Genomic DNA, 57,671 nt, shown 5'->3' on the forward strand with positions numbered 1-57,671 from the left:
TCTGCAAAAAATCAAGGATTTGAATGCGCAACTGGGCGAAATGGTGGAAATATACGAAGCAAATGCAGATATTCCATCTCGGGCACTGATTCAACCCGACCAATTGACGGTAAGGGAAATCCCCAAAAAGTACGCGGATGATTCGTACGTCATCGATAAAGCTAGTTTGAAAAATCAAGTCACGATCGTTCCCTTGTCAAAGGGAGACATCATTACGAAAAATATCATGAAGCCAGCCAATGTTGTACGGGACCAGAACAACAGGCTCGTGACGGTGTTTTCATCGAGCAATGTCGTCTTCGACCAGGAGCTGGAGGCGTTAGACCGGGTGGACATCATCATCTCGCATGAGGTGAACGGGAAGCCGGTGACGGAAGTGTTCATGAAAGACGTGCCAGTCGCCATGGTGGCCAAATCGGAGAACAGCTTCAAGGGGGTAGCTCTCGAGCTGCCGTTCGAGGAAGCGCCGAAATTCATTCACCAGCAGCATTATGCCCAGATGGTTCGCATTTTGAAAGCGAATGTGGGCAAAGGAGACTTGGGTATTCCCGATCCGTTTGTGGAGCCCAATCCGGAACAGACAAAACCGCCTGGCAAACCTGCGACACCGCCTGTTACACCACCAGCAGCAGGGCAGCCGGCAGTAAAGTCACCACCGACAGTTCCGGCCCAGCCTCCAACGAAACCAACTTCGGTACCACCGCAGCCAACTAATCAACCACCGAAAACCGGAGGGTAAGTCATGAACAAAGATATGAAAATTCTCGTCGTTGCGGATTATGACTCTGTAAAAGACATGCTGAGGGACATTCTGACTCCGTATGAGCAAGTACGTTACACGACTTCCATTGAAGTGAAAAAAGAAATTGACCGGATTGGACCCGATGTCGTCTTGCTTGTGCAGCCGGAAGACGGAGCAGGAGTAGAGCTGGTGCAGTACATACAAGGCGAGCTCCCGGAGGGCATACTCATTTATCTCACGGAAAGACAGGACTTTGTCCTGCTGCGAGATGTTGTCCGCGCGGGTGCAGTGGAATACATCGTGATGCCTGATGAGCTCAACCTGTTATCCGATCGTCTCGACAAAATATCAGATTTATCTCAGATCAAACAGAGAAAAAAGGGCACGGATGCATCGAGCAAAGCTTTCGTGCGAGGTCGGGGAAAGGTGTACTCCTTTTACAGTGGAAAAGGAGGAAGCGGACGAACCCAACTGGCAACGGGCTTTGCGCAAGCATTGAAGCTGGAATCTACGGCGAGTGTGTTGCTGATCGATCTCAATCTCCAATACGGTGGAATCGAAACCTTCTTGTCATTTGACAACAACCGTACATTGGGCGATCTTATGCCGGTTATGGACGAAATCAACGAATTTCATATTCGCAATGTGGCCCAGAGGGAGAACCATTCCAAGCTGGAGGTGCTGGTCAGCCCGCGAGATGCCGAGACGGCGGAGAATATGTCCGAGGCATTTGTCACCAGGTTGATCCGTGCTAGCCGCCGCAGTTATGACTTTGTGATTATCGACCTGCCAACGCATATGAACGAGCTTACCTTTGCCGCTTTGTCAGAGTCGGACATGATTTATTACGTGATGAATCTGGATACACCGTCCGTTCAAATTTATCGACTCGTGGAAGACTTGTTCCAACGTCTGCGAATTGATACTACAGGCAGGCTCGAAGTGGTCGTCAATCAGGTGGGAAGGGATAATGAACTGAATGTGTCTGATTTGAAAGGATTATTCGCCGCACCGATTACCGCTGAAATCAGCAGAGATCATCAAGGAGTGCAAGCAGCTGTCAATCAAGGCCGACCGTTACAAAAGGAAGCGAATGAGAAGAAGCTCTCCCCTGCTGCGAAAGACATCCGAAAATGGGTACTCAAGAAACTGTCATAAAGAGCAAGTTCAAAAAGGTGGGAGTTAGATGGCTTTATTCCGACGAAAGCAAGAGCAGACAGCGCCAGGGGATGAGACAAAGCAGACGACACTCGCTGCCACATTAGCAGCTCCTTCCTTCAATCCGTACATCGACGAGCTGGCTGAGCACTACAAGACCCGACTCTTGCGGGAGACTAATCTGGAGAGACTGACCAGCCTTCGTTCAGATGAGATGCGCCTCGCAATCGAACGTCTCGTCTCCCAATACATGTCGGAAGAAAAAGTAGTCATTCCGCGAAATGAAAAGGATATCCTGCTGACTCGTCTGATCAATGAATCGGTAGGGCTTGGCCCACTTGAACCGCTGCTCGCCGATCCGGAAATCACGGAGATCTCGATTAACGGACACAACCTGGTATACGTCGAGAAACGAGGAAGGCTGGAATTAACCGATTTAAAATTTCGCGACGAGGAACATTTACGGCATATCGTGGACCGGATTGTGGCACCGCTTGGACGACGAATCGATGAAAGCTCGCCGATGGTCGACGCCCGTCTGAAGGATGGAAGCCGCGTGAATGCCGTCATCCCTCCGATCAGTCTCAATGGGACACTCGTTTCGATCCGTAAATTTCGCAAAGAGCCTTTCTTGATGGATGATCTGATGCAATTTGGTTCTTTCAATGAAGCGATGTCTCAGTTCATTCAAGCCGTGGTGGAAGCCAAAATGAACGTACTGATCTCGGGTGGTACTGGTAGTGGTAAGACGACGCTGCTGAATGCGACAGCAAAAGCCATTCCGCACTATGAACGTGTCATTACCATTGAGGATTCGGCCGAGTTGAAGCTGACTCACCCCAACTGTATTGGGATGGAGGCACGCCCGCCCAATATGGAGGGAACAGGGGAAGTCACGATCCGTCAGCTCGTGCGAAACTCCCTGCGAATGAGGCCAGACCGCATCATCGTCGGGGAGGTACGGGGGCCAGAGGCATTCGATATGCTACAGGCCATGAATACCGGACATGAAGGATCGCTTACCACCGTCCACGCCAACTCACCACAGGATGCCTTCAATCGTTTGGAAGGGATGGTCGTCATGGCCGGGATGGATTTGCCCTCGACGATTGTCCGTGAATATATCGTCAGTGCGCTGGATATCATCGTCCAGGTCACACGCCTGTCAGACGGAACACGTAAACTCGTTTCGATTTCGGAAGTAGCGAAAACGGAAGACAAACGGGTAGAGGTCAACGAGATTTTTCGTTTCCAGCGGAAGGGGATCGGCGCGAAAGGGGAAGTCCTTGGCTACTTTACGGCAACCGGAGTAATCCCACGGTGCTTGGAGAGGCTCCAAGTTTTTGGAATCCATCTGGATGAATCCATATTCAGGGCGGAAGGAGGGAAGCAGCGTGACCATGCCTATTCTGTTTAGTCTCGCGGTGTTGTTTGGCATCTGGGGCATCTACGAGTATCTCGGTTATCGGGCCAAGAAGACCGAATGGAAAAAGAAAGCGGAAGAATGGTTCGAGGTGAAGGGAAAACGAAAAAGCGTCGTCATCGTTTGGGGAGACAAATTTGACCAGACGCCCTATGCCAAAGAAATCCAAAAAAAGCTGATCAAAGCGAACTTCCCGCTGGCTCCCTCAGAGTTTTACGGAATTTTGATCGTAGGTACCATGGGGCTCGCCTTCTTGCTCAGTAACGTTGTGAATATTTCTTTTCCTTTTAACATCATTATCGGTGCAGTGGTCATGTATCTCATACAGAACGTGCTGTTCTTTGTCCGACGCAACAAGTACCAGGAACGATTGAATGAACAGCTGTCCGAAGTGTGTCGCCTTTTGGCCAACTCGCTGCGTGCGGGTCTTACGCTCTCGCAGGGGATCTCACTGGTAGCCAAGGAGATGAATTATCCCGCTGGTGATGAGTTTAGTCGCATGGCGCGTGAGCTGCAGCTAGGCGTCAGCTTTGACCGGGCGCTTGCTGACATGGAAAAACGAATACCGACGCGAGAATTCCGTATCTTTACTGCTACCCTGCTGATTCAACGGCGTGCAGGGGGGAATTTGAGCCAGGTGCTGCAAGAAATGGCGGAGACATTGGAGGATCGCCGCATCGTGAATCAGGAAATCAAGACGATGACGGCGGAACAGCGATACGTCTCTATCTTGGTGCCGATCATGCCAATAGCCCTGGTGCTGATGATGAACATGATGAACAAAGGCTTCATTGATCCGTTGTTTTCCGGATTTGGTCTTTTTCTTCTGGGGTTGTTTGTAATCGGAACTCTCTTGTCCTATATCCTCGTAAAGAAAGTGACCAACATAAAGGTGTGAAAACATGGATGCTCTCATAATTACATGCGTGTTCTTGTTTCTATTGCTGTTTGCGATCTGTCTGAAGGAGTGGTATCGCTACTCCATCGAGAAGCAAAAACTGCTCGCACATGTCCATGAGATGAGCGGGCACAAAAACTACGGTGTGCGCAAGCAGGAAACCTCATCCGAGCGTCTGGTCAAACGATTGCTTCGGTATGGAGATGACTATGCTGTCATGGGGCAGCGCATCAACTTTTTCAGTGAGTCGCATGAGGTTGAGGATTGGTTGCTAAGGGCTGGGCGGCCGCTAGATTTGACCGTCGCCCAATTCCAAGGGGTCAAAATTTTCATGGCTCTGCTCGGCATTATTGCCGGCACGCTGTTTTTCATTCTCCGCTTTCCCTTATCGCATCTAGGTTTGATCGGCTGGCCGTTGATTGGCTACTTTTTGCCCATCCTTCTGTTGAAGAAAAAAGCGCGCGATCGTCAACATCAGCTTCGCTATGACCTGCCTGAATTTCTCGACACCGTAAGCGTGACTCTTCAGGCGGGGGTGAGTCTCGATCAGGCTTTGCGCGAAGTCATCAAGTTTTTTGATGGGCCGATTCGGGAAGAATTTTCCCGATTCAATCAAGAGCTGGATCTCGGTGTACAGAGGGAAAAGGCGTATGAACAATTGCTGCGACGCAACGACAATCCGGAGTTTCAGATGCTGATCAAAGCGCTCATTCAGGGGATGCGCCTGGGGGTGCCGATTGCCGTCACGTTCAAGGCACAGGCGGAAAACATGCGGAGAATCCGCAAAGAGTTGATCAAGGAAAAGGCGGCCAAGGCGTCGCCAAAAGTAACCCTGATCACCACGTTTGTCGTGACTCCTACAGCGATTATCCTGATTGGCGGTTTGATGGTATTGAATATTTTAGAGAACTTCAGTTTGTTCTCCGACATCATGCCATGATCCATGGCCTCACTTTTAGGAGGTGATGCCCGTCAGCGAGATGGGAGTGCACAGTTCTTTATTTATTCATCATCCAAATAATGAGGGGAGTAGATTTTATATGAAAAGCATGATGCTGAAATGGTATGCAAAAGGTCAAGGAGCTCTGGGAAACGAAAAAGGAGCGCAAGCAATTGAGTGGATCGCATTGGCGGGTGTGGTGATCGCTGTGTTTGGAGCGGTGATTACTTACTTTAATGGTAACCCGGCACTTGTTGGCGAATCGATTGGGGATACGCTTAGCAATATCATCAAAAAATTAGACGGAAATTAATCAACAATTGAATGCTTTTTTGTTGATGAGCATATGGAAAAGAGGTGGTGAAGGAGTGTTTCTTCACCACCTGAACCCATACATAGCAAGTCGAAATTAAGCAGGAGGTAGCACTTTGATGAGACTCGTGAAGGGAATAATTGCAGTGATCCTCCTGTTGAGCCTGTTAACGGCGTGTTCGCAGGAGGCAGATAATCAGCCGGATGCACCTCAGAACACAGAGGGGCAAAATCCTTCTGTTCCACCAAGCACGGAAACACCGCCTACGCAAAGCCAACCGCCAGACCAAACAGGAGAGCCAAATGCCGAGATGACGCGAGAAGAGAAAGTAAAAGCGTTGGAGGCAATGGCACAGGAAGGAATGCCGCTAAAGCGGGAAAAGACAGCGGACTTCGTCAATTCGCCGCCAGGACGTTTTTCTGGGGTTTCGTATGACAACAACAGGGAAGAAGTATTGCCTGAACTTAAAAAGTTCCCTACTGTTGAAAACCCAGACGAAGAAATGATTAACCAATACTATCTTGCCTTGTTGGGGCTGTTTGCCCAGAGCTATCCCGATCCGCAACAGATCATGGATGAATTGAAAATGGCCTCATTTGGGAATCCGGACATCGAAGATCCGCGGTTCAAGTTTAAGGAAAGCTACAATGTGGAGATTATCCTGGATGCGAGTGGCAGCATGGCGGCAAAATCGAACGGCAAGACGAGGATGGATGCTGCCAAAGAAGCGATTCAAGTCTTTGCTGAATCTTTGCCGGAACAGGCGAATGTCGCACTGCGTGTATACGGGCAAAAGGGCAGCGGAAAAGAGTCGGATAAAGCACTATCTTGCAGCAGTAGTGAGCTGGTGTACGGGATGCAGCCTTACAACAAAGAAAAGCTACAGCAATCTTTAAATCAGTTCCAACCTACCGGATACACTCCGATTGCCTACTCTTTGCAGGAAGCGAAAAAGGATTTAAGCAAATTGCCTGGAGATAAGAACACCAATATGATCTTCCTCGTCAGTGACGGAATCGAAACGTGCGATGGTGACCCTGTCGAAGCTGCCAAACAGCTGGCCCAATCCGAGATTACGCCGATTATTAACGTGATTGGATTTGGTATAGACGGTCCGGGGCAGCAGCAGTTGAAAGAAGTCGCAAAGGCAGCGGGAGGCCGCTATGTTCTGATTCAAGATCAGAAGGAACTGCAGGAAGAATTCAATCGTGGGAAAGAAATCGCGAACAAGTGGAAAGAGTGGAAAGCCAATGCATCCTATCAAGCCGTATCCACTCGTAGTTCTCGTTCGATCGACATTAGTCACTTTGCTTTGAAATGGAGCCGTATCGCTAAACGTGAAAATCATGATCTAACATCTGCGATCATGACCATGGATGCAAACAACATGATTTCAGATGAGTTCGCCGATCATCTGCGGAAGTTGAACGATGAGCAGCTGGAAATCGCCCAGAAAAAGGCAGATGAACTGGAGCAATTCCTGGATACCTTGAACGAGAAGTCCTATAAGGAAGCCGTGGATGCGATCAACCAGAAGTTTGCTCAAAATACGAAAACGAACTAGAGACGAAATCTCCAAAAGGAGGTTTGTAAAGTGAGAAAATGGTTAAGAGGCCCAACGGCAGCGGCTACTTTCGCCTTTCTGATTCTTTTGATGAATCTGTTTCCGCTGGTGGGCCTGGCAGCTTCCATTCAGTATCAAGGGCTGCAATACGAGGCCCCGAAGTGGGATCAGCCAAATCTGGAGTCGCCACAATGGGAGCAGCTCAACCCACAAGCGCCGCAGTGGGAACAAATAAACCCACAGGCTCCTGATTGGGAAAAGCTGAACCCGCAGGCGCCGAACTGGGATCGAACGAATCCGCAAGCCCCAAATTGGGATCGGATAAATCCGCAGGCACCTGATTTGCAGGGGCCAAGCGTCAATCACTCGAACCCGCAAGCGCCAAATGCAAATGCACCTGCACCAAATGTACAGATGCCTGCTTCGCAGCAACCCGGCGTCAATCCAGATAGCTCGAAACCGATGACAGAGACGCTTGAATACGGTGCAGTCAAATGGACGTTCAAGGACGTCATGGGTGGTACGCTGGCATATAGCGCTGATTTGCTTATGAATGGCGAAGTAGACATGGCAGCGGGACTTCGTGGTAAAGGCTTGTTCTTGGGGGATCTGGCGATAAAAGGCCTTGATCTTGCCTTCAAGAATACGCCGTATGTAAACACAGTAACAGGCTTGGGTGTCGATTCACTCGACGGGATGAACGCGTGGGCCAACTATCAATTTGTGTTGGCGCAATTGCCGAATAACAGTTTTCGGGATATTTTCCAAGGCGGTCAGCTGACGAATTCAGCAAATCCATCCGGCGTCAGAATGCCGGGGATCGTGAAAGGCTTAAATGTGGGCGTAGCAGCGATTAGCCTTCCATTTGACATCATGGATACGATCGGCAGCTTTGGCATGGCGTTTGATCCGAGCCAGAATGAAGCTACACAAAATGAGAAATTTGTGGATGGCGCCGGTAATTTCGGCAGTGTGCTGATGGATGCAGGGGTCATTGCTTCCGTCATACCAGGTGGGCAGGCGGTAGGCGGTGTGCTTGTTGTCACCGGTGCGGTTTTGTGGGGATTGAGCAAACTCGTGAAGTACGCTGACAAGTTAGCCGGAGGAGCGATTACCCGTGGAATCCGGGATGGGGTCGGAAAAGCTGTTGGCTGGGTAAAATCCTTATTTGCGTAACGGAGGTCCTTGCTTATGAAAGTCGTGAATACACCACAGGTTCAGGCTCAGATCGAGCGGAATAAGCGTTTTTTAGAGAGGACAGAGCTGTATAATTACCCGGCCTACGTAGACGGAGAATATTACTACCATGTCGCGTACTGGAGATGGGGGAAAAAAGACGCTGTCGGGTACTTGGTGCTGCGACCGGATGGTGAAGTGGTTCGTCGCAATGAAGCAGAGCCCGTAGTGAAACTGTTTTTGGTACATGCACATGCGGGGCGCAAGATTAAGAACAATCTGGCCATTGATAAGGATAAGCCGATCGAGATGTACGAGCAAAAATACGAGTATCTGAGGGCGCTTTTGCCCAGCTACCAGAATAAGATGGACACTGTGATACGGCAAGATACAGAGAAGCTGATCGACGTTTGCAAAACCATGATGGAAAGCCGAGACCAGCTGCGTGCTATTTATGATCGAGGGATGAATCTGCTCAATCAATTTTTCGCGCGCAACTACGTCATCGCGGGAGAAGAAACGGCATTACGGGATGTGTTATTTGAATCCGACTACATTTTGTATGATCGCATTCGCAAGCAGGTGCTGATCAAAGATTCTGTGGATCGGCTTTACCAGTTTTTCCAATCCGATCGAGTAGAACTGGATCGGGTACAGGAGCAGAAACGAAAAAAGCTGAGCGACTTGCTCTCTGTTTATAAAGACAAAACGCTGCGAAATATTGCCGATGAATCCGTGAAAAGCTTTGAGACGCATACAACAGGGAAACATGAGTCTTTCCATTCGGTTGAACAGTTGCGAGAGGCCCACGAGAAGCTTAATATGACCATCTTGGAAAACGGGCTGATGGATAAGCTGCGAAACCCTTAACAGGAAAGGTGAGAGATACCCATATGCATCCCTTCAAAGAAAGCATCCGTTTTTATGCACGGAACATCGAATCGTTGCTGCTCTTGTCCGCCGTGCTCGTGGTTCCATTTTTTATCATCCACAACTTTACGCTGAACTACCTGAATCTGATCGCCGCGATCACGGGCGCCAAATTCGTCGCAAGCTTTTTCAATCTGTTTTTACTTCTTCTGTTCTTGCTGATCCTCCAGATCCCTTTTGCCCAGTATGTCCAAAGTGATTTGGACGGCGATGAACGTCCGATTCGAAAAGCATTTCGGACTTTTTTTGAACACAGCTTTTCCGTATTCGTATTTGGGATCGTGTTTAGCTTTCTTGTCTCTACAGGAATGATGCTGTTCATGATACCCGGGTTGATTCTGATGATCTTGTTCTATTTGACGCCGTTTTTTGTGGTGCTGAAAAAACAATCTGCTTGGCGCTCTTGGCGAGCTGCCTTGGAAATGGGCAAAAAGCACTTCTTCCAAATCTTTGGCTTGTTGCTAATGGTGAGTGTGGTGGAATGGCTAATCAGTATGGCGGGCTTGTTCCTCGTCACGTCGATTACAGCGACTTTCGGGGCGGTTATGTTTATTGAGTTGTTGCTTAATGTGATTGTTCTTCCGTTTTTTGCAGTCATGTTCATGATGTACGTCAATAAATGGAAGGACGAGGCGGCAGGAGCGGAAGCTGCTGTGGCAGGGGGATTGCTGCTCGATGAAAGGTAGCTTGCAAATAAGTTCGAGAGGAGATGAGCGAAGAATGCGCCTGAAGAAGATCGTTTCCAATGAAAAGGGCTCGGTCACCGTAGAGTTTATCGCCATACTGCCGTTCGTCTTTCTGATCATGCTGATTTGCTGGCAGTTTCTTGTGGGTGTCTACGGCGTAATCATCTCTCAGTCGGCAGCAAATGAGGCGGCGAAGGTGTACGCCATAACGGGAAACTCGGGAGAAGCCATACAAGCTGCCAAAAACGTGGTGAACGCGGCAGGAGGCTACATTTCCTTCAATGAGGGCGATATCACATGGGATGGCGACGGATATTTTACAGCCAAGGTCGGCGTACAGATGGAGCTGGGGTTTCTTCCTGACTGGCTCTATATCAAAGAGGAAGACCGATATATCTCATTTGATCGGGAAATGAAGAGCAGGGTGATGAACTAGATGGTACGTATACTGCGTCACTTGCAAAATGAACGTGGAAATATGACGATCTTTACCCTGACGATTTACTGGTTTATGTTCATGCTGGTGTTTGTTGCGCTTTTCAACTTTTCGACCATTTTTGTAGACAAGGAGCAGGCGTCGAACAGTGCGCAGCAGGCGAGTATTGCGGCGGTGAAGGATATTTATGATGAGATGGATGATGCAATTAAAATATACGATGCGTCACCCAATCGGTATTATAAACAAGATTATCTCACACCCAGAATAATAGCTGCTAAGAGCCCGCTGAGAGCGTCACACCCCGATTGGTCTCATAGTGAAATTGAATATGGCGCGATTGACTCGGTATTGAGCAACGCATTGCCAGGTAATTATGAGTTGCAGGTATATGTAAGTCTAGGGTTGCGTAACGCGGCTAGTCAAATTCCTGGAGTGGTTGCCAAAGTGCTATCGGATAACCATGCAACGCTCAGCGGCTCGTCCGTCAAATTGTTCAACAGTGACAATCGGATTGAAGTAACAACTTCTGTAAAGTACGAATCGGAATCGATGGGGTTTGACTTCATTCCTGCCTATTCCGAGCAAATCTACCAGACAGGAGAAAGCAGACGGATCGATTTTATTGATGAGGTGAACGACTGGTTTTACATCAATATCCCTATTCTTGGATGATGATGGTTGGAGGAAATGGCATGACTAGACATCTGGCGTTCATCCGAAAGAAAAACGCGACGATCTGATCAACAAGGCAACAAGGCAAGGAGGATATGACCGAATGCGTAACACCAAAATGCGGATGTCGCTCTTGATCAACAGCATCATGATCATGCTGCTGCTTTCGGGCTGTTCACTGGGCGCAATAGGAGCGAGTACAGGGATCCGGCAAAATCAATGGCCGCAGACGACACAGGAATTGATTGCTTCACAGCCCGGACCGCTTGCTGGCACACAATTTTTCCATGCAGCTTATCCGCATCGAGCTGAGATCATACAGGTTTTGGATAAAATGCCTACCCTGGTCGACGGGATGAATGATGCTTACTTGGATTTGTACTGGAATCAATTGATCACCCTATTTGCCGAGGATTATCTCAGTCCCCAGATGGTTGTAGACCGCTGGAGAATGGCTTCGTATGGCAGTCCTGACATCGAGGACGCCCGCTTTCAGTTTCGGGAAAATTTCAACGTAGAAATCATCCTGGATGCAAGCGGCAGCATGGCTGGGAAAATTGGGGACAAAACGAAAATGCAGCTCGCCAAGGAAGCGATCCAGGAATTCGCAGAAGCACTGCCAGAAGAGGCGAGAATATCGCTGCGCGTGTATGGACATAAGGGCAGCAATGCGGATGAGCATAAACAGCTCTCCTGTGGCAGTAGTGAGATGGTCTATCCATTGCAAGCCTACGATGCGAAAGGTCTTGAGCAAGCACTTGGCATGTTTGAGCCGACGGGCTGGACATCCATTGCGCACTCCTTGCGTCTTGCTCAGGAGGATTTGGCGGGATTCGAAGCGGATAAAAATACGAATGTCATCTATCTGGTCAGTGACGGTATCGAGACGTGCGATGGCAATCCAGTGGCAGTAGCCAAGGAATTGTCCCAGTCCAAAATTATGCCGTTGTTAAACGTCATCGGCTTTGACGTGAATGCAGAAGGGCAGAAGCAATTGAAGGAAATTGCCCACGCGTCAGAAGGTTTGTATGCAAATGTGACGAACCGCGAGCAGTTCAAGCAAGAGCTGGAACGCGCGAAAGAAATTGCCCAGAAGTGGGAGCAGTGGAAACGGGATGCTTTGACAGAAGCTGACGCTGTGCTGATCGACCGCAAAAAATGGGTGGATGCTTACGACCGGGATTGGTACGAGAAAAACTGGCGGGAGAGCCTGAACATCGGAATGGCGATCGAGCATTTGTCTGCGAGTGGCAAGATTGGCAATGAAGCGAGGGAGTACCTTACTGGGAAAAGGCAAGAAAGAGAAGCGTTGGCTACACAGTCCAAGGAGGAGCTTACCAATTACTTGGTGAGTCTCACAACCGAGACCTATCAGGAAATGAGAGAGGAAATTGAGGATAAATACAGCGGAAACTAACAGCAATGGGTTCTCCGTTATAAAAGCGATTGCGGTCGCATCGGAGAACCCACTGTAAATGTAAAGGATTAGGGTGCGTCAATCATATGTGAACGTAACGACCTGTTGCAGGCCTGGGTCCACTCCGATTGCCACATCATTTAGGCCATCTGTGTAATAAAAGTAGCGCTTGGCGTCATTGGAATGAGCGTCAGAAGCTTTCACCAATTGGAAGTCGTTCGTCGCAAGCAGGTTTTTCGAGCGGATGAAATCTGATGCCGTCTTTTCCAAATCTGCTTCTGTCATCGTTTTTGTCGCCATTTCTCCGTTTATTCCAATAACGTCAATCGACAGGGAAAGAATTTGCTTTGACCTCGGTTCGATGATGGCGTGAAAGCCATGGACATCGCCACTCACAGGTTCGCGTTTCAGTACGGCGTGAACAGGTACACCTCTGTATACCGAATTGGTTGGGTCCTCCAGCGTGATTTCCCGATCAGTCGTATCAACATCCATCTGATAATATTGTCTAACAGCGGCTGCAGCGATTTGCGCCGCTTCTTCTTTTCCGAGCCCGTGTACTGTATCTGGTGAGCTGGAGGAGCATCCCATTAACAAAAAGACGAGAAGCGCCGTTCCCAGCCATGCGAACTTTTTCATTGTGAACCCTCCAGCCATCCCAAGTAATACGTGTAGTCTTTTTTTATCCTAACAGGGATTGTTTCGACTCCCTATCGATTAACCTTTCCATTACCTTACGATGTTGTAAGCTTCGAGAAAAATGTAGGGAGTGACAGGACTTTGGGCAAAAAAGACGAAAAATTCGGAGTATGAGCAGTGCATGTGAAAAACGAGGGGGCAAATGGAATGAACGCCATCGAGCTGAATCAAGCGCTTCAAATGTATGTGAGGACTGAGACCTTTCCCGTAGGAGTTAGCATCCGAAAAGAAGAAGCCGCTCTGCCGTCAAAGGCAAAGCGACCTGTCCGTGATCTAGGTTATCCGATTACGATTTGCCAAGCTGTCGGTTTTTCAAGGCGTTATGGCTGGAGCATCGCGATGAATGGAGCCGATCTGTCCTGTCCGATCGCGCAGGTGGCTTTTGGCTATGAAGAGCAGCCGGCGTTTTATACAGAGGGTCATCTCGCCTGTGGGATGTATACAGATTCACTGGAAAATGGGGCGAAAAGCGAGCTGGATGTTCCGAAATTTTCAGCAGAAGAAAGCGGCTACTACGTATCATTTCCACTGGAGCGAGCAGAGATCGAGCCAGATGTCATCGTGATTTACGGCAATGCGGCACAGGTCATGCGATTGGTGGCGGGGATGCTGTACAAGCGCGGTGGGTCGATTCCTTCCACCTTTTCCAGTCGGGCCGACTGTGCGGACATTGCCATCAAGCCGATCCAGACGGGACAACCGCAAGTGATCGTACCGTGTTATGGCGACAGATTGTTTGCCCAGACACAGGATCACGAGATGGCCTTCAGCTTTCATTTTCGCGATGCCGCCGAGCTGGTGGAGGGATTAGTCGGAACGCAAAAAGGCGGAATCCGCTACCCGATCCCGTCTTTCTTACGTTATCAGGCAGAGTTTCCGCTGACCTATCAAAAGCTTGCGGGTATGTTTGGAGAAAAAAACTAACCCTTCAGTCGGTTGAGCTGGAGCAGGTGATGACGATAGTGCATTTCTACGACGGCAAACCATTCCTTGGCCGTCAGCGGACCGAAGGCTGGGTGAGCCACCGTGTGATGCGCAGGAATTTCGTCCAGAGTCGGTTCCAGCTCTTTCATTTGTGTGAGCACGCTGATGAGTCCATCACGCAATTGCTCCTTGCTCTCTGGTTGTGCAGGTGTGTACTCCGGGGAGGCAGGGACTTTCACACGAACGGGAGGCAAGGATCCTTGAGCAAATATGGTCTGCCCGATCTCGGATTTTTCGGTACCTGCTTCTGTGACAGCAGGACCTCCTTGTCTACACTTCTCGATACTTCCCAGTTGAAAATACCGGGCAGATTGGATCAAGTGAAGGTACATTTGACCGATCGACCATTCATCTTCACTTGGTTTTTGCAAGAGTTGTTCCATGGTGAAGCCTTCTAATTCAAGCAGGTAGTGGTTTGTCACGTCTTCAAATTTGTTCACGATTTCCTTTGTATTCATGGGCGAATCAGCTCCTCTTGGTTTTCTTGCTTTTATCATATTCGAACGCTACTGACAGCAGTATGTCAGTAGCGTTCGAATAATTTTTTGGCTTCTTCGCGCATTCGGCTACGCAAGGATTCAGGCGTAAGAACAACCGCATCTGCCCCCAAACCAAGTACCCAAGACAATATTTCTTCCATTTGTCTGACTCGCAATCTGACGAGAAAGCCGTCCGGATGCTCCGTAATCTCTTCGATAAAAAAATAGCCCGATTCTTTTACCCGATCAGCGACAGCTGTGCTGATGACGATCTGCACCTCCAGCGACCGATCGTCGAGAGGCTTGTATTCATCAAAATGGAAATGGTCAGGGAGGATAAAGCGGTCTTCCAAAACGATCAGGCCGCTCATGCGTGACAGGCGGAATCGACGAATATCCTGTCGCAGATCGCAATGAGCGAGTAGTATCCAAGAACCACGAATCAGCACCAGGCCATATGGAGCAACATCACGCACTGTTTCACGATCGTCATCCTCCCCAGGCGTACCCCTCCGATAGCGGAACCGCACCTTCCGCTCATTGATGATCGCTTCGTGGAGAAGTTGTGCATGCGCTTTTTCCTGCTCGCGCAGATTGTTTGCTCTGGGGCTTACGAGGCGAAAGGTTGAGCGGATACGGCTGGCTTGTTCGCCTACATCCGCAGACAGGATCGCTTCTACTTTGCGCTGTACAGCTCTTGCGTTATTGCCAAAGTTTTGGTCAAAAGCTTGCTCGACCAAGTCTGCTCCGATCAAGAGTGCAACGGCTTCTTCTACCGAAAAACTGACGGGCGGCAGAAAATACCCTTCCATTAACGAGTAGCCCTGACCTGGTGCCCCAACGATGGGGACGCCTGCTTCGCTCAATGCCTGCATATCACGATAAATTGTCCGGACGCTCGTCTCGAAGGTCGCGGCCAAATCTTCTGCGCGCAACGTTCCTTTTCGCTGTAGCTCCAGAACGATCGCCAACAAACGGTCTGTTTTATTCATGCGATGCTGCTGACCTCCTCACTATCCAGCTAAGCAACTTTATAAAAATGAATGGACATCTTTAAAATTATTTTATATTTACCCTACTTTTTATTTTAACAGTTTTCCCTATCCTACATGTGTAAGTGAAGGAGGAAGCTGTGAATGAAAAAGAGGGTTTTTTGGCTTGTCATTTTATCGCTGTTTGGATATATCGTTTTTCAAAAAATAACAGATGGACCACCTAATGTTGGCGGACATATCGAAACAGTGGGAGAGGCTACCGGTGTGGGTGTGGAGTACCAATCCATACAAATAGCAAAAGATCAAATTTATCAGGGAGACCTTCTTTTGGTCAATAAAGACTATCCGGTTCATGAGGCAGGGGTAAAAAACGATGTGGTTCGGTTGTCTGAGCATGAAGAACTGTTACAAGGCTATACTTTGCTCGATCATAGAATCGAAGTGTCGGAGCGTGTAGCCAAAGTATTCTTGGAGATGGTCGAAGCTGCGCAACAAGATAACGTGAGCCACTTTATCCTGAACAGCGGTTATCGAGGCATGGAAGAACAAGAGAAGCTGTATGAAGAAATGGGGCCAGCGTACGCGATGCCGAGCGGTTATAGCGAACATAATGTAGGTTCCGCGCTGGATATTGGATCGACGCAAATGAAAATGGAGCACGCCCCTGAAGGCAAGTGGCTGGAAGATCATTCGTGGAAATACGGTTTTATTTTGCGCTACCCGAAGGACAAGGTAGCCATTACAGGAACGGTATTCGAGCCTTGGCATTTCCGATATGTCGGTTTGCCGCATAGCGCGATCATGAAGGAGAATAACTTTTCGCTGGAAGAATACTTGGATTACGTAAAAGACAAAAGAAGTATCTCCGTGACAAACGATGGAAAGATCTATGAAATTAACTACTACCCTGTCGATCAAGAGATGACGATCAACGTACCGATTACGAGCAACTATGAGATTTCGGGTGACAACATGGGCGGTGTGATTGTAACAAGCTACGTGAACTAAAGAAAAGAAGGAGTGAATCCTATGAAGAAATTGACTGTCGCGATTTTGTTTGGGGGATGTTCCTCGGAGTATGAAGTATCCCTTAAATCTACGAGTTCGGTGCTGGAAAGCTTGTGTCTGGAAAAGTACGAGGTGATTTTCCTAGGAATTACGAGGGAAGGGCAATGGCTACGATATACCGGCAACATCGAAAGCATTCGGAATGACAGTTGGCATCAAAGTGAGAAGTGTGTGCCTGCCTTTCTCTCTCCTTGCAGACAGGTGAAGGGAATTGTTGCAGAGGAGAACGGTACCATGACAGTCACGAAGGTTGATGTGGTGTTCCCGATTTTGCATGGCAAAAACGGAGAGGATGGAACGGTGCAAGGGCTATTGGAGCTCGCCGGAATTCCGTTTGTCGGTTGTCACACGCTATCCTCTGCGATTTGTATGGACAAGGATATCGCCCACACGTTGGCGGAAAGCTCCGGTATCAAAACGCCAAGATCCGTTACCGTTTATCCAAATACTGATCTGGCGACGGTTCAATCTGCCACCGAAGCACTGGGATTCCCTTTGTATGTCAAACCGGCAAAGGCAGGGTCTTCGATTGGGATTACGAAAGCATACAGCCCATCAGAATTGGTCTTCGGGATAGAAAACGCTCTTCTGCATGATGACAAAGTAGTCATCGAGGAAAACATCGTGGGATTTGAGGTAGGCTGCGCGGTACTAGGAAATCGTGAGGTTATTGTGGGGGAAGTGGATGAGATCGAATTGCTCCAAGGCTTCTTCAATTATACAGAAAAGTATTCATTGGAGACTGCCCATATCCATGTCCCAGCAAGAATTGACGCGGAACTCGCTCATAAAATCAAGCAAACAGCCACCCATCTCTATCAGGTTTTTGGCTGTCGTGGCTTCGCTCGCGTGGATATGTTTGTCACACCAGACGGAGACATTGTGTTTAACGAAGTGAATACGATCCCTGGCTTTACCTCGAAAAGCAGGTATCCAAGCATGCTGCGTGCTGCGGGGATTTCCTATAAAGAACTTCTGGATACATTGATTATGCTAGCGTTGGAGGAGGACTAATCAATGACACAACTTCACGTCTCGACGATTTCTTTGAACAGCGACAATCTGCATCACGGCCATCTGATATTGGTGAATCGCCAGTACCCGATCCGTTGGCAAACAGACGACGGCATCCTGCTGAACCGCATGCGGCTGATTGACGGAGCACACAACAATATGATGCTGGAAAACACGGCTGCAAAGATGTTTGCCAAGCTACTGAAGGCCTGCAACGCAGAGCATACAATCGTGCCTGTCAGTGGTTTTCGCAGCAAGACGGAACAAAAAGATATTTATGATCAATCCTTGCTCGAAAATGGACAGGTGTTTACCAGTCAATATGTCGCGCGTCCGAATGAAAGCGAGCATCAGACAGGGCTTGCGATTGATGTAGGAGAGAAGAGGGAAGAGATCGATTTTATTTGCCCCTCTTTTCCTGATCATGGCGTATGCCGAATGTTTCGCCAACGTGCCAGTCAATATGGGTTTATCAAACGCTACGACAAAGACAAGGAACAGCTGACAGGGATTTCGGATGAGCCTTGGCATTTTCGGTATGTGGGCTATCCGCATGCTGTTTTGATGGAAAAGCTTCAGCTTTGTCTGGAAGAGTATATCGAGTATGTGAAAAACTACGAATTCCATCAGGAGCATTTGCTAGTGGATGATGAGCGCATTGAAATCTACTATGTAAAGGCTAGCGATACAGTTACGCACATTCCGATTGTTGCTGGTGAGAAATACGAAATATCGGGCAACAACGTGGATGGATTTATCATTACGGTGTTTCATCAGGAGGCACGTAATGAACGTGGGGAGTGAAAAGCAGTATGGCGGGCTGGATCGATTCCGAATCATTGCAGCGATCCTTGTCATCGCAATCCATACTTCTCCCCTGCTGTCCATAAGCGAATGGGCTGACTTTACACTGACACGAACAATAGCCAGGGTGGCGGTTCCGTTTTTCTTTATGTGCACAGGATTTTTCTTCTTGCAAAAGCTTGGCACTGATCGCAACAGAAATGCGAATTTGCTGAAGCCGTTTTTATGGAAAGTAGGAAAGCTATATTTGCTTTCGATCCTACTCTATCTTCCTGTGAATGTGTATGCAGGGTATTTTACGGATCAATTTACCGTATTTTCAGCAGTGAAAGACCTCTTGTTTAACGGGACCTTGTATCATCTGTGGTATTTCCCTGGCATCATGCTGGGGGTGTGTATCAGTACCTTTTTGTATACAAGACTATCCGCATGGAAAACGTTTTGGGTGACTTTGCTGCTGTATGGCATCGGGTTATTGGGAGACAGCTACTTTGGATTTGCACAGATGAATCCATATGTGAACAGTATCTATCAATCGATGTTTACCCTGTTTGATTACACGCGGAACGGTTTATTTTTTGCCCCTGTGTTTATTGTCATGGGAGGGATGATTGCCAATACCCGCAGGCGGAAAAAGAAAAAGGTCGCACCGTATGCCATCGGACTTGGAGTGTTCGGAAGCATGCTGGTAATGGAAGGCTTGCTTTTACACGCTTATCAGCTGCAACGCCATGACAGTATGTATATTTTTTTGATACCGTGCATGTATTTTCTCTTTCAACTACTGTTGTTCTGGAAAGGCAAAAATCGCCCAACGTTACGAAAGCTGAGCCTGTATGTTTATGTCATCCATCCGCTGTGCATTGTGCTCATTCGCGGAGCGGCCAAAGTGACGGGACTGACAGGGCCGCTTGTTGAAAATAGTTTGGTGCATTTTACACTGGTCACAGTGCTGTCGTTTGTTCTTTCTGTGATGGCGATGAAGGTGATCCAGCGCTTTCGAGGTGGGAAACCGGATCAACCAGGGCGAGCATGGGCTGATATCCATCTTCCTCATCTCCAACATAATGTAAGGGAAATCCAGCGGATTCTCCCGAAGGATTGTGCGATGATGGCAGTCGTCAAGGCGCAGGCATATGGCCACGGCGGATGGCAAATCGCGAAGTTCTTAAACAAGCTCGGGATTGATCACTTCGCAGTTGCCACAATCGATGAAGGAATCGAGCTAAGGAAGAAGGGCGTAAAAGGGGAGATTCTGGTGCTTGGCTATACCGATGAACGACGGATACGCCAAATGGCCCGTTTCAGACTGACGCAAACCGTAGTAGATGACGAATATGCCCAAAAACTGAATGGCTACAACGTGAAAATCCCTGTTCATATCAAGATCGACACGGGGATGGGGAGACTCGGGGAATCTTGGGAACACACAGAAAGAATTGCGGCCATGTATCGCTATAAAAATTTGCAGGTATGCGGTACCTTTACGCATCTGAGTGTGGCTGACAGTTTGGAAGCTTCGGATATCGATTACACGAAAAATCAAATCGCCCGTTTCCAGAAAGTGATCGATCAGCTGAAAGAAAAGGGGATCGATCCACAGAAGCTGCACGTTCAAAGCAGTTACGGCGTGCTGAATTACGGGGAGCTGCAATACGATTATGCTCGGATTGGGATCGCTCTCTACGGGATGTTGAGCAAGCAGGGAGATAAGGTAAAAACAAGCGTCGACCTACGACCTGTGTTATCACTGAAAGCAAGAGTTGTACAGGTGAAACAGGTGGAAAAAGGAGAATCCGTGGGCTATGGACGCGCCCACACAGCGCACAAAGACAGCAAGATTGCCATCGTATCCATCGGATATGCAGACGGGGTTCCGCGCATGCTGTCACAATCGGGCGCTACCTGCTTGATCAGAGGAAAAAGGAGACCAATTATTGGGTTTGTCTGCATGGATCAGCTTATTGTAGATATTACAGATATGGAAGAGGTGCAAAAAGGTGATGTTGTGACCTTTATCGGCAGAGATCAAGAAGAGGGTATCACTGCCGAGGAAATGGCCCATCAATGTAAAACCATTACGAACGAACTGGTAAGCCGTTTGGGAGAACGCGTTAAAAGAGTCTATCATGATTGATCTCTGGACGAAAATTGGGATAGGGAGTGGTTCATTTTTTCCATGGTGAAGAGGAGACATAGTTTTCGTTCCAAAATGCTTGGGCTTCTTGGGCTTGGCATGCTTCTGGCCGGTATCGTAACCTTTCTGCTCTATAAAGTACTCCAGTTTTACTATCGGATGGAGGTTAAGTACGAAGATCCGCTCGCCCAGGTTCGCCGTTTCATCAGGGAGATGGGGGATATCAATTTCTTTTTGCTTGTCTTTGCTCCCATTGCGATCTTGTATTTCTATCTCCTGACCAAACGGTATGCGGGCTACTTTCGGGAGATTTCCACGGGCATTCATTATCTCGCCAGTGGAGACTTTACACGGCATGTCCATATTCCATCCAATGATGAGTTCGCAGATATCGCCAAGGATATCAATCTGGCAAGTGAAATGCTGCAAAAGGCGGTAGAAAGAGGAGATTTCGCCGAAAGCAGCAAGGATCAGCTTGTTTTGAATCTGGCGCACGATTTACGCACACCGCTGACATCCGTACTGGGTTATTTAGATTTAGTTTTACGAGACGAGCAGATGCCAAAAGAACAAATGCGGCATTATGCGACGATTGCTTTTACCAAGTCGCAACGATTGGAAAAGCTGATTGATGAGCTCTTCGAAATTACGAGAATGAATTACGGCATGGTCAACCTCGAGCAAAAGGTCATTGATTTGAGTGAATTGCTTGTCCAGTTAAATGAAGAGATGTATCCTTCCTTTGAGAAAAATGAGCTGGTCGCGCGGTGTACGATTGTTGCTCATTTAGTGATCGTGGGAGATGGAGAGCTTTTGGCGCGCGTATTTGAGAATATCTTGACCAACGCGGTACGCTATGGAGGAGATGGCCAGTTTATCGATTTGAACGCTTATCGTGAGGACGATGAAGTGGTAGTACAAATCATGAATTACGGTAACCAGATACCTGAGGATGCGCTACCGCATATTTTTGAAATGTTTTTTACGGGCGATAAAGCGCGAACGCATCAAGGGGGAGGCACAGGACTCGGCCTGTTTATTGCCAAAAATATCGTCGAGAAGCATCGGGGAACGATCTCAGTCCAAAGTGATTTGATTCGAACGTGTTTTGAGGTCAGGTTGCCAAACGAAAGCAGGGGCTATCCAGAAAGTCAGTGAGTACGACTTTCTGGATAGCCCCTTTGCTAGTACGGCTTGATAGATTTCATTTAAATTAAATTCTCCGGATTCAAGCCTTCCAGCTCTGGCAACACAAAGATCCCGTCTTTTCTGATCAGCACATCGTCAAACCAGATTTCGCCGCCGCCGTATTCAGGGCGTTGGATTTGGACCAAGTCCCAGTGAATGGAGGAGCGGTTGCCGTTGTCTGCTACTGTGTAAGCATTCCCTGGCGTGAAGTGGAAGCTACCCGCGATTTTTTCGTCAAACAGGATGTCCAGCATTGGGTGGAGGATGTGCGGGTTGAAGCCGATCGCGAATTCTCCGATATAGCGTGCGCCCTCGTCAGTGTCGAGGATGTCGTTCAATGCTTTAGTATTGGAGCTGGTCGCTTCCACGATTTTGCCTTCTTTGAAAGTGAACTGAACATCATTGAAGGTAACGCCGTTGTAGATCGATGCCGCGTTGTAGAAAATCGTTCCTTCCACGGAATCGCGCACAGGAGCGGTGTATACTTCGCCATCCGGGATATTGCGTTTGCCGTCGCACTTGATGGCATTGATTCCTTTAATGGAGAAGCGCAGGTCAGTTTTTGGACCGACGATGCGTACACGATCGGTGCGCTCCATCAGCTCTTTCAACGGAGTCATGGCAGCGGACATTTTCGCGTAGTCCAGATTGCAGACAGAGAAGTAGAAGTCCTCAAAGCCCTCGACACTCATTTTGGACAGTTGCGCCATCGACTTGTTCGGGTAGCGCAGTACAACCCAGCGTTTGTTCGGAACGCGCTCGTTCGTATGTACAGGTTGATACAGGACGCGAGCGTAAATGCCCATTTTGTCTTCCGGTACGTCGGCATACTCGTTGATGTTGTCGTAAGCGCGGATAGCGATGTAAGCGTCCATGTCTTTCATCCGGTCATACTCGTATTTTGCCATCAGAGCCATGTGTTCTTCGCTCGTGCCTTGATAGAGTGCACGCATGATTTCCTGGTCTTTCAAGGTGACCAAAGGCAGAGCCCCAACTGCAAATGATTCACGCACAAGTGCACGAACGAGTTCAGGTTGCAGGCCTGTATTTTCAATCAGAACTTTTTCGCCTTTTTGCAAATGGAGTGAGTAACGGACGAGACGGCTTGCCAGTTCATTAATGCGTGGATCTGCCATAGGTGGTAACCTCCGTAGTAAAATAATTTTGATTAATGATTAATTTGTATTATTACACAACTGAGCGAAGGCTCGCCAGTGTGTTTGATGATTCGATTACAGGCAAGCCTCGTAGATCGCGATCACATCGGATTCATTCAATTTTCGTGAGCTAGGCAGATACCCGCTTCCGCGTCCGCCGATGCGAATCGCTTCTTCAGCCATTTGTGCCAGCGATTGTTTATTCACGCCGAAGTCAGACAGACGTTCTGTGATTCCCATGCGCTCATACCAACGTCGAACGGCTTCAATCGTTGCTCGTGCTGCTTCGCCGTCGTCCTCCACGGTAACGCCAAAGCAATGACGTCCCATACGGGCTAGTCTTTCGGGACGGTCTTGCAAAATTACCTGATCAAAATAAGGAAGGGACAGGATCGCCAGTCCACGACCGTGAGCCATATCGTAGATTCCGCTCAGCGGATGTTCAATTCCGTGCAACGGCATACCAGCACCACGACCGCCAGCAGCGAATGGACTGATGCCCAGCGTACTCGCCCACAAAAGGGTGGATCGTGCTTCTGCATTGTCTGGTTGCTGGATCGCTGTGATGGAGTGCTCGACGACGAGACGAATGAGTGTTTCGGAAATCCCGTCCTGAACATGGGTTCCTTCCGCGCTAATCAAATAATTTTCAAACAGATGGGAAAAGATATCGGCGCAAGATTCCGCTGTGACCCGAGCTGGAACGGTAAAGGTGATAGACGGATCAAGAATGGCAATCTTCGGGTAAAGTGCTGGGCCGTTTATCGAAGATTTTTCATGCGTGTCCCAATGAGTCAGGACGCTAATATGGTTGGCTTCCGAACCTGTAGCGGCTACTGTCGGGACGGTCATGATCGGCAGTGCTTCCTGAACGGGTACCAGCAATTGACCAGAGCCGCTCGGATTTCCCCGCATGTAATCGTAAATCGGGCGTCCAGAAACGGCTGCTGCCGCAATCGCTTTGGAGGCATCCATCACGGAGCCGCCACCGATAGCCAGAATGAAGTCACACTGATGCTCACGAGCAAGAGCAGCTCCGGCATCGACCGTTGCCGTACGCGGATTCGGTTCGATTTTGTCAAAAACAAGATACGCCACTTGAGCTTCCTGCAACAGAGCCTTGGCGCGGTCCAAAAGTCCTGTACGTTTGGCCGCATTGCCGCCTGTGACGAGCAATGCTTTTTGGCCCATCGATTTTGCTTCTTGGCCCAAACGTTCCAGTTCGCCCATGCCAAAGTAAATTTTGGTAGGAAAAGACACTTCAAATGGAAACATCTGAAATTCCTTCTTTCACGTATTGGTTGTACCACTGACAAGTTTATCATAAACAAAAGAAAAGAGCCTGCCCGAGGGGAAGGCTCTGCTTGTTCATGCAACGCGAAAGCGATCACTGATTTCTTGCAGACGCTCAGATAAGGATAGAAGCTCTGTAGCCAGTTGACGTGATTTTTCAATGGAAGTGAGCTGTTCGCGCGAAGCAACCAGCATTTCTTCTGTGCTGCTTTTGGTCTCTTGGGAAATGGCAACAAACGTATCCAATGCCATGTCTACGGTGTGCAAGCCTTCGGTTATGTCGGATAACCCCTCGTTGGCTATATGTAGCTCTCCCGTTGTCTGATCGACAGCTTGTCGAAGCTCAAGAAAAGCAGATGCAGCATCTGAGAGCTTTTGCAGGCTTTGCTGAAGCTGTTCGGATGCCTGTGAGGTTTCGGAGGAAATCGCATAGGTTTGTTCCTGAACAGCGTCCATCAGCCGCGTGATTTCTAATGTGGCATTTTCCGACTCACTGGCAAGCTTGGCTACCTCGTTGGCCACGACAGCAAATCCGCGCCCGTATTCGCCAGCACGGGCCGCTTCAATACTCGCATTTAAAGCGAGAAGCTTGGTTTGCTTCGCCACGTTTTGGATCAGATGAACAACATCTCCAATGGATTCTGATTGTCGACGCAGTTCAGTCATGCGGGTGTCGACCTGTGCGTAGGTGTGGGAGAAGCGGTTGATCATCGTGTTCAAATCATCGATACGATTTTGACCATTGTGGGTGACTGTCTGCATCTTTTTACCCGCTTCAATCACAGAGAAAATACGCGCAAACAAACCGTCCATCGATTGCTTTATGTGCTGAAAAGAGGTGCTGGCACCATCTGTTGAGGCAGCCGTTTGTTCGACGCCTTGGTTGACTGTATCGAGACGCAACGACAGCATCGACGAACGATCGCCTGCTTCATCGGCTGTTTGCCTGATGGCGATGCCGCCTTTGTTCAATTCCTCAATCATGAGTTGGAACTCGGCAATAATCTCGCACATTTGCTCTACCATGTGATTGAAGCTGTTTGAAATCCCGCGAATCTCTGGACCCTCGTTTTGCAAAAGGGAACGATGGGTGAGGTCGCCCGAGCTGACCTGTTGCATGGCCACAATCAACGTCTGAAAAGGCGCGGTTATCCCCTTCACAACCAGCAAGCACAGCAACAAAGAAAGGACCAGACTAGCGAGAATGGTCATCACGATGATTTTGGTTATCTCATGGAGAGGACCTAGATAGGACTCCTGCAAAACGTCTATGACGTATATGTAGCTCTCCTCAGGAGAATGGGTAAAGGCCAGTGTATGTATGTGGTTATCGACAGGGACATGAATCACGCCGAAGCGCTCCGCTTCCATACGTTTCGCGATATCTTGCGGGATTTCAATGGAGCCCTTTGTCACATTTTCAATGGGGTGAAAGGCTCCATTTTTGACCAGATATTGCTGGAGTACCAAGCCTTCCTGAGACAGATTGCTTTCTTGCTGTTGCAATTCGTATTGAAAGCGCTTTTGGTAGGATTGATCGTCGCTAGCGAAAGTGAACTTCAAAAGCGATATTTTTTCGGTAGTCTTGTCCGTTTCTGAGTCAAGGCGGGACTCCATTTGCGAAATCATCGCCTTTTTTGCCTGGGTGTAAAAGGTCCAGCCAATTATGCTGGAAGAAATGAGCAGGATGCACAGTAGTGGGATCGTCAGCTTGGTACGGAGCCGCACTTGCCTGTGTAAGCGAGAAAAGGGAGTGAGTAAATGGCGAAAGATAGCGTGCATCTCCAGTTGCCTCCTGATAAATGGATGGTCGAAAAGTCCTGAGACTAAGGACTATTGTAATAAGGAGATGTAAAGCCAGTATGGAGAACATGTAAACGAATGTTAACATCTATAGTTCGAAAAACATGCAGTAAATCCCGAACGTTTGTCGAAGTGTATTCCAGCATTTTTCGTTGATAAATGCGTATGATTGTGTTTTAATGTAGTTGAAACGTTCGTGAATTAACCGAAACTCAACCTTTTTGACTGGGAAGGTGACTCCTACGGTGGAAAAACAGGAACAACTCTACGAGGGTAAGGCAAAACGTATTTATCGGACATCTTTGCCTGATCAGTACTGGGTAGAGTACAAAGACGACGCAACAGCATTCAATGGAGAGAAACGGGCGCAAATCACCGGAAAAGGTGAACTGAACAACCGCATTACGGCAATCTTTTTCACCATGCTGAAGGAGCGGGGCATCGACAACCATTTTGTCCGTCTGCTGTCCGCCACAGAGCAAGTTGTTCGCAAAGTGGAGATTATCCCTTTGGAGGTAGTCGTTCGCAATATCGCAGCAGGCTCATTAGCCAAACGTCTTGGCATGGAAGAAGGAACTGTGCTTCCGCAGCCCGTTGTCGAGTTTTACTACAAGGATGATGCACTGGGAGATCCATTGGTGAATGCCTCCCATATCAAAGTGTTGGGGATTGCGAGCGAGAGTGACCAAGCGACATTGGAGCGCATGGGTCTTGCTGTAAACGAGGTCCTCGTGCCTTACCTGCGCGAGCGCAACATTACCTTGGTCGATTTCAAACTGGAATTCGGAAAAACAGCGGACGGGGAGATTCTCCTCGCCGATGAAATATCCCCGGATACATGCCGTTTCTGGGATTCAGTAACGAATGAAAAGCTCGACAAAGACCGCTTCCGCCGCGATTTGGGTAATGTGGAGGAAGCTTACAAAGAAATGCTTACGAGACTAGGAGGAGACGTACATGTTTAAAGCTGTTGTTTATGTAACATTGCGCGAGAGTGTTTTGGATCCGCAAGGACACGCTGTAAAAGGTGCTCTGCACACCTTGGGTTTTGATGAAGTAAACAATGCGCGTATCGGGAAGTACATGGAGCTGGAATTGAACACTTCTGACCGTGCGCAAGCAGAAGAGCGTGTACGTGAAATGTGCGAAAAGCTGTTGGCCAATACGGTGGTAGAAGACTATCGCTTTGATATCGTGGAGGGCTAAGGATATGCGAGTAGCCGTTATCGTCTTTCCAGGCTCGAACGCCGACATTGATTTGTTTAACGCAGTTGAAGACGTAATGGGAGTGCCTGTGGATTACGTATGGCATTCCGATACGGATCTTTCTAAATATGATGCGATTCTCTTGCCAGGCGGATTCTCTTATGGAGATTATCTGCGCTGTGGTGCGGTCGCTCGTTTTTCACCCGTCATGGAGCAAGTGGTGAAGGCAGCAGAAGAAGGCAAGCTGATCATGGGAATCTGTAATGGCTTCCAGATCCTGACCGAAGTCGGACTGTTGCCAGGAGCACTCTTGCGCAACCGTTCACTGAAATTCCGTTGCAAGCTGTCCGAATTGCGTGTGGAAAACAACGATACCTCCTTTACCCGTGATTTCGCGGCAGGGGAAGTCATCCAAATTCCGATCGCGCATGGCGAAGGAAACTACTACTGTGATGAAGAAACGCTGGCGAAACTTAAAGCGAACAATCAGATCGTTTTCCGCTATCATGGCGAGAATCCGAATGGTTCACTGGAAGACATCGCGGGCATTTGCAACGAACGTGGAAACGTACTTGGCATGATGCCTCACCCGGAGCGTGCCGTCCACTCTTGGATGACTTCCGATGACGGACGCCGCATGTTTACCTCGATCCTGAAGACTTGGAGGGAACAGAACAGTGTCACAACTCACGCATAAAGAACCGACAGCCGAACAAATTGCCGATCAAAAACTATACAAAGAAATCGGTCTGACTGACGAAGAATATCAGCGTGTCGTAGAAATTCTCGGCCGCAAGCCGAACTGGACGGAGACTGGTCTGTACAGCGTCATGTGGTCGGAGCACTGCTCCTACAAAAACTCCAAGCCTGTCCTGCGTCGTTTCCCAACAAAAGGACCTCGCGTTTTGCAAGGACCAGGGGAAGGTGCGGGTATTGTCGACATCGGTGACAATCAGGCGGTTGTTTTCAAAATCGAAAGCCATAACCACCCTTCTGCGATCGAGCCGTACCAAGGGGCTGCGACTGGCGTGGGCGGTATCATCCGTGACGTATTCTCGATGGGCGCGCGTCCGATTGCGCTGCTCAACTCGCTTCGATTCGGGGAGCTCAAGTCTCCTCGCGTCAAATATTTGTTCGAAAACGTCGTTGCAGGTATCGCAGGCTACGGGAACTGCATCGGGATTCCGACTGTGGGTGGAGAAGTGAATTTCGACCCTACGTATGAAGGCAATCCGCTTGTCAACGCCATGTGCGTCGGCTTGATCGACCACGAAAAGATTCAAAAAGGGGTAGCGTCCGGTATCGGCAACCCTGTTATCTACGTTGGCTCCAGCACGGGGCGTGACGGTATTCACGGGGCGACCTTTGCATCCGAGGAGCTCACAGAAGAGTCGGAGAAAAAACGCCCGGCAGTACAAGTCGGCGATCCATTCATGGAAAAGCTCCTGCTGGAAGCGTGCCTGGAGCTGATCGACACGGGTATCGTCGTCGGGATTCAGGACATGGGAGCGGCTGGCTTGACGAGCTCCAGCTCCGAGATGGCGTCCAAGGCGGGCAATGGTATCGAAATGAATCTCGACCTGGTGCCACAGCGCGAAGCTGGCATGTCTGCATACGAGATGATGTTGTCTGAATCGCAGGAGCGCATGCTCGTGGTCGTGGAAAAAGGCAAAGAGGCAGAAGCGATTACGATTTTTGACAAATGGGGACTGGCATCCGCTGTCGTGGGCAAAGTAACCGAAGACAGCAAGCTGCGCTTGTTGCACCAAGGTGAAGTAGTAGCCGAAGTGCCGGTAGACAGCTTGGCAGATGATGCGCCTGTTTACCATCGTCCATCTGCGGTGCCAGCTTACTACGAAGCAAACGCGAATGTAGATGTGTTGGCAGCCATCCAAGAACCGAAAGATCTGAATGTTACGCTGAAAAGCTTGCTGGCTCAGCCAACAGTGGCGAATAAAGCGTGGGTATACGAGCAATACGATCACATCGTGCGTGCAAACACAGCTGTAAAGCCTGGTTCTGACGCTGCTGTTGTCATGGTGCGCGGTACTCGCAAGGCACTTGCCATGAGTACAGATTGCAACGGTCGCTATGTGTACCTCGATCCAAAAGTGGGCGGTGCCATTGCCGTTGCAGAATCTGCGCGCAACGTCGTCTGCTCCGGTGCAGAGCCGCTGGCGATTACGGACTGCTTGAACTTCGGAAGTCCGGAAAAGCCTGAGGTGTTCTGGCAATTTGAAAAATCGTGCGAGGGCATGAGCGAAGCGTGCGTAGCACTCGATGCTCCGGTCATCGGCGGAAACGTATCCTTTTACAATGAACGCAGCGGTGACGCGATCTATCCAACCCCAACGGTGGGAATGGTCGGCTTGATCACTGATGTTGACCATATTACGACCCAGGATTTCAAAAACGAAGGCGACGCGATCATCCTGTTGGGCGAGACCTTCGCTGAACTGGGCGGCAGTGAGTATCAAAAGATGGCTACGGGCAGCATTTCCGGACGTCCTCCACAAATCGATCTGACCAAGGAAGCGACAGTACAAAAGGTGGTTCTCACAGCGATTCGCCAAGGTCTGGTGAACTCCGCACACGATCTGTCCGAAGGCGGTCTGGGTGTCGCACTGGCTGAATCTTGCTTCGGCAAAGGTTTCGGTGCGCAGGTGGCTCTTGCGTCCGAGCTGCGTACTGACGTGCTCTTGTTCAGTGAATCTCAATCTCGCATCTTGCTCAGTGCTTCTGAGGAGCAAGCGGCGGCGATTCTCGCATTGGCAGGTGAACATGGCGTATCTGCCCAAACCATCGGTACAGTTGGCGGCGATCGTCTAGTAGTGAACGTGAACGGTACAGAAGCGATCAACGCTTCGACTCAAGAGGTGAAAGCAGCCTGGAAGGATGCGATTCCATGTTTGATCGGGTAATCTGGGACAAATTGAACGAAGAATGCGGCGTCTTTGGCATCTACAACCACAAAGAAGCATCCCAATTGACCTATCTGGGTCTGCATGCCCTTCAACATCGCGGTCAGGAGAGCGCAGGCATCTGCGCCTCCGACGGCGAGAAATGGTATAAGCACCGCGGTATGGGGCTCGTGTCAGAGGCTTTTGGCAAGGGCGATCTGGAGAAGTTCAGCGGTCATATCGCGATTGGTCATACCCGTTATACGACTGCTGGTTCGAGCAAGATTGAAAATGCCCAACCGCTCTTTTTCCGCTATGCACAAGGCAGCATGGCTGTAGCCCACAACGGGAATCTCGTGAATGCCGCTGTGCTCCGTAAAGAGTTGGAAGCAAAGGGCTCCATTTTTCAGACGACCAGCGACACTGAGGTGATCGCACATCTGATCGCCCGCTCTGAATGCAAGGATTTGCCGGGAGCGGTAAAGGACGCCCTGCAATATATCAAGGGAGCCTATGCGCTTCTCGTCATGAACGAGCATCAACTCGTGATCGCCCTTGATCCGAATGGCTTGCGCCCGCTGTCATTGGGCAGACTCGGCGATGCGATAACCGTCGCTTCCGAGACCTGTGCATTCGATATCATTGGCGCGCAGTATTGGCGCGATGTGCAACCGGGTGAGCTGATCGTCATCGACAAGGATGGCATTACCGAGAGCAAGTTTACGGAAACGACACAGCGTTCGATTTGTACGTTTGAATACATTTACTTTGCGAGACCAGACAGTGACATCGACGGAATCAACGTCCACATGGCGCGCAAACGTCTGGGCAAGCAACTGGCATTGGAATCCGCGATTGATGCTGATGTCGTCACAGGTGTACCGGATTCGAGTATCTCTGCTGCTATCGGATTTGCGGAAGCGACAGGAATTCCGTACGAAATCGGCTTGATCAAAAACCGCTATGTCGGTCGTACCTTCATTCAGCCGAGTCAGGAGCTGCGTGAGCGCGCTGTCTATCTCAAGCTGTCTGCGGTTCGCAAGGTCGTAGAAGGCAAGCGTGTAGTCATGATTGACGACTCCATTGTTCGCGGTACGACGAGTAATCGGATCGTCCGCATGCTGCGTGAGGCTGGCGCCAAAGAAGTGCATGTGCGCATCAGCTCACCGCCCGTCATGAATTCCTGCTTTTACGGCATCGACACCTCGTCGCGTGAGGAATTGATTGCCTCAACCAAATCCGTAGAGGAAATTCGTCAAATCATTGAGGCTGATTCTTTGTCATTCTTGTCTATTGAAGGAATGATCGATGCGATTGGCCGCACCGATTCGGCTCCCAATAGAGGACACTGCCTCGCATGCTTTAACGGAGAATATCCGACAGAGATTGAGTTCGAAGAAGCGCTACCTGCGCTCAAATGCTAATACAAGCACCTCTTGCTAGGGGGAGAAACGATGAGTGAAGCATATAAACAAGCTGGCGTAGACATCGATGCGGGCAACGAAGCCGTCGAACGTATGAAAAAGCACGTCAAACGAACATTCCGCCCGGAAGTTATGACTGATTTGGGAGGGTTCGGAGCGCTGTTTCGCCTGGATACCAAAAAATACGAGAAACCAATTCTCGTTTCTGGCACAGATGGGGTAGGAACCAAGCTGAAGCTCGCTTTTGCCATGGACAAACACGATACAATCGGCATCGATGCTGTCGCTATGTGCGTCAATGACGTAGTGGTTCAAGGGGCGGAGCCGCTCTTTTTCCTCGATTATCTGGCAGTAGACAAGGTCATTCCAGAAAAAATCGAAGCGATTGTCAAAGGGATCGCGGAAGGCTGCTCGCAGTCCGGGTGCTCGCTGATTGGCGGGGAGACTGCCGAGATGCCTGGCATGTACGCAGAAGGCGAATACGACATCGCAGGCTTTACCGTAGGTGTCGTGGACGAGGGCAAAATGATTACAGGAGCGTCCGTGGCAGCTGGCGATGTACTGATCGGGCTGGCTTCCAGCGGCGTGCACAGCAACGGTTTCTCGCTCGTTCGCAAGGTTCTTTTGGCAGACAAAGGCATGTCCCTGCATGATCATGTTGATGTATTGGGCAAAAAGCTCGGCGAAGAGCTGCTGACACCGACCCGCATTTACGTGAAGCAAGTGCTATCCGTTCTTGAGTCACATGAAGTGAAAGCTCTGGCTCACATCACAGGTGGCGGCTTTACTGAAAACATTCCACGCGTGCTTCCAGAAGGAATGCAGGCTGTGATCAACGTCGGTTCCTGGCCGGTGCTGCCGATCTTCGAGCTGGTACAAGAAGCTGGTGGCATCTCTTACCCGGATATGTACAAAACGTTCAACATGGGCATTGGCATGATGCTCGTCGTGAAGCCGGAAGACGCAGTGAGTGTTATGGAAAAGCTGCAAGAGCTGGGAGAACAGGCGTATTTGATCGGACATATTCAAGCGGGAGAGCGCAAAGTCGTATACAACGGGGTGGAATGGTGAGAAAGCTGGCCATTTTCGCCTCAGGCAGCGGCTCCAATTTTGAAGCGATCGTGCAGGCTGTACAGGACGGCAGGCTCACAGGTGTAGAAGTTGCCTTGCTCGTGTGCGACAAGCCCGGCGCCAAGGTTTTGGAACGGGCAGAGCGTTTAGGGATCGACGCCTTTGTTTTTCAACCGAAGGAGTATCCAGACAAGGCTGCTTTTGAGCAGGAAATAGTGGCGCAGCTCCAAAAACGCGATATATCGCTGGTTGTGCTGGCAGGCTACATGCGCTTGGTGGGCGACACTCTTTTGTCTTACTACGAAGGAAAAATCATCAATCTGCATCCGTCGCTTTTGCCTGCTTTCCCAGGAAAAGACGCGATTGGTCAAGCAATCGCTTACGGGGTAAAGATAACGGGGGTAACGGTACATCTGGTTGATGCCGGTCTGGATACAGGGCCGATCATTGCCCAGATTCCCGTAGCGGTGCAAGAAGCAGATACGGCTGAGACTTTGGCGGCTCGCATCCATGCTGTGGAGCATGAGCTTTTGGTGAAGGTCATTGGCTATTTAGCAGATGAGAGAGTGAAGCTGGAAGGACGGCTTGTCCAGCTGACATAAATCGAGGGATCAAAAAGAAACCGACAGTCTTTTACGATGTCGGTTTTTTGGTTATTCGTTTTAGAAATACTTCTTTCTCCAAAACAGGAGGGCTGTTACGGACGTAATGGCGGTGGACATGATCATAATGATCGTGAATGCGTGCGGATGATCCTGAAAAGGAAGCGGGACGTTCATCCCGTAAAAGGTGCCGATCACCATTGGTAAGGTGATGACAATGGTAATGGCGGTCAACAGCTTCAATACGCGATTCAGATTGTTGGAGATGACGGAGCCAAAGCCATTCATGATGTTCCCTAAAATGGCGGTATAGATTTCCGTCATTTTGATGGCCTGCTTGGTTTCGATTTTTACTTCTTCCAGCAGTTCCTTATCTTCTTCGTACATTTTTAAATAACTGCCACTCCGAAGCAGGGAGATCAACAGACTGTTCGTTTCCAGGGACGTCGAAAAATAAACGAGGCCCTTCTGCAATTCAAGCAAGGTAAGCAGTTCATTGTTTTTCGTCGATTGTCGCAACGATTTTTCCAGGGTTTCTGTCTGCTTGTTGATTTTTTTCAAGTACTGCAAATAATCATGCGACGTATTCGATAAAATTTGCAGGACGAACCGGTTTCGCATATGCGTGTGAAAGTTTTTCACTTTCCCTTGGACGAACTCATTCATGACAGCCGTTTCTACCAGGCAAACGGTTAAGATATAATCTTCCATCACCATGATTCCCAGCGGAACCGTCGTATAGTTGTCCTTCGTACCTTCCTTCGTGGAGATCGGGATGTCCACGTAGAGCATCACGCGGTTTCCGTCCTTGTCGATCCGTCCGATTTCTTCGTCATCAAGGGCATCTTGCAAAAAATGAAGGTCAATCGACAACTCCCTGACGACTTGTTGCTTTTCTTGCTCAGAAGGATCGGTCAGATGGATCCAGCAGCCTTTTTCAAATTGATGCAGTTCTTCTATTTTTCCCATGGCATTCGTTTTGTAAATGTTCAACATGGTTTTCTCATCCTTTCGCAAATAAGGATCGGAGGGATACGACCATGTTGCGCAAGCATGTCTACATAAAGATACTTACATACACTCGTCCCATAAAAAGGGAGAATGACAAATAAGGTATGGGGAACATGCCGCAGCGCCACAAGGTCGGAAAATTCTCCGTACACAATATTGATTGCCGTTATTCATTCCGCAACTTGGACTACTGTCCATTAAAACGTTCCCCCTTTCTAAAATAAAAACCCTCTAGCGAAATCTAGAGGGTTAGAAAAGTGCACAAAATGACACCACTTTTTCTCCCCCTACCAGAGCTTTGGCACTATACAACGTAAAGGAAACATTCCTTAGCCACCTTAAGAAAAGCCTTAGTTCGGCAGTTCCTGTTCTACCCATTGGCATCTTTCGATATTTCCGGGCAGTGGCCTATGTTTGTATAGGAGCCTCACCTAACGAGGATGAATGATTGACTTTGTCATCGTATTCCTGTCACCAGTATTTGTCAATCACGTTTTCTCGTCCTACATGTATGTTATTCATGTCCTTTCATACGGTGTCGGCTTCTAACTATGACCGACTCACCCTATTTTGCTGCTATTCTTCTTCCGCGAATCATGACAAACCAAATCAACTCTTGTGACATACAGTAAGAGAGGGATATTCCCACAAAGGGAGGGGCCGACTTGAGCGGAGATTTTGTTTCGAACTTGCTCGATAAGCTAAGCCAAAAAACAGGGCGGCAATGGACGCTTAACGATATTATGAAGCTAGCGGAAAAAATGCCGAAGGGCGGAGCCAACGTAGATGCACTGCTCGATGAGCTGGGCAACATGGGATTCGAAGTGCCAGAGGAGACGAAAGAGCGCGTCAGGGATCGTGTAAAGGACGGCGAATCCATCTCCATGGAAGAGTTAGGGAATTTAATGCCCAAAGAAGTAAAGGCGAAGAGCCGCAAGTCGAAGAAGCCGATCAAGCCAATCAGGGCGACTGCCAAAAGCAAATCAGTCTCTCTGTCAGGTCGCATCAAAAAGCTATCAGGCAAAGGCAAGAAAAAACGATAACTTCATCAAAGCAAATGCAGGTGTATGCAGTCGCAAGTGCCGAACAGGCATGGGCGGCTGCGTTTGTTTTCCTGACGAAGTTATTGATAATAGCGTACAATTATTTTATAATAAGTAAGTATTGTTCGTGTTTTGGTCGATAGTTACTCATGTTTTCACTAAAATTCAGGAGGTTCTATCCGTGAGTGTGAAAAAAGCGTTGATCAGCGTTTCTGACAAGACAGGATTGATTCCGTTTGCCCGTCGATTGGTAGCCGCCGGGGTACAGATCATTTCTACCGGAGGTACGGCTTCTCTCTTAAAAGCAGAGGGAGTTCCCGTCATTGGCATTTCTGAAGTGACTGGATTTCCAGAAATTTTGGACGGTCGCGTCAAAACGTTGCATCCCAATATCCACAGCGGCCTCTTGGCTGTAAGGGACAGTGAAGCACATGTGCAGCAACTAAAAGACCTTGGGATTGAAACCATTGATCTGGTTGTCGTGAACCTTTATCCTTTCAAGGAAACGATAGCGAAGCCAGACGTAACATATGAAGATGCCATTGAGAATATTGATATTGGTGGACCAACGATGCTGCGTTCTGCTGCGAAAAATCACGCGTTTGTCAGTGTAGTGGTCGATGCAGCCGATTATGAAAAAGTAGCAGAAGAAATTGAAGCAAATGGCGATACTACGCTAGAAACCCGTCGCAGGCTGGCTGCAAAAGTTTTCCGTCATACAGCTGCCTATGATGCCTTGATCTCTCGCTATTTGAGTGAGCAGGTAGGCGAACTGTTGCCTGAGAGCTATACGGTGACTTACGAGAAAGCACAGGATTTACGCTATGGGGAAAATCCACATCAACGTGCGGCATTTTACCGTGAGCCGTTATCGGATCAGTTGAGCATCGGGAATGCGAGTCAACTGCAAGGAAAAGAGCTTTCCTATAACAACATCAATGACGCAGATGCAGCGTTGGCGATTGTACGTGAATTCGCTGAACCTGCTGTCGTTGCGATCAAACACTCCAACCCTTGTGGAGTAGGGATCGGCACTGATATTCGCGCGGCTTACCAAAAAGCGTACGAAGCAGACCCTGTTTCTATTTTCGGTGGGATCGTGGCAGCAAACCGCCTGATTGACCGTGACACCGCACTCGCGATGAAAGAGATTTTCTTGGAAATTATCATCGCACCAGACTTCACCGAAGAGGCGTTGGCTGTTTTGGCTGAGAAAAAGAACCTGCGTCTCTTGCGTATTCCTGCGCTGAATGAACCAGCCAAAAAAGTGGACAATCTGTTCCGCGTGGCTCCTGTTGCAGGCGGGGCACTCATTCAAGATTTCGACTACAAGCAGCTCGAAGAAAGCGAGATTCAAGTGGTTACAGACCGCAAGCCTTCGGAAGAGGAACTGGCACAGTTGAAATTGGCGTGGAAGGTCGTCAAGCACGTCAAATCGAATGCGATTCTCTTAGCAAAAGACAATATGACTATCGGCGTAGGTGCAGGCCAGATGAATCGCGTTGGCGCAGCGAAAATCGCCATCGAGCAGGCAGGTGCATTGGCAAGTGGCGCGGTAATGGCCTCGGATGCGTTTTTCCCGATGGGCGATACCGTGGAAGCGGCAGCCAAAGCAGGGATTACCGCTATCATCCAGCCAGGCGGCTCCATTCGCGACCAAGATTCGATTGATGCATGCAACCGAGCGGGCATTGCAATGATCTTTACCGGCACTCGTCATTTCAAGCACTAAAAGAGGCTTTTTGGGGAGTAACGTTCGCTTTTTTATACACGTAATAAAGAGTGGATCACCTCACAGGAGGAAATACGATGAAAATATTAGTGATCGGCGGCGGCGGTCGAGAACACACGATTGCCTGGAAGCTGTTGCAGAGCTCTAAAGTGACAAAGGTATACTGTGCGCCAGGAAATGGGGGCACCGCCCAAATCGCACAAAACGTGCCGATTGGTGTTTTCGATTTTGCTGCACAGGCTCAATTCGTCAAAGATGAGGGAATTGATCTGACTGTCGTTGGCCCGGAAGATCCTTTGCTGGCGGGGATTGTGGACTTTTTCCAGGAGCGTAATCTGCCGATCTATGGCCCGAACCAAAAAGCGGCAATGATCGAGGGCAGCAAGTCTTTTGCGAAAAGTTTAATGAAACGCTACGAGATTCCGACGTCTGCCTATGAATCGTTCCTGGATTACGAGTCGGCGAGTGCGTACGTGAGAGAGCAGGGGGCTCCTATCGTTGTCAAAGCGGACGGCTTGGCAGCGGGGAAAGGGGTCGTTGTCGCAGAAACGGTGGAGGAAGCAGAAGAGGCACTCCGTCAGATCATGCAGGAAAGCGTTTTTGGTGAAGCGGGAGCGCGCGTGGTCATTGAGGAGTGCATGTTCGGCGAAGAGCTGTCGCTGCTGTCTTTCGTCGATGGAGAGACGGTTAAGCCGATGATTACTTCTCAGGATCATAAGCGAATTTTCAATGATGACCGTGGCCCTAATACAGGCGGCATGGGAACATACGCCCCGGTACCGCAAATGTCTGCTGAGCTGGTGGACGAGATCGTCAAAACGATTGTCCAGCCGATGGCGTCAGGGATGGCCAAGGATGGCATTCCGTTCAAAGGCATTCTCTACACAGGTCTGATGATTACGGAGCAAGGACCAAAAGTCGTGGAGTTCAATGCGCGTTTTGGTGATCCAGAGACACAAGTGCTCTTGCCGTTGCTCGAAACAGATTTGCTCGATATTTTTGTCGGAACGGTCAATAGTGAGCTCGATGCAGTCGATGTGACATGGCAAAAAGGAAGTGCTGTCTGTGTCGTCATGGCAGCGCCCGGTTATCCGGGAGAATATCCAAAGGGTGCGTTGATTCACGGACTGGGTCAGGCAAACGAGGGAGCTACGGTGTTTCACGCAGGTACGAAGGAAACCGAGGAAGGCATCGTAACGAGCGGTGGCCGTGTGCTTGGCGTCGTGGCAACAGGAACGGATTTGGCGCAAGCGCGTGAGACAGCGTATGCGAAGGTCCAAGGCATCTCGTTTGATGGGGCGCAGTATCGCACGGATATTGCGGCACGAGCGATGAAGTATCAGCAAAAGTTGTAAAGACAAAGGAAACTGTTCCTTAGTGGGAATTTCTACTAGGGAACAGTTTTTTTTGATAGACAGGTTAGTTCACATAGCATCAAATTTTATTAAAACCCCAATTCATTACATAACTTAATTTTCTGAAAAACAAAAACTATATTTACCGAAGATAGAGAATGAAGTATAAATATATATGTAAATATATAGGATATTTACCAATAAAATGATTTAAATGCAGGAGGTGGAAGGTTGAATACTACAAAATGTAGTATCAACTGAATTTATGTTTAAGAATCAAAGATGGATAACAATTTTTATGGTCATCGCATTGTTATTCGGAAATGCTACTAGTATTTTTGCAAAGACGAGCGATGGGAATGATGCCTATATTCAGCGAGGTGAAATTGAGCAATATATAGACATATTGTCAGAAGAGGGTACAGAAGCTTCCATAGAATTAAGCGATAAACTAAAAGAATATTTGGGAGATAACGAAGATTACGAAGGTTACTTGTTTGAAGAGATTGCTTCAATTGTTGAAGAGTATGCAGATACAACGCAGTCTGAGAACAACGATAATAATATGATAGATATAGATCAAGAAGATTTACAGAGGGATTTTAAGCGTATAGATGCGCTTGCTAAAGAATATTATGATTACTATCAGATCCACAATGAATTCCCAGAAGAGGTGGAGATCAGAAGTATAACGACGAGCCACGCTCTAACAGTATTAGAAGAGATTGGGATTAAAATAACCGAGAAACAGTTACTTAAACGCTTAGCAGCATTGGGAGTTATAGCTGCGATTGATGGCCCAATACCTGTTGGGGATTTTATAGCTCTTGTTACAGGAGCGGTAATAACAGGTGAATTTGTAGGTGATTATGTTGCAAACCAAGGAGCCCTTGCTAAGGAAATAGGCGAATACTTTGGTAGATCTTTTATCAAATTTGTGACTAAAAGTGTTACAATGAGTGAAGAAGTTGCATATCAAATAAAAAAGAAAAAAGAAAAACATTTTAAGGCTTATTTAAACTCCGATGGTGGAATAATAGTTTCTGAACCTCTAACTCTCAGTCAGGCTCAATTAGAAGCAAGAAGGGGAAGGGAAACCTTCAGTGTTAACAAAAATTATGCAGAAAAAGTTGTAACGCAGGAGAACTATAGATTTGAATACGAAGACCCCCATTATTTTGATCGGTATGGTAGACTGATGATAGCAAATCTTCCTCATTTCCATTTAACAAAGAAGGTTAATGGAAAGTGGGAAAGATTAGAGGGACATCATTTCTTCCCTTGGTAAAAATAGAAGTTAACGGATTCGGCGTAACACTATTTTCTGTTACGCCATTTTTATATAATTGCTGAAAAATGAGGAGATCCCGTGCGACTAAAGGTTGTTGACGTTGAAGCATTTTTTATAGTTGGTATTGAAGTAGATTGTTACTATGATCGGGACGAATTCATACAAGCGCCGGATTCAAGATTGTGTGAAATTAAAAATGTTGTCGACAGTCATTTATATTATGAAGTTTGGAATTCGATTACGGAAAAGAAAATGATAGGTAAACGAGTAAGTATCATCACTCATGTTCCTGACGGGTGTGTCGTGGTTACGATTCCCTCTGGTCCCTATGCAATGCTCCATAAGAGCCAAACCAATGATGAACATCATCTGTTTGCAATGACGAATTATGAGGATATCGAAAAGGTTGAATTTAGAACTCTCATGCTAACAGACGAGTCTGCAAATGTTGTGCACATGTATCGTCCAGTTGAGTATAGAGAAGATGTTTTGAACATTCGTAACATACCGATCCTTTCTAAAGAAGTGTCAATCCAGTTTAGAGAGCAGTACATTCATACATTTTTTAGAGTCAAGGGTGATTGTGTAAGGGAGTTTTTTTACAAACGGTACGTAAAATTAGATAAAGGCTATTTATGGGGATTTATGCAAGGAGAAAGAGCTAAAGGGTTAACAGCTTCTGAAGCAAAGGATTATCTTCATGACAAAGAAGAAGTATTATTTTTCTGGGATTCTGTTAGTTCGTTTGGAAGAGATTTCACCCGAAATAAAGTATTCAAGCTGGATTCCAAGCAATTATTAGAATCATATAGCCGGTTTACTTTTGATCTGTATATCTTTGACTCTACGTTGTCCTGGACGATTATTTTTCATCATGAGCCGGATGCAGAAGGCTACGAATGTTGTCTGATTACTAGTCCATAGGTGTTATGAAGTAGCTGTTCCCTATGAAGAGAATTGTCCATAGGGAACAGCTTTATATTAGAAAAATAAGGTCGATATATCTTTGGTAACAGTACTAGATTCTTCCTCAGTTCACTACGTGATATCGCAAACGCGAAGTCGTGAGCTTCTGCTACATACCCACGTTTTCACTCGCGATGGCCGCTTTTTTCGACTTAGCCGCAGCCACCTGCGAAAGGAAATAAACGATAAGGAACAGCAACAAGCAAGCCGCCGACCAGCGGTACATGACAGAGTAGCTCGAATGTGTCGCGATGACGCCGAGGAGCACAGAGCCGACCGCGATACCCAGATCGATGGAATTAAAGAACAGTCCGTTCGCCATGCCGCGTTGCTCAGGTGTGACGACCTTCACCATCCACGCCTGGATAGATGGCTGAATCATGCCGTAGCCAAGCCCGTAGAAGGCAGCAGAGACGAGAAGCAGGGACTCTGTTGTTGTCAGGGACAGGAGCAAGAGGCTGACCCCGACGAAAATCGCACCGGGAGGCAGGACGGCAATGTGACCTTTGCGATCATACAGCTTGCCGGAAAACGGACGAATCAACACCATCGCCAGTGCATTCGTAAGGAAAAACCAGCCGACATTCTCAATGTGGGCTTCTTTTCCGTACAAAGCCAAAAAGCTGAGAATCCCGCCATACGTAATAGACAAACAAAAATTCAGTCCAGCTGGAAGCAGCAGCTTTTTATCATAAAAACGGCGAATGCCTGTGACAGTTTGTACGTTCCCGGACGACACAGGGAGCTGATTGTAGGCGCGGATAAAATGCATCAACGGAAAAATAATGGCAACTAACAACACGAGAACCATGAGCATCGATCCGAATCCAAACCAATTCAACAGGCCAAGTCCAATCAATGGGCCGAGTGCCATTGCCAAGCTGGTCGATAAGCCGAAATACCCCATGCCTTCGCCGATCCGTTTGGTAGGAATCACATTGGAGACAATCGTCGGAAAGGTCGTGCTACCCATCCCAAAACCGATGCCGACCAAGATTCGCAACAGAAGAAAGAAAACAAGGCTTCCCGCCCAGTAATAGCCTGCGCTAAAAATCGCGACGAATCCAAGTGCTACGATCGCCAAGAGCTTACTACTTTTCGTTTTCAATGCTTCCCCGGTAAACACCCTTGCGATCACTGCTGCAAGTGAAAACAAGCTAATGACCAGGCTGACGACAAAATCATTGGCCTGATACGTTTCCTTCACATAGGCAGGAAAGGTAGGGGTCTGCATTTGAACAGTGAGAAATAACAACAAATTGCATACAGTTAACAGGACAAAATCTCTCGTCCACAGTCTCTCTCTACTCTCTCCCAATGCTGTCACTCCTAGTCTGTCGTTTTTCTATTGATGTTCTCGTTAATCTCCAGCAAGATTTCTCGTAAGAAGGCCAGCTTTTCAGGAGAGATCCCTTCCAATATGTCTGCAACGGCATGAGCCTCTACAGGAATCGCCTGCTCAATCCATTCCCGTCCTTTCGGGGAAAGGGTAATGATGTAGGCGCGGCGGTCTTGTTCGCTCAATGTCTTTTCGATAAAGCCTTTTTTGGCGAGTGTGTCTAAAATGCGTGTCATGGAAGGCTGATCCTTGGCCGAGCGCTGGGCCAGCTCTTTTTGATTGATGCCCTCTTCTTCTCGTAGTCGATAAAGGACGGCAAACTGCTCCGTGGTCAAATCAAACTCCTTTAAAAAAAGGGAAACATAATGAATCATTCTCCGGTATGTATTTCCAATAAGAAATCCAACCGGTTCTTTTTGCCAATGATCGATCAGGGGAATGACCCTCTTTCGTTCAAAAATACTTGCAATGACAATTATATGTATAACAAGTAATTATGTAAATGGAAAACGCTGCAACTCTTTGAAATAATCCATGGTGAACTCTCGGAAGCGCTGCGCTGCTTGGGATAAATAATGCTTTCGTGACCACGCGATGCCTCTGGTAATCTGACATTCTGGATCAGTAATCCTTATTTTATTGGGTATAAGATGGGATCTCATCTTCCAACTCATAGCAGGTACGAAGCATATCCCGATTCCTTGTCTGATCAAGGATACGATGGCATCAGGCTCATCTACTTCAAAAATCACTTTCGGGGTAAAGCCTGCCCGCAAACAATGTTCATCCATGAAACCGCGTAACCAAAAGCCTTGGCGCACACTCAAAAAATGCTCATCTTTCAGTATTTTTAACGGAACAGTCTCGTGGCCTACCAAATGGTGATTCTCTGGGACCACCACATAAATTTCCTCGGTGATGAGTGGTTGCCATTCTAAATCAGGACTTTCGAATATTCCTGCGGTGATGCTTAAATCAATCTCTCCGTTTTCAAGCATCTTTTTGACAACAGGTGTTGGTTCAAACACTTGACGAAACTGAACGTCTGGATATTGTCGCAAAAACTTGCCCAGTAGATCAGGGATGACGCCTGTTATGGAAACAGCCATGGAAATACTTCCTTTATTAAGCCCGGCCATATCCCGCACGATGCTTTCCCCATGTTCCAGAACCTGGAAGATTTGCTCTACATGCTCCGCATATACCTTTCCGAACTGATTCAAACGAATTTTGCGACCGTGGCGGTCAAACATCGGTACGCCTACACGTTCTTCCAAACGTGCAATCATAATGCTCAAAGAAGGCTGACTGATATTCAGTACCTCAGCAGCCTTTGTCATATGTTCCAATCGAGCTACAGTCAAAAAATATTTCATCTGAAGCAGGTCCATTGCCTATTTCCCTTTCTATATAGACGTTTATCTATCATTTAGATAATTATAATATATTATTCATTATGAAAATAACTTCCTATAATGGAGGCGAACGAATACTCAGTCGATGGGAGTTGTATATAGCATGAGAGCTGCAGTCCTTGAAGCTTTTAATCAACCTTTGGTTGTAAAACAAGTCGCAGACCCTGAATTGACCCCAGACGGTGTTATCTTGAAATTGGTGGCGTCCGGCGTATGCCGTAGCGACTTGCACGCGATTCACGGAAAGATGTGCATGGTTCAGAACTTTCCGCATATTCTCGGACATGAAATGAGCGGTGTTGTGGAACAAGTCGGAAGCAACATCCGTAATTTCAAAAAAGGCGACCGCGTTATCGTGCCTTTCACCCAAGGCGATGGCGTATGCCCGCACTGCTTGTCCGGTCACAATAACGTTTGCGATAACAGCCAAATGGTCGGCATGCATTTCAACGGAGGATATGCGGAATATATCCACATTCCAAACGCGGATCTGAACCTTCTCCACCTGCCAGAGAACGTCGATTTCCTGAGTGCGGCTGCCATGGGTTGCCGATTCATGACGGCTTTCCATGGTACAGTTGCCCAAGGAAACGTTCGCCCAGGGGAATGGGTCGCTGTTTATGGCACCGGAGGCGTAGGGCTATCTGCTATCCAAATTGCAGCGGCAGCAGGCGCTAACGTCATCGCGGTCGACATTGCCGACGATAAGCTCGCATTCGCCAAAGAAATGGGAGCGGTTGCAACCGTTAATAGCAAAGAAGAAAATGCGCCTCAAGCTATCAAGGAATTAACGAAGGGCGGCGCACATCTCTCCATTGATGCCCTTGGTATCCAGGAAACATGCCTCAATTCGATTATGAGCCTGCGCAAACGCGGACGTCATGTACAAATCGGTTTGAGCTCCAATCCAAACGGCGGTATGACACCGATTCCGGTTAATCTCGTGCTCGGACACGAACTGCAACTGATTGGTTCTGCTGGCATGCCGATCCCGGAGTTTCCGGCTATGCTCAACATGGTCAGCCAAGGCAAGGTCGCACCAGGGAAATTGATCACGAAACATATCGCTCTGGACGACATCAATGCTGCATTCGATGAAATGGTTTCTTATGGCGGTGTAGGGGTAACTGTCATTACAAAATTCTAAGGGGGTCACCAAGAGATGGCAGATAAATTCTCACTGCAATATATCAACGGGGTTTGGCGCGAAGGCTCGAGTGATCAAGTATATGAAAATGTAAACCCTTACAATGGTGAAGTGGTATCTCGTATGAAGCTGGCGAATCGAAACGACATTGATGAAGCATACCAAGCAGCGAAGCAAGCACAGAAAAAATGGGCACAGGCTTCGGCTGACGAGAAGAAGCAAGTGCTGCGACGCGCAGCTCAGCTCATGCAGGAAAGAAAAGACGAATATATTGGAATCATGGTGAAGGAGACAGGCAGTTCCTTCGTGAAAGCTATGGCTGAATTCATGAGCTCGGTTGGCATGATCATGGCAGCCATCGAGTATGTGGACCGCATGTATGAGCCACAAATTTTCCCAGGTATGATCCCTGGCAAGGAAAATCATGTCTACCGTCACCCGGCAGGTGTGATTGGGGTTATTACACCGTTCAATTTCCCGCTCATTTCTGCAATGCGCGTCGTCGCACCAGCGATTGCCGTGGGTGATGCGCTCGTGCTCAAGCCGGATTCTGGCACGTACATGTCGGGCGGTCCCTTTATTGCCGATATTTTTGAGCAAGCAGGGCTTCCAATAGGTGTTCTGAATGTCGTCGGCTATGATATCACAGAGGTGGGAGATTACTTGATCGAACACCCGGTTCCTCGAATCATCTCATTTACCGGATCTACGGCTGTCGGTCGTCATATCGGCGCATTGTGCGGACAACATCTAAAGCGCGTTTCTCTTGAACTTGGCGGTAACAATCCGTTCGTTGTACTGGAAGATGCTGATCTGGATGCTGCGATTGATGCTGCCGTATTCGGAAAGTTTTTCAATGTTGGACAAGTGTGTGTTTGCACAAATCGTATGTTCGTTCACCGCAAGCATTACGAAGAGTTTGTCCGCCGTTTCGCGGAACGCGCAGAGCAACTGCCATATGGCGATCCAATTGATCCAAGGGTGATCATCGGTCCACTGATTAACGAACGTCAAATGCAGAAGGTCATCGGTATTGCGGAGGATGCAAAGCAAGACGGCGCACGCGTTGTACTGGAAGGTCAGCGTATCGGCAATATTTTGACACCGTTTGTCTTCGCAGATGTGAAACAGGATTCACGACTGGCTCAAACCGAAATTTTTGGACCGATTGCCACCATTATTCCGTTTGAATCGGATGAAGAAGTGCTGGAGTGGGCGAATAACACGGAGTATGGCTTGTCTGGCGCTGTATTTACGCAAGATTTGGAGAAAGGCATTGCATTTGCACGTGCTGTCGAAAGTGGAATGACACATGTCAATGACGCGACTGCCAACATGGATATGAACGCTCCGTTTGGTGGCGAGAAAAGCTCAGGGATTGGTCACTACGGCGGCGATCTCGGCTTCGAAGAATTCACGACAGTGAAATGGGTATCTGTCAGGGCAGAACCGCGCAAATTCCCTTTCTAATCAGCTTTGTGGAAAGCCCGTTACATTTTCAGCGAATGTAACGGGCTTCTCGTCTTCCTGTTTATTCTTGGCTATTGGCGATATCTTCCTTTTCTTCTCGAGGTCCGAAAGAAGTAATATCCCATCACGCCGATGACGCCAATGATCGTGGCAATAACAAAGAAGTTATGGGACATCCATTCATACATCTGGGAGCCGACAAGCATATGCAGTGCCTCCTCTCCTTACGTGTACGTGGGGTATCGATTGCTGCTGCTGTTATTATCTTGGGAGCGAAAAGAAATGATCTCCCTTGCGGCCTTTTCGAGAAGTTGATCCTCGGGGGTAAGCTTCGCATTTTGCTGATTGTTGATTGGTTGTTTCACCTGGTTCGCTGATAATTGTGGGCTTGCAGAATACTGTATGTTTGCCTTATTCGTTGTCGCTGATGTGTTGCTCGCATCATCTTGGCTGTTGTTCGAGTCTTTGATGGGCGCAATATTCATGGAGCGCGTGAACTGATTGACTGCCATCTGCACGCCTTTTTTCTTGAGCTGATCCATCATGCCCTGCATGCCATTCCCTTTTGTCGTATTGATGCCCATCGCAGCGTACATCGGACAAAAGCGCGTAGCTCCTTCCGCTACTTTCATTGCTGAAAAAGCCATGAGCAGCCATGGTGCATTGTATGGGCGGCGGTTCATTCTTCCGATGCCGTATGCCAAGCCTAACAGACCGCCAGTCATGCGAATCATCGCGTCAGTTCTACCTACGTTTTTATGCATGAGAATTGTCCTCCTGTCGCAATTACTTCTATTCGATAGTCTGCGATGAAGGTCGACAAGACACCCGTGGGAATTGTTACTACCATTACCAAGCTTGCAGGGGAATGAATGATGGGCAGCGAAGCTGTAGAGAGCGATGAACGGTCGTTCATTTTGAAAAAACATCGGGAGACCAGCAAGGAGAGAAGAAATGATGCGCGTACGAGCCATATTAGATCGTGATTACTTGAACATGATTCGCGTGAGCAGACGTCAGGCACCGGCAAGCCTTTGGATAAAAGGCGCAAGCGTTCTGAATGTGTATACAAAAGAATGGCAAGAGCATCACGTCGTAGTGGCAGGAGAACGTATTGCTTATGTAGGCGAAAAAGAGCCGTTGGTCGATGATCAGACCGTGATCATGGAGGCGGCTGGGCAATATCTCGTGCCGGGTTACATCGAGCCACACGCGCATCCGTTTCAATGGTACAACCCTTACACGTTGGCTGACTTTGCTCTACAAACGGGAACGACTGGAATGGTCTCGGACTCACTGATGCTCATGCATCTTCCTTTTTCGCAAAGGGCAGCGATCATGGATTCTCTGGCAGCACATCCGGTGAAGCAATTTTTCTGGGGCAGACTCGATCCGCAGACAGGGAAAGCTCATCCTGCGTTCACCAAGGAAAGCTTGGCGCGAATGCTGGAGCATCCACGCGTGATCCAGGGTGGGGAGTTGACGAATTGGGGCGGTGTTTTACAAGAGGATGAGACGCTGCTATTTGGTTTGAAGCATACGCGGGACTTGGGAAAAAGGATGGAGGGGCATCATCCGGGAGCTTCTTACGAGACCTTGAACATTGCCGCAGCAGCCGGCGTAACTGCTTGTCATGAGGCCATCCATGCAGAAGACTTGCTGTCGCGCATCCGTTTAGGTATGTATGCGACACTGCGCCATTCCTCCATTCGCCCTGATCTGCCGGAGCTGGTGAAAGGGTGGCTTGCACTGGGGGTGCCGTGGTCATCACGGATGATGCTGACATCAGATGGAAGTACGCCGCCAATGCATCGTGACGGGTTCATGAATAGTACGATCCGCGTGGCCATCGAAGCGGGAATGCCACCAGAGGAAGCGTATGTCATGGCGACGCTGAACCCGGCTGTCTATTATGGGCTGGACGCGGAGATCGGAGGAATTGCGCCGGGCCGAATCGCGGATATGCTGTTGTTGCCTGCAATAGATCAGCCGACACCCTCCATCGTGATTGCAAATGGACAACGGGTGGCAGAAAAGGGAACCCTGCTCGTCCCAACCGTTCAGCCACAATGGGACGAAGCTTCGGTACGTTTGGCAGATCCATTGAAAAAGCAGGCACATCCTGATTGGTTCCGCTTACGACCAGATGAAGATGGAAAGACCCCTGTGTTACAGATGCTGAATGCCGTTATCACCCGTTTGTCGCTAGAGGACATGCCCGTTGATCAGGATGGCTATGTATCTTTGCACCACGATCCCCAGTTAGCGCTGATCGCCACCATCGATGCGACTGGCGGCAAGCGAACATTGGCAGTGCTTCGTGGCTTCGGTGAGCAGCTTGAAGGGCTGGCTAGCACCTATTCCGCGTCTGGCGATTGGATCGTAATCGGACGTAATCCCCAAGCGATGGCACAAGCACTGGAGCGTATTCGGGAAATAAAAGGCGGAGTCGTCCTGATCGATGAAGGAAAAATTATTTGCGAATGCCCATTGCCTCTTGCTGGAAAATTCACGTCTGCGCCGATGGAGGAAGTGATCAGCATGGGTGAAAATTTGGTAAATCAACTCCGTTCCAAAGGCCATGTCCATCTCGATCCGATTTATTCGATTTTGTTTTTTACCGCTACCCACTTGCCGTATGCGCGTCTTACAGCAAATGGCATTGTGGACATTAAGAGTGGGCAAATTGTCGTTCCGGCACTCCCTCTACCTTGAGGGGGTGTTTATTTTTGTTTGTAAATAAATGATATATGAATATAAAATATATTTTACTTCTTGTAAATTATCAGATTTATTTTAAAATAAAAACAACCAAGCCTCATCTATCTTTATCCCCGAAGAGTTATCGTTTTTGAAAGTCGCAACCTGGCTAGCAAGGTAGATGGACTAGGTAACAAGAACAAAAAATGATAAAAGGGGGATTCATTCTGAATGAAAAAGCGTTCTTATGTCGGGGTTTTATCTGCGGTATTGGCTGCGAGTATGGCATTAACAGGTTGCGCAGGAAACAGTAATTCAAGCGGCGGAAGTAACGCCAGCGGGGGGCAAAGTCAGCCAGCTCCAGGCAACAGCGGTGGCGGAACAACCGAGGGAGGCCTCATCAAGATTGCCACACAATCCCCACTGTCCGGGAGCAATTCTGCTGTTGGAGATGCGATTAAGACAGGCGCAGGTTACGCTCTCGAAAAGCGTAAGGAAGAGTTTAAAGCACTTGGCTTTGATCTCCAGCTTTTCCCTCAGGATGATCAAGGCGACCCGAAAATCGGGGTATCCAATGCGGAGATGCTTATCTCTGATCCCGATGTGTACGGTGTAGTTGGGCACTATAACACAGGTGTTGCCATTCCATCGTCTGTGAAGTACGAGGAAGGCAAGCTGGTCATGGTATCCCCAGCAAACACAGGGGTGAAGCTCACGGAGGAAGGCAAGAAAACCGTTCATCGAATCTGTGCTCGCGATGACGCGCAAGGACCAAAGGCTGCTCTTTATGCAAAAAATACACTTGGTGTAAAAACGGCCTATATTATCCATGATAAGACAGCATACGGCCAAGGTCTGAGCGATCAAGTGAAGATGCAATTCGAAAAGGACGGAGTCCAAATCCTTGGCTTCGAGGGCATTACCCAGGGCGAAAAGGACTACAGCGCGGTACTTAACCAGGTAACGGTGAAAAACCCGGACATCATCTTTTTCGGCGGTCTTTATCCAGAAGGTGGAATTATGATCAAGCAAGCTCGTGAAAAAGGATTTAAGGGTTATTTTATGGGTGGCGACGGCTTGGATTCTTCTGATATGATAAAAATAGCCGGTGATGCTGTCGAAGGTGTAGTCTTTACGTCAGTAGCAGGGGACGTAACGCAAACCGAAGAGGGCAAGAAATGGGCTGAAGAGTACAAAAAAGTCACAAACAAGCCTCTGGAAACTTATTCCGTCTACGGTTTCGACTCCATGAACGTCATTCTCAATGGTGTCTTGGAAGCTACCAAAGCGAACGGAGGCAAAAAACCAACCCGCGAGCAAGTCCTCGATGCAGTCCACAAAACAAAAGATTTTCAGGGTCAATTCACCAAGGTTACCTTTGATGAAAAAGGTGACAACACAAATGCAGATGTATTCATTTACAAGTTTGACAAGGACAAATCCATTTTCGTAGGCAAGGCCGAGTAATCACACCACACAACGCGCACACACTCCCATGCCTCATATCAGGATAGGGGGCTGCACGCCGGTGTTGGCCCCTTTTCCACGAGAAAACAAGTCTAGTCAGCGGAATGAATGCAGAAAATTTGTACAAGTTTACAAGAGAAATGAGGGATGGGAAAGCATGATCAACATTTTGCCTCAGGTGTTGGTTGACGGATTGACACTTGGATTTATGTACGCAGTCGTGGCTTTAGGCTACACAATGGTTTACGGGATTTTGGAAATTATCAACTTTGCCCATGGAGACATTTTCATGGTCGGAGCCTTTATCGGTACAGAGGTATTATTGATCTCTGATGCGCTAGGGGCACTTGAAGGTATGAATCCATTTGTCGCACTTTTCATAACACTCATAATTGCCATGGTATTAACTGGTGCTTTGGGGGTAGGAATTGAGAGAATTGCCTATCGACCATTGCGCGGAGCACCTCGTCTTGTGCCGTTGATTTCAGCGATTGGCGTATCGTTTTTGCTGCAGGACCTCGTACGTTTTACAGAAGCACTAGCTCGTAATGAGTTTTATCTGAACAGTCCCGCTCTTTTTACAGGCTCGATTCCATTAGGAAGTATTGCAACGATTCCAACAAAAGGATTGATCGTAATTGTAATTGCGATCGTCATGATGATTGCGTTGACGTTGTTTGTGAATAAAACAAAGTGGGGAATCGCCATGCGCGCCGTCGCACAAGACCAGAGTACGGCTTCGCTGATGACCATAAATGTAAACAAAGTAATCATGCTTACGTTTTTGATTGGATCCAGTCTGGGTGGCGCGACAGGTGTTCTGTTTGCGCAAAACTACGGGACGATCGATCCGTATATCGGTTTTATTCTTGGTCTTAAAGCATTTACAGCTGCCGTACTCGGCGGGATTGGGAACCTGCGTGGTGCGATGATCGGTGGCGTACTCCTCGGTCTTCTGGAATCCCTGTCCGGTGCCTTTATGGGGCCGTTGACCAACGGAGCCTTTGGTGCAGAGTACAAAGACGTGTTTGCGTTCAGTATTTTGATTCTCGTGCTTCTCTTCAAGCCGGAAGGACTGTTTGGCGAAGCTGTAAAAGAGAAAGTGTAGGTGAAATAAATAAATGGCAAATCTCGCTTGGAAATCGTTCAAAGGCATTCCGCTCGTATTCACGTTGATCTGGATTGTAGCTTTTTCTGCCGCGTTGTACCTCATGGATAAATCGGTCATCGCGTTTCTCGGCATTCTTTCTTCCATTGTGCTTGTCTATTACACCAATACCTCCAAGTCGATCAAAATGGCGATTGGCGCTATCGTTCTCCTCCTGATCATTCCGTTGGTAGCCGGTGAAAACCGTTACTACATGGAGGTAGCTTCACAGGTAGGCATCTACGTAGCGATGGCTTTGGGCTTGAATATCGTAGTAGGCTTTGCTGGTCTGCTTGACTTGGGTTACGTCGCATTTTTTGCTGCTGGAGCTTATGCGTACGCGATTTTCTCGACCTCGCAAGCGAATGAGTTTATTGCAGGGAATCTGTTCCCGCTCTCCGGTGAGTGGTTTTGGCCATTTCTCATAGTCGGATTAATTGTGGCTGCTGTTTTCGGAATATTGTTAGGATTGCCAGTTCTCAGAGTAAAAGGGGATTACCTCGCGATCGTGACTTTGGGCTTCGGTGAAATCATTCGCATTGTCTTCAACAACCTGGACAAGCCCATCAACATCACCAACGGTCCGCAGGGAATCACGCCGATTCCGTCTCCTGAGCTGTTTGGGATCAAGATGGGGACGCCGTTTTACTTTTACTTCATCGTGTTGTTTGTGATTGCCTTTATCGTGTTGGCGAATATACGCTTTGAGCATTCCCGTTTGGGGCGTGCATGGATTGCGGTACGTGAGGATGAGCTGGCTGCCCAGTCCATGGGGATTTCCCTGTTGAATACCAAGCTGGCTGCATTTGCCTTGGGTGCTTCCTTCGCTGGTGTCGTGGGTGTTATCTTTGCGGCCAAGCAGACGTTTATCGATCCGACCTCCTTTACGCTGATGGAATCGATCGGGATATTGGTCATGGTCATTCTGGGTGGTAGTGGCAGCATTCCAGGCGTTGTGCTTGGTGCCGCTTTTGTCACGATCTTGCAGGTACAGCTGTTAAAAGAATTTTCCAACTTCCTGCACGGTTTGCAAAATTCGGGGCTCATCAGTTTACCCAACCAGTTGGACCCATCCAAGTTCCAGCGACTCATTTTCGGAATCATGCTCATTCTCGTAGCCTTGTATCGCCCTAACGGATTGATTCCGGCCAAACGGAAGAAAAACGATCTCGATGCGATCAAAAATAGCGAGTTTGGCAAAGAAAAGCTGGGGATTCTCGGCAGACTGTCCCAATTGACTTCTGGAAAACAGTCATAGCGGACGAGGAGGGAAATGAGCATGGCATTGTTAGAGGCAAAAAATTTATCGAAGCGCTTTGGTGGCTTGGTAGCCAATCAAGACGTCTCGATTGACATCGAAAAAGGAAGCATTACGGCGGTCATCGGTCCGAATGGGGCCGGAAAAACGACTTTTTTCAATATGATTACCGGATTTTACGAGCCAGACGAGGGAGAAATCCTGCTGAATGGCAAAAGCATCAAGAAGCTTCGTCCTGATCAGATCGCGAGTCGGGGTATCACCCGTACCTTTCAAAACATTCGTCTGTTCAAAGAAATGACGGCATTGGAAAATGTCATGGTGGGTGTGCATAGCCGCTTATCGGCTGGAATTCTCGGAATCTTGTTCAACTCCAAACGTGTACGCCAGGAGGAAGAGCGGACGCGCGTCGAGGCTTATCAGCTCATGGAGTATGTCGGGATCGCGCATATTGCCAATGAAGCAGCAGGGAGTCTGCCTTACGGGTTGCAACGACGATTGGAAATTGCCCGGGCGATGGCGACTAATCCGCAAATTATTTTGCTCGATGAACCAGCGGCAGGGATGAACCCTCGTGAGACGGTTGAGATGACGGATTTTATTCGTCGGCTGAAAAAAGAGCTCGATTTGACGATTATCTTGATTGAGCATGATATGAAGCTGGTCATGGGACTTAGCGAATACATTCACGTGCTGGATTACGGGAGAAAAATTGCAGAAGGAACACCCGAACAAATCCGCAACAACCCTAACGTCATTGAGGCCTATCTCGGAAAAAGTGCGTCGGACGTGTCGTAGAAGGAGGAAAATCGATGGCATTGCTTGAGCTGACTAACGTTCATACGTATTACGGCGGCATCCACGCATTAAAAGGATTGAGCATAACGGTAAACGAAGGCGAAGTGGTGACGCTGATTGGTTCCAACGGGGCAGGGAAATCGACCACGTTGAAAACGATTTGTGCGCAGACCCGTGCCAAAGAAGGAAAAGTCATCTTTAATGGCAAAGACATTACACAGATGCGTACACATGATATTGCCTTAGCAGGAATCGCCCACGTTCCGGAAGGCCGCCGTATTTTTCCCAAATTGACCGTACGCGAGAATTTGGAGATGGGTGCCTTCAGTGTATCCGACAAAAAGGTGATTGAAGAAGGAATCGAGCGTGCCTTTGCTTACTTTCCACGACTGAAGGAACGGGTTAGTCAAAAAGGTGGCACGATGTCCGGGGGCGAGCAGCAAATGCTGGCGATTGCTCGTGGACTCATGATGAAGCCAAAAATTCTCATGCTCGATGAACCGTCGATGGGATTGGCGCCGATTCTGGTGGAGCAGATTTTTGACATCGTTACAGAGCTGAACAAGGAAGGCATGACGATTCTCTTGGTCGAGCAAAATGCGAATCAGGCGCTGTCTGTCGCGCATCGCGGTTATGTGATTCAGACAGGCGAAATTATTTTGCAAGACGACGCCCAGACATTATTGATGAATCCGCAGGTAAGAGAGGCGTATTTGGCGTAATAAAAACGTGATTACCGATGGGGATTTTGTCTCCGTCGGTTTTTCATTTGGTCAGCGAGGAGGAGGTAGCTTGCTAGATATTAGTCCCCGCTTTGTAGAAGGGAGCGAGCCTCTCTATCTACAGCTTTATCGCTATTTTTGTACAGAAATCCAAGGTAGGCGCTTGATCTCCGGGACGCGTCTGCCTTCAGTTCGGGCATTGAGCGGATTTTTGCAAGTGAGTAAAACGACTGTCGAGAGCGCTTATCACCAGCTCATGGCAGAAGGCTACATCGAGAGTCGGGAACGCAGCGGATTTTATGTGGTCGATGTGGACTGGGATGGGCCAGTGCCTGTACCCGCAGGGAAAGGGCAGCAACTAATTAAACCGGCTCACGTCCAAACGCCTCCACCTACGCCCTCACCAGTCCCGGTCCAATATGATTTTCATCAAGCGCGCGTAGATGCCGAGCATTTTCCTTTTGACCGTTGGCGCAAGTACACCAACCAATGCATGCAGGAAGAAAACAAGCATGTGCTCTACTACGGCGACCGACAAGGCGAGCCACAGCTGCGGGAGGAGCTCGCACGCTATCTCGGACGAGCTCGGGGTGTACAAGCTACGCCGGAACAAATTGTGATCGGTGCGGGAACGCAAGTGATGATCAGCTTATTGGGATTCTTATTCGGAACACGAGGACAGGCTGTTGCGATGGAAGAGCCGGGCTATAACGGTGTTCGTGCCGTGTTTTCCCATTTGGGCTATGATGTGCGCCCGATCAGGCTGGCTGAGGATGGAATCGATTTGGAAGTGCTTGGTGAGAGTGGAGCCAAGCTGGTTTATATCACGCCGTCTCATCAGGACCCTTCTGGAATTGTCATGCCGTATGCCAAACGGCTAAAGCTGCTACACTGGGCGAATCAGACGGGGAGCTACATCATGGAGGATGACTACGATGGTGAGTTTCGCTATCATGGCAAGCCGATTCCTTCCCTTCAAGGGCTGGATACGCAGGGACGCGTCATTTATTTGGGGACGTTCTCCAAGGCTTTGCTGCCGTCCATTCGGATGAGCTATATGGTTTTGCCCCAAGCGTTATTGGCGGTGTTTCAAGAGAAATTGGCGGATTTTGACCAGTCGGCATCACGTATTCATCAGGAGACGCTGGCCCTGTTCATGAAAAATGGCGACTGGGAGCGGCATATTCGCAAGATGCGGACGCTTTACCGCAAAAAGCATGGGGCGTTGCTTCAGTGCTTGCAGGAACAGCTAGGGGCGTATATCCGGATCAAAGGTCAGGATGCCGGGTTGTCCGTGACGGTAGAAGTGAAAAGTGAGAGCACTCCGCAACAGTTGACGCAAATTGCGGCTGCATCAGGCGTACGTGTCTATCCAACCACACATAAATGGGTTCATCCGCAGGAAAATGGACTTCCAGCTTTTCAGTTCGGATTCGGAGGGCAGACCATCGAGGAGATTGTGGGTGGCATTCGTTTACTAAAACGTGCATGGGAGCCTTATTTGCAAGTGGAATGGGAAAATAAAAACCCAATCCAAAAATGAAAAGCAGCATCCCAAAAAGGGAGTGCTGCTAATAATTAGGGGACGTACTGTTCTGTAACTTTTGTGATGATTCCATTCGTTACTTCAATGTGGAATGGTATCTGATAAGGAATCCCCTTGGAAAGCACAAACTTTTTAAAAGTATCGGTGTTTACTGATTCATTCCAATGGAAATTCCCATCTTTTTGTGTAGAGTTGGTTTGAAGAGTAAAGGAAGCCTTCGGAGAAATTTCAAACGATCTAATTTTAGGACTGCTATTACGAATGTAATATGGCATTGGATAGTCCTCTTTTTCTAATGGGTGATCTTGACGATAAGCTTTTACTGCTGCCTCACCGAAAAACCATTGAATATAGTCAAGCGAGACGAATAGTTTTCCATTTTTCACCTGTAACGTTTTCACATATGCCATTGATTTTTCAATGGTATTTCCTAGTTTATCCTTGCTACTTGTTGGAACAATTACTTGGGCAGGAACAGGCGCAACCGTTCCTTGCTGTGAAGCTGCATGAGCGTCAGTAACAAACAAAGCACAGAATAACAAAGAAGAAAGCAGCAAATATGTTTTTCTCATAGGGTGTCATTTCCTTTCTATTTGCGCGTAATACTTTTCACAATTAGTAGGACGAAAAAATAACTAAACCGTTTCTCCTCAAGATGAAAAATTTAACATAGCTATACCGAGTGAAAAGCAAGTGAACGGATTGAGCCGTTATAATTGGCAAAACAAGTGAGTCAGCATAAAGAGAAACCTCCTGTCATCAGAGCAGACTGATGAACAGGAGGTTTTTTCATGGCAACTCAAGCTAGCTTCAAGACATTCGATACCCTAACTGAGCTGACATCGCACGTACAGTCGCTAGCGTTTCTTGTAAAATCTCTTCTTGTTTCGGCATCACGCGGTCGGAGGGACCGATGACACTGACGGATGCAGTTACGTGTCCAGTTGAATCAAAAATCGGGGCAGCGATTCCGGTCACGCCTGTATTGCGTCGATTGGAGCTGATTTCATAGCCCCGCTCGCGGATCGTCACCAAATCCTCTTTGATTTGCTCGACCGACGTGTACGAATGAGGCGTGTAGCTTTTCAGCGGATGTTCCTGCAAAATCTCATCCTGAAACTCCTCCGGTTGATAGGCGAGCAAAACCCTGGCGGCGGAGGTAGAGTAAAGAGGAAAACGCCGAAAGGACTCTACGGTAAACCGAACAGGATGAAGAGAATCCTCTTTGGCTACATAGATCGCGTCCTTGGAATCTTGTACACATAAGACTGCCAATTCGTTTGTCCGTGAGACAAGCTGGTCTAAGAACGGTTTGGAAAAATCAACGATATCGTGATTCGTGAGCACCTTAGTGCCCAGCTCCAAAAGCGTGTAGCCAAGCGTATACTGCTTGGTTTTTTCATTTTGGCGGATAAAGCCTTCAGACTCCAGCGTGGACAGGAGCTTGTGAACAGCTCCCTTGGACAGCTGGAGCTTTTTGCTGAGCTCCGTTACTCCGAGTTCCTTTGGCGAATCGAGAAATATTTTTAACAGCCGACAGCCATTTCGAACAGAAGACAATACTTGGTCCATACAAACGTCTCCTTTAACGTACAGTAGCCCCTCTAAAAGAAGAGTCTCGATTGAAGTAATTTTACCATTAGAAAGAATGCTGACAAGCCTGTAATTGGGGCAATGATGCTTCTAGTACGACTACCTTGAATAGTCAGTATCTTTATGCTAGTATAACATTATCGTTCTCTAATAGGAAACATCGTTCTCTATTCGTGAACAAAATAGACAATCGGGGGTCGAACTTACATGAAGAAAAAGGCATTATCCGTCTTGTCCATTTTCGCTTTGACTGGTTCCTTGCTGGCTGGATGTGGCTCCTCCACGCCGCAAACATCTGCTCCTGCACCGGCTGCTGGCAACAATAGCGGCACCGAAGCACAAGCTCAGTTGGAAGACACTCTGGTAGTAGCAGGAAACGGCGCGACCGTTGAAAAGATGATGAAGGATGAAGTCTTCAAGAAGTTTAACGAGAAGTATCCGAATGTAAAGCTGACCTATGTTTCTGGGGTTTCTACGGACATCGTAGCG

The 57,671-nt window shown here is 48.3% G+C and carries 55 protein-coding genes and 1 riboswitch (2 of these 56 cut by a window edge); of the genes, 41 read left to right on the top strand and 14 right to left on the bottom strand.

Annotated elements, in window-relative coordinates; all coding sequences use genetic code 11:
- From ACM6JA_RS01250 to ACM6JA_RS01310, 13 genes are all read left to right on the top strand, one after another.
- Positions 1 to 739, top strand: the 3' portion of a protein-coding gene (locus tag ACM6JA_RS01250; RefSeq protein WP_414850818.1) for a flp pilus assembly protein CpaB. The gene continues 77 nt to the left of window position 1, outside the view; 739 of the gene's 816 nt are visible here — the last part of the coding sequence; its start codon lies beyond the left edge, outside the window; its stop codon occupies positions 737 to 739.
- A gap of 3 nt (positions 740 to 742) precedes the next feature.
- Entirely contained in the window at positions 743 to 1,900 is a 1,158-nt protein-coding gene (locus ACM6JA_RS01255; RefSeq protein WP_414850819.1) for an AAA family ATPase, read from the top strand.
- Positions 1,901 to 1,928: 28 nt separating this feature from the next.
- Positions 1,929 to 3,317, top strand: a complete 1,389-nt coding sequence (locus ACM6JA_RS01260; RefSeq protein WP_414850820.1) for a CpaF family protein — start codon at positions 1,929 to 1,931, stop codon at positions 3,315 to 3,317.
- The gene (locus ACM6JA_RS01265) at positions 3,295 to 4,221 is read left to right on the top strand and encodes a type II secretion system F family protein (RefSeq protein WP_414850821.1); all 927 of its coding nucleotides are present in this window, start codon (positions 3,295 to 3,297) and stop codon (positions 4,219 to 4,221) included. Before ACM6JA_RS01260 ends, ACM6JA_RS01265 begins: the two co-directional genes overlap by 23 nt.
- A 4-nt stretch (positions 4,222 to 4,225) precedes the next feature.
- A complete protein-coding gene (locus ACM6JA_RS01270) occupies positions 4,226 to 5,161 on the top strand; it encodes a type II secretion system F family protein (RefSeq protein WP_414850822.1) in 936 nt (311 codons plus the stop codon).
- Between the two features lie 100 nt (positions 5,162 to 5,261).
- Positions 5,262 to 5,474 carry a hypothetical protein gene (locus ACM6JA_RS01275; RefSeq protein ID WP_007717266.1) on the top strand — a complete coding sequence of 71 codons (213 nt, stop codon included), beginning with the start codon at positions 5,262 to 5,264 and terminating at the stop codon, positions 5,472 to 5,474.
- A gap of 118 nt (positions 5,475 to 5,592) precedes the next feature.
- Positions 5,593 to 7,038, top strand: coding sequence for a vWA domain-containing protein (locus ACM6JA_RS01280; protein WP_414850823.1), 1,446 nt, complete (start codon positions 5,593 to 5,595; stop codon positions 7,036 to 7,038).
- 30 nt (positions 7,039 to 7,068) lie between these two features.
- Entirely contained in the window at positions 7,069 to 8,214 is a 1,146-nt protein-coding gene (locus tag ACM6JA_RS01285; protein WP_414850824.1) for a hypothetical protein, read from the top strand.
- 15 nt (positions 8,215 to 8,229) lie between these two features.
- On the top strand, positions 8,230 to 9,084 hold the full coding sequence (locus tag ACM6JA_RS01290) for a hypothetical protein (RefSeq protein ID WP_414850825.1): 855 nt from the start codon (positions 8,230 to 8,232) through the stop codon (positions 9,082 to 9,084).
- 23 nt (positions 9,085 to 9,107) lie between these two features.
- Positions 9,108 to 9,830: a hypothetical protein gene (locus ACM6JA_RS01295; protein ID WP_414850826.1), complete on the top strand. Its 723-nt coding sequence runs from the start codon at positions 9,108 to 9,110 to the stop codon at positions 9,828 to 9,830.
- 34 nt (positions 9,831 to 9,864) lie between these two features.
- Positions 9,865 to 10,266 carry a TadE/TadG family type IV pilus assembly protein gene (locus ACM6JA_RS01300; protein WP_414850827.1) on the top strand — a complete coding sequence of 134 codons (402 nt, stop codon included), beginning with the start codon at positions 9,865 to 9,867 and terminating at the stop codon, positions 10,264 to 10,266.
- Positions 10,267 to 10,941, top strand: coding sequence for a Tad domain-containing protein (locus ACM6JA_RS01305; RefSeq protein ID WP_414850828.1), 675 nt, complete (start codon positions 10,267 to 10,269; stop codon positions 10,939 to 10,941).
- Positions 10,942 to 11,044: 103 nt separating this feature from the next.
- A complete protein-coding gene (locus tag ACM6JA_RS01310) occupies positions 11,045 to 12,358 on the top strand; it encodes a VWA domain-containing protein (protein ID WP_414850829.1) in 1,314 nt (437 codons plus the stop codon).
- Positions 12,359 to 12,436: 78 nt separating this feature from the next.
- Here the strand turns inward: ACM6JA_RS01310 and ACM6JA_RS01315 are convergent, their stop codons facing one another.
- The gene (locus ACM6JA_RS01315) at positions 12,437 to 12,997 is read right to left on the bottom strand and encodes a hypothetical protein (protein WP_007717280.1); all 561 of its coding nucleotides are present in this window, start codon (positions 12,995 to 12,997) and stop codon (positions 12,437 to 12,439) included.
- A 207-nt stretch (positions 12,998 to 13,204) separates the two neighbouring features.
- Between ACM6JA_RS01315 and ACM6JA_RS01320 the strand changes: the two genes are divergently transcribed.
- Positions 13,205 to 13,981 carry a DUF169 domain-containing protein gene (locus ACM6JA_RS01320; RefSeq protein WP_414850919.1) on the top strand — a complete coding sequence of 259 codons (777 nt, stop codon included), beginning with the start codon at positions 13,205 to 13,207 and terminating at the stop codon, positions 13,979 to 13,981.
- On the opposite strand, the gene ACM6JA_RS01325 is transcribed toward ACM6JA_RS01320, so the two are convergent.
- Positions 13,978 to 14,499, bottom strand: a complete 522-nt coding sequence (locus ACM6JA_RS01325) for a DinB family protein (RefSeq protein ID WP_414850830.1) — start codon at positions 14,497 to 14,499, stop codon at positions 13,978 to 13,980. The two genes, ACM6JA_RS01320 and ACM6JA_RS01325, sit on opposite strands and share 4 nt — an antisense overlap.
- 65 nt (positions 14,500 to 14,564) lie before the next feature.
- The gene (locus ACM6JA_RS01330) at positions 14,565 to 15,512 is read right to left on the bottom strand and encodes a helix-turn-helix transcriptional regulator (RefSeq protein ID WP_414850831.1); all 948 of its coding nucleotides are present in this window, start codon (positions 15,510 to 15,512) and stop codon (positions 14,565 to 14,567) included.
- A gap of 144 nt (positions 15,513 to 15,656) precedes the next feature.
- Here ACM6JA_RS01330 and ACM6JA_RS01335 point away from each other — a divergent pair, with 144 nt between their 5' ends.
- Genes ACM6JA_RS01335 through ACM6JA_RS01355 form a run of 5 tightly spaced genes read left to right on the top strand, consistent with a single transcriptional unit; the run spans position 15,657 to position 21,696 of the window.
- Positions 15,657 to 16,523, top strand: coding sequence for a D-alanyl-D-alanine carboxypeptidase family protein (locus ACM6JA_RS01335; protein ID WP_414850832.1), 867 nt, complete (start codon positions 15,657 to 15,659; stop codon positions 16,521 to 16,523).
- A gap of 21 nt (positions 16,524 to 16,544) precedes the next feature.
- Entirely contained in the window at positions 16,545 to 17,597 is a 1,053-nt protein-coding gene (gene vanG, locus ACM6JA_RS01340) for a D-alanine--D-serine ligase VanG (RefSeq protein ID WP_414850833.1), read from the top strand.
- A 3-nt stretch (positions 17,598 to 17,600) separates the two neighbouring features.
- Complete coding sequence (locus ACM6JA_RS01345) at positions 17,601 to 18,401, top strand: M15 family metallopeptidase (protein ID WP_414850834.1); 801 nt, start codon at positions 17,601 to 17,603, stop codon at positions 18,399 to 18,401.
- The gene (gene vanT, locus ACM6JA_RS01350) at positions 18,385 to 20,538 is read left to right on the top strand and encodes a serine racemase VanT catalytic subunit (protein WP_414850835.1); all 2,154 of its coding nucleotides are present in this window, start codon (positions 18,385 to 18,387) and stop codon (positions 20,536 to 20,538) included. The genes ACM6JA_RS01345 and vanT overlap by 17 nt, the downstream gene beginning before the upstream one ends.
- Before the next feature lie 42 nt (positions 20,539 to 20,580).
- The gene (locus ACM6JA_RS01355; RefSeq protein WP_414850836.1) at positions 20,581 to 21,696 is read left to right on the top strand and encodes a sensor histidine kinase; all 1,116 of its coding nucleotides are present in this window, start codon (positions 20,581 to 20,583) and stop codon (positions 21,694 to 21,696) included.
- A 50-nt stretch (positions 21,697 to 21,746) separates the two neighbouring features.
- Here ACM6JA_RS01355 and ACM6JA_RS01360 read toward each other — a convergent pair whose 3' ends face one another.
- From ACM6JA_RS01360 to ACM6JA_RS01370, 3 genes are all read right to left on the bottom strand, one after another.
- Positions 21,747 to 22,862: an aminopeptidase gene (locus ACM6JA_RS01360; protein WP_414850837.1), complete on the bottom strand. Its 1,116-nt coding sequence runs from the start codon at positions 22,860 to 22,862 to the stop codon at positions 21,747 to 21,749.
- A 96-nt stretch (positions 22,863 to 22,958) separates the two neighbouring features.
- Entirely contained in the window at positions 22,959 to 24,158 is a 1,200-nt protein-coding gene (locus ACM6JA_RS01365; protein ID WP_414850838.1) for an iron-containing alcohol dehydrogenase, read from the bottom strand.
- A gap of 93 nt (positions 24,159 to 24,251) precedes the next feature.
- A complete protein-coding gene (locus ACM6JA_RS01370) occupies positions 24,252 to 25,958 on the bottom strand; it encodes a methyl-accepting chemotaxis protein (protein ID WP_414850839.1) in 1,707 nt (568 codons plus the stop codon).
- A 266-nt stretch (positions 25,959 to 26,224) separates the two neighbouring features.
- On the opposite strand from ACM6JA_RS01370, the gene purC reads away from it, so the two are divergent.
- The 7 genes from purC to purN are packed head-to-tail and all read left to right on the top strand — an operon-like array spanning position 26,225 to position 33,182.
- Positions 26,225 to 26,944 (top strand): phosphoribosylaminoimidazolesuccinocarboxamide synthase, encoded by a 720-nt coding sequence (gene purC / locus ACM6JA_RS01375; protein WP_012684340.1) that lies wholly within the window; start codon positions 26,225 to 26,227, stop codon positions 26,942 to 26,944.
- Positions 26,937 to 27,185 carry a phosphoribosylformylglycinamidine synthase subunit PurS gene (purS, locus tag ACM6JA_RS01380; protein ID WP_007717324.1) on the top strand — a complete coding sequence of 83 codons (249 nt, stop codon included), beginning with the start codon at positions 26,937 to 26,939 and terminating at the stop codon, positions 27,183 to 27,185. The genes purC and purS overlap by 8 nt, the downstream gene beginning before the upstream one ends.
- Positions 27,186 to 27,189: 4 nt before the next feature.
- Positions 27,190 to 27,882 carry a phosphoribosylformylglycinamidine synthase subunit PurQ gene (purQ, locus tag ACM6JA_RS01385; RefSeq protein ID WP_414850840.1) on the top strand — a complete coding sequence of 231 codons (693 nt, stop codon included), beginning with the start codon at positions 27,190 to 27,192 and terminating at the stop codon, positions 27,880 to 27,882.
- Positions 27,863 to 30,106 carry a phosphoribosylformylglycinamidine synthase subunit PurL gene (gene purL / locus ACM6JA_RS01390; protein ID WP_414850841.1) on the top strand — a complete coding sequence of 748 codons (2,244 nt, stop codon included), beginning with the start codon at positions 27,863 to 27,865 and terminating at the stop codon, positions 30,104 to 30,106. Before purQ ends, purL begins: the two co-directional genes overlap by 20 nt.
- A complete protein-coding gene (purF, locus tag ACM6JA_RS01395; protein ID WP_414850842.1) occupies positions 30,091 to 31,509 on the top strand; it encodes an amidophosphoribosyltransferase in 1,419 nt (472 codons plus the stop codon). The genes purL and purF overlap by 16 nt, the downstream gene beginning before the upstream one ends.
- 30 nt (positions 31,510 to 31,539) lie before the next feature.
- Positions 31,540 to 32,580, top strand: a complete 1,041-nt coding sequence (gene purM, locus ACM6JA_RS01400; RefSeq protein ID WP_414850843.1) for a phosphoribosylformylglycinamidine cyclo-ligase — start codon at positions 31,540 to 31,542, stop codon at positions 32,578 to 32,580.
- Complete coding sequence (purN, locus tag ACM6JA_RS01405) at positions 32,574 to 33,182, top strand: phosphoribosylglycinamide formyltransferase (RefSeq protein WP_414850844.1); 609 nt, start codon at positions 32,574 to 32,576, stop codon at positions 33,180 to 33,182. Before purM ends, purN begins: the two co-directional genes overlap by 7 nt.
- 60 nt (positions 33,183 to 33,242) lie before the next feature.
- Here purN and ACM6JA_RS01410 read toward each other — a convergent pair whose 3' ends face one another.
- Positions 33,243 to 34,178 (bottom strand): magnesium transporter CorA family protein, encoded by a 936-nt coding sequence (locus ACM6JA_RS01410; protein ID WP_414850845.1) that lies wholly within the window; start codon positions 34,176 to 34,178, stop codon positions 33,243 to 33,245.
- Positions 34,179 to 34,470: 292 nt separating this feature from the next.
- Positions 34,471 to 34,639: riboswitch (M-box (ykoK) riboswitch) on the bottom strand.
- 219 nt (positions 34,640 to 34,858) lie between these two features.
- On the opposite strand from ACM6JA_RS01410, the gene ACM6JA_RS01415 reads away from it, so the two are divergent.
- The 5 genes from ACM6JA_RS01415 to ACM6JA_RS01435 all read left to right on the top strand — a co-directional run bounded on the left by ACM6JA_RS01415 (position 34,859) and on the right by ACM6JA_RS01435 (position 40,538).
- The gene (locus tag ACM6JA_RS01415; RefSeq protein ID WP_414850846.1) at positions 34,859 to 35,236 is read left to right on the top strand and encodes a hypothetical protein; all 378 of its coding nucleotides are present in this window, start codon (positions 34,859 to 34,861) and stop codon (positions 35,234 to 35,236) included.
- 181 nt (positions 35,237 to 35,417) lie between these two features.
- Complete coding sequence (gene purH, locus ACM6JA_RS01420) at positions 35,418 to 36,968, top strand: bifunctional phosphoribosylaminoimidazolecarboxamide formyltransferase/IMP cyclohydrolase (RefSeq protein WP_414850847.1); 1,551 nt, start codon at positions 35,418 to 35,420, stop codon at positions 36,966 to 36,968.
- 77 nt (positions 36,969 to 37,045) lie between these two features.
- Positions 37,046 to 38,323 (top strand): phosphoribosylamine--glycine ligase, encoded by a 1,278-nt coding sequence (purD, locus tag ACM6JA_RS01425; protein ID WP_414850848.1) that lies wholly within the window; start codon positions 37,046 to 37,048, stop codon positions 38,321 to 38,323.
- Positions 38,324 to 38,588: 265 nt separating this feature from the next.
- The gene (locus tag ACM6JA_RS01430) at positions 38,589 to 39,611 is read left to right on the top strand and encodes a hypothetical protein (protein WP_414850849.1); all 1,023 of its coding nucleotides are present in this window, start codon (positions 38,589 to 38,591) and stop codon (positions 39,609 to 39,611) included.
- Between the two features lie 81 nt (positions 39,612 to 39,692).
- Positions 39,693 to 40,538 (top strand): hypothetical protein, encoded by an 846-nt coding sequence (locus tag ACM6JA_RS01435; RefSeq protein ID WP_414850850.1) that lies wholly within the window; start codon positions 39,693 to 39,695, stop codon positions 40,536 to 40,538.
- A 151-nt stretch (positions 40,539 to 40,689) separates the two neighbouring features.
- On the opposite strand, the gene ACM6JA_RS01440 is transcribed toward ACM6JA_RS01435, so the two are convergent.
- From ACM6JA_RS01440 to ACM6JA_RS01450, 3 genes are all read right to left on the bottom strand, one after another.
- Positions 40,690 to 41,898 (bottom strand): MFS transporter, encoded by a 1,209-nt coding sequence (locus ACM6JA_RS01440; RefSeq protein WP_414850851.1) that lies wholly within the window; start codon positions 41,896 to 41,898, stop codon positions 40,690 to 40,692.
- Between the two features lie 11 nt (positions 41,899 to 41,909).
- Positions 41,910 to 42,293 (bottom strand): MarR family winged helix-turn-helix transcriptional regulator, encoded by a 384-nt coding sequence (locus tag ACM6JA_RS01445; protein ID WP_017249722.1) that lies wholly within the window; start codon positions 42,291 to 42,293, stop codon positions 41,910 to 41,912.
- A 120-nt stretch (positions 42,294 to 42,413) separates the two neighbouring features.
- Positions 42,414 to 43,310, bottom strand: coding sequence for a LysR family transcriptional regulator (locus ACM6JA_RS01450; RefSeq protein WP_414850852.1), 897 nt, complete (start codon positions 43,308 to 43,310; stop codon positions 42,414 to 42,416).
- Between the two features lie 127 nt (positions 43,311 to 43,437).
- Here ACM6JA_RS01450 and ACM6JA_RS01455 point away from each other — a divergent pair, with 127 nt between their 5' ends.
- Complete coding sequence (locus ACM6JA_RS01455) at positions 43,438 to 44,481, top strand: zinc-binding dehydrogenase (RefSeq protein WP_414850853.1); 1,044 nt, start codon at positions 43,438 to 43,440, stop codon at positions 44,479 to 44,481.
- Between the two features lie 15 nt (positions 44,482 to 44,496).
- Entirely contained in the window at positions 44,497 to 45,951 is a 1,455-nt protein-coding gene (locus ACM6JA_RS01460) for an aldehyde dehydrogenase family protein (RefSeq protein ID WP_414850854.1), read from the top strand.
- A 71-nt stretch (positions 45,952 to 46,022) separates the two neighbouring features.
- Here the strand turns inward: ACM6JA_RS01460 and ACM6JA_RS01465 are convergent, their stop codons facing one another.
- Both ACM6JA_RS01465 and ACM6JA_RS01470 read right to left on the bottom strand, forming a co-directional pair.
- Positions 46,023 to 46,157: an EYxxD motif small membrane protein gene (locus ACM6JA_RS01465; RefSeq protein WP_007717348.1), complete on the bottom strand. Its 135-nt coding sequence runs from the start codon at positions 46,155 to 46,157 to the stop codon at positions 46,023 to 46,025.
- An 18-nt stretch (positions 46,158 to 46,175) separates the two neighbouring features.
- Positions 46,176 to 46,715 carry a DUF2892 domain-containing protein gene (locus tag ACM6JA_RS01470; RefSeq protein WP_414850855.1) on the bottom strand — a complete coding sequence of 180 codons (540 nt, stop codon included), beginning with the start codon at positions 46,713 to 46,715 and terminating at the stop codon, positions 46,176 to 46,178.
- Between the two features lie 193 nt (positions 46,716 to 46,908).
- Between ACM6JA_RS01470 and ACM6JA_RS01475 the strand changes: the two genes are divergently transcribed.
- The 7 genes from ACM6JA_RS01475 (at position 46,909) to ACM6JA_RS01505 (ending at position 55,586) form a co-directional block, all read left to right on the top strand.
- Positions 46,909 to 48,666 carry an adenine deaminase C-terminal domain-containing protein gene (locus ACM6JA_RS01475; protein WP_414850920.1) on the top strand — a complete coding sequence of 586 codons (1,758 nt, stop codon included), beginning with the start codon at positions 46,909 to 46,911 and terminating at the stop codon, positions 48,664 to 48,666.
- A 216-nt stretch (positions 48,667 to 48,882) separates the two neighbouring features.
- Entirely contained in the window at positions 48,883 to 50,118 is a 1,236-nt protein-coding gene (locus ACM6JA_RS01480) for a branched-chain amino acid ABC transporter substrate-binding protein (RefSeq protein WP_007717351.1), read from the top strand.
- 61 nt (positions 50,119 to 50,179) lie between these two features.
- A complete protein-coding gene (locus ACM6JA_RS01485) occupies positions 50,180 to 51,226 on the top strand; it encodes a branched-chain amino acid ABC transporter permease (protein WP_173618357.1) in 1,047 nt (348 codons plus the stop codon).
- A gap of 13 nt (positions 51,227 to 51,239) precedes the next feature.
- On the top strand, positions 51,240 to 52,523 hold the full coding sequence (locus tag ACM6JA_RS01490) for a branched-chain amino acid ABC transporter permease (protein WP_007717353.1): 1,284 nt from the start codon (positions 51,240 to 51,242) through the stop codon (positions 52,521 to 52,523).
- A gap of 21 nt (positions 52,524 to 52,544) precedes the next feature.
- Positions 52,545 to 53,321 (top strand): ABC transporter ATP-binding protein, encoded by a 777-nt coding sequence (locus ACM6JA_RS01495; RefSeq protein ID WP_414850856.1) that lies wholly within the window; start codon positions 52,545 to 52,547, stop codon positions 53,319 to 53,321.
- 14 nt (positions 53,322 to 53,335) lie between these two features.
- Positions 53,336 to 54,043: an ABC transporter ATP-binding protein gene (locus ACM6JA_RS01500; RefSeq protein ID WP_007717358.1), complete on the top strand. Its 708-nt coding sequence runs from the start codon at positions 53,336 to 53,338 to the stop codon at positions 54,041 to 54,043.
- 70 nt (positions 54,044 to 54,113) lie between these two features.
- The gene (locus tag ACM6JA_RS01505; protein WP_414850857.1) at positions 54,114 to 55,586 is read left to right on the top strand and encodes a PLP-dependent aminotransferase family protein; all 1,473 of its coding nucleotides are present in this window, start codon (positions 54,114 to 54,116) and stop codon (positions 55,584 to 55,586) included.
- 35 nt (positions 55,587 to 55,621) lie between these two features.
- On the opposite strand, the gene ACM6JA_RS01510 is transcribed toward ACM6JA_RS01505, so the two are convergent.
- Both ACM6JA_RS01510 and ACM6JA_RS01515 read right to left on the bottom strand, forming a co-directional pair.
- On the bottom strand, positions 55,622 to 56,161 hold the full coding sequence (locus tag ACM6JA_RS01510) for a hypothetical protein (protein ID WP_414850858.1): 540 nt from the start codon (positions 56,159 to 56,161) through the stop codon (positions 55,622 to 55,624).
- Positions 56,162 to 56,399: 238 nt separating this feature from the next.
- Complete coding sequence (locus ACM6JA_RS01515; protein ID WP_414850859.1) at positions 56,400 to 57,161, bottom strand: IclR family transcriptional regulator; 762 nt, start codon at positions 57,159 to 57,161, stop codon at positions 56,400 to 56,402.
- A 228-nt stretch (positions 57,162 to 57,389) separates the two neighbouring features.
- Here ACM6JA_RS01515 and ACM6JA_RS01520 point away from each other — a divergent pair, with 228 nt between their 5' ends.
- A protein-coding gene (locus ACM6JA_RS01520; RefSeq protein WP_414850860.1) for an ABC transporter substrate-binding protein crosses the window boundary here: on the top strand, positions 57,390 to 57,671 show its 5' end (the start). 837 nt of this gene lie beyond the right edge of the window; the window shows 282 of its 1,119 coding nt (coding positions 1-282); the start codon lies at positions 57,390 to 57,392; its stop codon lies off the right edge, out of view.

The organism is Brevibacillus sp. IT-7CA2 (genome assembly GCF_949767855.1).
In the GTDB taxonomy this organism is placed as follows: Bacteria; Bacillota; Bacilli; order Brevibacillales; family Brevibacillaceae; genus Brevibacillus.

What these genes read in the sequence shown, in the direction of transcription:
- ACM6JA_RS01255 (WP_414850819.1), top strand. Translation starts at nt 743, where the DNA reads ATGAACAAAGATATGAAAATTCTCGTCGTTGCGGATTATGACTCTGTA.
- ACM6JA_RS01260 (WP_414850820.1), top strand. Translation starts at nt 1,929, where the DNA reads ATGGCTTTATTCCGACGAAAGCAAGAGCAGACAGCGCCAGGGGATGAG.
- ACM6JA_RS01270 (WP_414850822.1), top strand. Translation starts at nt 4,226, where the DNA reads ATGGATGCTCTCATAATTACATGCGTGTTCTTGTTTCTATTGCTGTTT.
- ACM6JA_RS01275 (WP_007717266.1), top strand. Translation starts at nt 5,262, where the DNA reads ATGAAAAGCATGATGCTGAAATGGTATGCAAAAGGTCAAGGAGCTCTG.
- ACM6JA_RS01280 (WP_414850823.1), top strand. Translation starts at nt 5,593, where the DNA reads ATGAGACTCGTGAAGGGAATAATTGCAGTGATCCTCCTGTTGAGCCTG.
- ACM6JA_RS01290 (WP_414850825.1), top strand. Translation starts at nt 8,230, where the DNA reads ATGAAAGTCGTGAATACACCACAGGTTCAGGCTCAGATCGAGCGGAAT.
- ACM6JA_RS01295 (WP_414850826.1), top strand. Translation starts at nt 9,108, where the DNA reads ATGCATCCCTTCAAAGAAAGCATCCGTTTTTATGCACGGAACATCGAA.
- ACM6JA_RS01300 (WP_414850827.1), top strand. Translation starts at nt 9,865, where the DNA reads ATGCGCCTGAAGAAGATCGTTTCCAATGAAAAGGGCTCGGTCACCGTA.
- ACM6JA_RS01305 (WP_414850828.1), top strand. Translation starts at nt 10,267, where the DNA reads ATGGTACGTATACTGCGTCACTTGCAAAATGAACGTGGAAATATGACG.
- ACM6JA_RS01310 (WP_414850829.1), top strand. Translation starts at nt 11,045, where the DNA reads ATGCGTAACACCAAAATGCGGATGTCGCTCTTGATCAACAGCATCATG.
- ACM6JA_RS01315 (WP_007717280.1), bottom strand. Translation starts at nt 12,997, where the DNA reads ATGAAAAAGTTCGCATGGCTGGGAACGGCGCTTCTCGTCTTTTTGTTA.
- ACM6JA_RS01320 (WP_414850919.1), top strand. Translation starts at nt 13,205, where the DNA reads ATGAACGCCATCGAGCTGAATCAAGCGCTTCAAATGTATGTGAGGACT.
- ACM6JA_RS01325 (WP_414850830.1), bottom strand. Translation starts at nt 14,499, where the DNA reads ATGAATACAAAGGAAATCGTGAACAAATTTGAAGACGTGACAAACCAC.
- ACM6JA_RS01330 (WP_414850831.1), bottom strand. Translation starts at nt 15,512, where the DNA reads ATGAATAAAACAGACCGTTTGTTGGCGATCGTTCTGGAGCTACAGCGA.
- ACM6JA_RS01335 (WP_414850832.1), top strand. Translation starts at nt 15,657, where the DNA reads ATGAAAAAGAGGGTTTTTTGGCTTGTCATTTTATCGCTGTTTGGATAT.
- vanG (WP_414850833.1), top strand. Translation starts at nt 16,545, where the DNA reads ATGAAGAAATTGACTGTCGCGATTTTGTTTGGGGGATGTTCCTCGGAG.
- ACM6JA_RS01345 (WP_414850834.1), top strand. Translation starts at nt 17,601, where the DNA reads ATGACACAACTTCACGTCTCGACGATTTCTTTGAACAGCGACAATCTG.
- vanT (WP_414850835.1), top strand. Translation starts at nt 18,385, where the DNA reads ATGAACGTGGGGAGTGAAAAGCAGTATGGCGGGCTGGATCGATTCCGA.
- ACM6JA_RS01355 (WP_414850836.1), top strand. Translation starts at nt 20,581, where the DNA reads ATGGTGAAGAGGAGACATAGTTTTCGTTCCAAAATGCTTGGGCTTCTT.
- ACM6JA_RS01360 (WP_414850837.1), bottom strand. Translation starts at nt 22,862, where the DNA reads ATGGCAGATCCACGCATTAATGAACTGGCAAGCCGTCTCGTCCGTTAC.
- ACM6JA_RS01365 (WP_414850838.1), bottom strand. Translation starts at nt 24,158, where the DNA reads ATGTTTCCATTTGAAGTGTCTTTTCCTACCAAAATTTACTTTGGCATG.
- ACM6JA_RS01370 (WP_414850839.1), bottom strand. Translation starts at nt 25,958, where the DNA reads ATGCACGCTATCTTTCGCCATTTACTCACTCCCTTTTCTCGCTTACAC.
- purS (WP_007717324.1), top strand. Translation starts at nt 26,937, where the DNA reads ATGTTTAAAGCTGTTGTTTATGTAACATTGCGCGAGAGTGTTTTGGAT.
- purQ (WP_414850840.1), top strand. Translation starts at nt 27,190, where the DNA reads ATGCGAGTAGCCGTTATCGTCTTTCCAGGCTCGAACGCCGACATTGAT.
- purF (WP_414850842.1), top strand. Translation starts at nt 30,091, where the DNA reads ATGTTTGATCGGGTAATCTGGGACAAATTGAACGAAGAATGCGGCGTC.
- purM (WP_414850843.1), top strand. Translation starts at nt 31,540, where the DNA reads ATGAGTGAAGCATATAAACAAGCTGGCGTAGACATCGATGCGGGCAAC.
- purN (WP_414850844.1), top strand. Translation starts at nt 32,574, where the DNA reads ATGGTGAGAAAGCTGGCCATTTTCGCCTCAGGCAGCGGCTCCAATTTT.
- ACM6JA_RS01410 (WP_414850845.1), bottom strand. Translation starts at nt 34,178, where the DNA reads ATGTTGAACATTTACAAAACGAATGCCATGGGAAAAATAGAAGAACTG.
- purD (WP_414850848.1), top strand. Translation starts at nt 37,046, where the DNA reads ATGAAAATATTAGTGATCGGCGGCGGCGGTCGAGAACACACGATTGCC.
- ACM6JA_RS01430 (WP_414850849.1), top strand. Translation starts at nt 38,589, where the DNA reads ATGTTTAAGAATCAAAGATGGATAACAATTTTTATGGTCATCGCATTG.
- ACM6JA_RS01445 (WP_017249722.1), bottom strand. Translation starts at nt 42,293, where the DNA reads ATGATTCATTATGTTTCCCTTTTTTTAAAGGAGTTTGATTTGACCACG.
- ACM6JA_RS01450 (WP_414850852.1), bottom strand. Translation starts at nt 43,310, where the DNA reads ATGGACCTGCTTCAGATGAAATATTTTTTGACTGTAGCTCGATTGGAA.
- ACM6JA_RS01455 (WP_414850853.1), top strand. Translation starts at nt 43,438, where the DNA reads ATGAGAGCTGCAGTCCTTGAAGCTTTTAATCAACCTTTGGTTGTAAAA.
- ACM6JA_RS01460 (WP_414850854.1), top strand. Translation starts at nt 44,497, where the DNA reads ATGGCAGATAAATTCTCACTGCAATATATCAACGGGGTTTGGCGCGAA.
- ACM6JA_RS01465 (WP_007717348.1), bottom strand. Translation starts at nt 46,157, where the DNA reads ATGCTTGTCGGCTCCCAGATGTATGAATGGATGTCCCATAACTTCTTT.
- ACM6JA_RS01470 (WP_414850855.1), bottom strand. Translation starts at nt 46,715, where the DNA reads ATGCATAAAAACGTAGGTAGAACTGACGCGATGATTCGCATGACTGGC.
- ACM6JA_RS01475 (WP_414850920.1), top strand. Translation starts at nt 46,909, where the DNA reads ATGCGCGTACGAGCCATATTAGATCGTGATTACTTGAACATGATTCGC.
- ACM6JA_RS01480 (WP_007717351.1), top strand. Translation starts at nt 48,883, where the DNA reads ATGAAAAAGCGTTCTTATGTCGGGGTTTTATCTGCGGTATTGGCTGCG.
- ACM6JA_RS01490 (WP_007717353.1), top strand. Translation starts at nt 51,240, where the DNA reads ATGGCAAATCTCGCTTGGAAATCGTTCAAAGGCATTCCGCTCGTATTC.
- ACM6JA_RS01495 (WP_414850856.1), top strand. Translation starts at nt 52,545, where the DNA reads ATGGCATTGTTAGAGGCAAAAAATTTATCGAAGCGCTTTGGTGGCTTG.
- ACM6JA_RS01500 (WP_007717358.1), top strand. Translation starts at nt 53,336, where the DNA reads ATGGCATTGCTTGAGCTGACTAACGTTCATACGTATTACGGCGGCATC.
- ACM6JA_RS01510 (WP_414850858.1), bottom strand. Translation starts at nt 56,161, where the DNA reads ATGAGAAAAACATATTTGCTGCTTTCTTCTTTGTTATTCTGTGCTTTG.
- ACM6JA_RS01515 (WP_414850859.1), bottom strand. Translation starts at nt 57,161, where the DNA reads ATGGACCAAGTATTGTCTTCTGTTCGAAATGGCTGTCGGCTGTTAAAA.